The following is a 57,671-nucleotide window of genomic DNA, read 5'->3' on the forward strand; positions in this document are numbered from 1 at the left end:
CGCGGCATCCCGGCCTCACCGGGCGCCGCCGTCGGGGCGGCCGTCTTCGACTCCGCGGAGGCGGTGAGGCGGGCGGCGGCCGGCGAGAAGGTCGTGCTCGTACGACAGGAGACCACCCCGGACGACCTGCCCGGCATGGTCGCCGCCCAGGCGGTGCTGACCAGCCGCGGCGGCAAGACCTCGCACGCGGCCGTCGTCGCCCGCGGCATGGGCAAGGTCTGCGTGTGCGGGGCCGAGGAACTGTCCGTCGATCTCGACGGCCGCTGCTTCACCACCCGGAACGGCACTCTGGTCGAGGAGGGCACGGTGCTGTCGGTGGACGGCAGCACGGGTGCCGTGTACGCCGGGCCGGTCCCGCTGGCCGACTCCGCGGTGCTGCACTACCTGGCGACCGGTCGGACCGCGGAAGAGGGCGACGGCGTCGTCGAAGCGGTTGCCCAGGCCCTGGACCACGCCGACGCCGTACGGCGGCTGGAGGTCCGCGCCAACGCGGACACGGCCGAGGACGCCGCCCGAGCCCGCCGGTTCGGCGCCCAGGGCATCGGACTGTGCAGAACCGAACACATGTTTCTGGGTGACCGGCGCAAGCTGGTCGAGGAGATGATCCTGGCCCGCACCGACGACGAGCGCCGACGGGCACTCGACGCCCTGCTGCCCCTCCAACGGGCGGACTTCATCGGCATCCTGGAGGCGATGGACGGCTTCCCGGTCACCATCCGCCTGCTGGACCCGCCGCTGCACGAGTTCCTGCCCGGCCGTACCGAGCTCGCTGTTCGCATCGCTGCCGCCGAGGCCCGTGGCGAGCGGTGCGACCCGCACGACGCGGAGCTGCTGACCGCGGTGACCCGCATGCACGAGGAGAACCCGATGCTCGGGCTGCGTGGCGTGCGGCTCGGACTGGTGGTGCCGGGCCTGTTCCCGATGCAGGTGCGAGCGGTCGCCGAGGCGGTCGCGCACCGGATCCGGGCGGGCGGCGATCCCCAGGCGGAGATCATGGTGCCGCTCGTCGGCGACGTCACGGAGCTGCGCCTGGTGCGCACGGAGGTGGAAGCCGTTCTCGCCGAGGTGACTGAGGAGTCCGGCGTGCCCGTGCAGTGCCCGGTCGGCACGATGATCGAACTGCCCCGCGCGGCGCTCACGGCGGGCCGGATAGCCGAGCAGGCGGAATTCTTCTCCTTCGGCACCAACGATCTCACCCAGACCACCTGGGGTTTCTCCCGCGACGACGTGGAGGCGGCGTTCTTCTCCGCCTACCTCGACAAGGGCGTCTTCACGACGTCCCCGTTCGAGACGATCGACCGGGACGGCGTCGGGCGTCTGGTGCGCATCGCCGTGGCCGAGGGCCGTGCCGCCCGTGCCGGCCTGAAGATCGGTGTGTGCGGGGAACACGGCGGCGACCCGGAGTCCGTTCACTTCTTCCACACGGCCGGACTGGACTACGTCTCCTGCTCGCCGTTCCGCATCCCGGTCGCCCGCCTGGAGGCCGGCCGCGCGGCACTGCACGACGCCGACCCGGGCGACAGCCGCTGAACGCACCCCCCGCCCCGCCCACCGGGGCGGGGCGGCCCTGAGACGGATCGGGACGGATCCCGTTCCGGCAGCGCGCCGCGTTCGCCGCGGCCTGCACAGGGCTGGTGCTGAAGACCCTGTGGTTCAGCCCATGGCTCTCGCTGGGCGTGCTGCTCGACGTCGGTGTCCTCGCCGCCGTCCTCAGCAGCTGGCCGACGTCACTGTACTGACGGCTGCGGGCACCGCCCTGCGTTGGACCGTGCCAGCCAGGGCCGCGTCATAGTAGGCACCGACGCGATCACTCCTCTGGCAGCGGGACCCGCCACTGCAGACGCGTGCCTCCGCTGTCGGTCGCCGCCTGCCACTCCAGGCTCCCGCCGAGCTGCTCGGCCCGCTCGGCCATGTTGCGCAGACCACTTCGGCGGCCCTCCGGCGGGATTCCCACACCGTTGTCGGTGACGGTCAGCCGCACCTCCCGGCCGTCGGTCTCCAGCACCACGTCCACCCGATCGGCCTGTGCGTGCCGGCAGACGTTGGTCAGTGCCTCGGACAGAACGGCGACCACCTGGTCGGCGACCTCCCGGGGCACATGGGTGTCCAAAAGCCCCTCCATACGGACACTCGGCGCGAAGCCCAGTACCGGCGCGGCGTCGCCGGCCGTCCGCACCGCACGGGCCCGCAGCCCGGACCCTCTGCCGGACTCCCGGGCCCGCAGACCGAAGATCGTGGACCGGATGATCTTGATCGTCTCGTCCAGATCATCCACGGCCCGCACGACGCGCTCGCCGGCCTCGGGGTGCTCGATGAACCGGCCCGCGCTCTGCAGAGTCATCCCCGTCGCGAACAACCGCTGGATCGCCAGGTCGTGCAGATCCCGGGCGATCCGGTCCCGGTCCTTGAGGACCGCGATCTCCTCGGCGTCCCGGCGGCGCTCGGCAAGCTCCATGGCGACCGCCGCCTGCGCTGCGAAGCCCCGCAGCGGTTCGATCTCCTTGCCCGTGAAAGCCGTCTGCCCGGCCTCGCGTACGAGCAGGACCACGCCTCGCACGCCCTCGGCCGTGCCGATGGGGACGGCCACGGCCGGGCCGAGGCCGATGAACCGCTTGGGGCCGGTCGAGGCCCTGTCGTCCCGCGAGACGTCACCGCTGGTCACCGGGGCGGCGGTGGAGAAGGCCTCCCCGACGAGGCTCCCCTCGACCGGCAGCACCAGTCTCCGGTGGCGGTCTGCCTCCGCGCCGATGGCCAGTTCGACGGTCAGCGCGCCGGTGTCCTCCATCGGGATGGCGACCACGGCCAGGGCCGCTCCGGTGATCTCGCGGGCACGTTCCGCGATCAGTCCGAGGACGGCGGTGTGATCGCTGCCGGACATCAGGCTGTGCGTGATCTCGGCATTCGCCTGCAGCCAGCGCTCCCGCAGTCGGGAGTCCTCATAAAGGCGGGCGTTGTCGATCGCGACACCGGCGGCCACCGCCAGCGTCGACAGCACCGACTCGTCCTCCTCGTCGAACTCCGCACCGCCGCGCTTCTCGGTCAGGTACAGGTTGCCGAAGATCTGGTCCCGCACCCGGATGGGGACGCCGAGGAAGGTGTTCATCGGCGGGTGGTGGGCCGGGAAGCCGTAGGAGGCGGGGTGCTGGGACAGCTTCGGCAGACGGAGCGCCTGCGGGTGGCGGATCAGCTCGCCGAGGATGCCGTGTCCCTCGGGGAACGGACCGATCTCGGCGATCTGCTCCTCGGTGACGCCGACGGTGTGGAATGCCGACAGTCGCCTGCCGTCCGGGCCGATCACCCCGAGAGCGGCGTACTCGGCGTCCACCAGTACGGCTGCGGCCTCGACGATGCGGCGCAGCGCCTGCGCCAGGTCGAGTTCCCGCCCGACGGAGAGCACCGCCTCCAGCAAGCTGTGCACCCGGTCTCGCGTGCCGCGGGCAGCGTCCAGCCGGGCTTGCAGCTCCTCCAGCAACTCGTCCAGTCTGAGCTGTGGCAGCCGGATGCGAGTCTCTTTCTCCTCGGAGCCTGCCACCGGTGGTCCTCCCGATCCGCTCGCCGCACGGGCCGCCATCCCGTCATGTGCCACGGTAGCCGCACAGGGCAGGGAACGGCACGAGACGGTGCAGGTGATGCGCCGGCGGTCGGCGGCACGGTGAACCGGAACAGCGTCAGGGGACAGCCGGGCTGCGAGGACGGGGACGTCGTCAGATTGACCGCCGCGGTGGGCAAGCAGGGCGTCACGGAGATCGGTCTGCGGCCTTCACTCGCCCTGTCGGCGAAGACGGTCCTGGACCTGCGTGGCGATCACCCCGGCCTGAATACGGCGCTCGACTCCGAGCTTCGCTGGCAGACGGGAGATGTGGTTCTTCACCGTCTTCTCTGCGCGGAACAGCCTCTGCCCGATCTGCCGGTTGGTCGGTCCCTCTCCGATGAGGGCGAGGACGTCCCGCTCGCCCTCGGTAAGCCCCGGCAGAGCGTCGGCCTCCTCCTCGGGGCCCTGCTCGTGGCGCAGCCGAGCCATGGGCCGCGTGGTGGCGCTGGCATCGAGCAGGATGCCCGGTCACTACCGTTCGGACGGCGGAGACCAGGTCGGAGTCCCGGATCTGTTTCCCCACGCAGTCGGAGGCACCCGCCATGATCGAGTCGAGTAGAGCCTCCTCGTCGTCGAAGGAGGTGAGCATCAGACAGGCCAGCTCCGGCATGCGCGAGCGCAGCTCCCGGCGCACGGTGACGCCGTCACCGTCGGGGAGGCGGATGGCTTCGTAGGGGCCGGGTCGCTGGCTGTCCGCCATCAGTAGCTCTCCTTGTCCTGACCCGTCGCTCCGGTGCACAGCAAGTCCAGAGTGGCGATCATTTCGCCGGTTGGGGGAAGTACAGGGCCGTTCGGCCCTGTGCCCGTGAGCCTGCTCAGCGCAGCCAGGGATGGCGGTCGATGAACGGGAGCCGCGCCCAGGTGCGCCCCAGTCCCCAGGTGGCACCGGCGCCGGTGACCGCCAGAGCGATCAGGGCAGTCGCGTAGATCACGTGGTAGTCGGCGAAGGGGTTCGTCGACATGCTCGGCGATCCGTCCGACAGGTGCTGGGCCGGCGGCCATTCCGCGATCCACATCAGCGCCATCATCGCGGTGCCCGCCACCCCGGCGAGCCGCAGCGCCACGCCCGTGGTGAGGGCCAGTCCGATGCCGAGCAAGCCGAGCATGAACAGCCAGTCGACCCACGTGAGCCCAGCCCAGGCATGGAAGGTTGACTGCATCGGGCCGGCCGCCACACCACTCAGGAAGCCATGGGTCGGCGACCCACCGTGGATCCAGCCCTTCCCTGAGGGAGTCGCGTAGCCGAATCCGAACGTCTTGTCGAGGAACGCCCACAGAAATACGAAGCCGATCAGCAGCCGCAGCCCGGCCAGGGCGTACCTGCTCGCTGCGGCTTGCTCCAGCACACCGACGGAACGCGTGGCCGTACCGGCCCGCAGGAGCGGAAATCGGACGACCGGCCGGCGGTCGGGGTGATCGTGAACTGCCATGGAACTCATCCCCTCCAGATCTGACGCGTGGGTCGCATCAGGTGCGTCTTCACTGTCCCGTGCGCGCCACGCCCATCGGAGGGGGCTGGGCGGCCCCTGGCAGCGGTCCTAACGTCCCGGGTGCCAAAGCCAGTTGGCGCCGACCAGCGGTCCCGGGCCAGCCGGGGACCACACCGCGATGCCTGGACGCGGTCGGTGACGTCCATGTGGATCAGCCACCGGTAGACGTGGTTGGCGAACACGACCGGTGTGCCGGTGGCGAACGGGCCGTCGGATCGGCGCCATCACCACGCCCTTCAACAGTGCCGACCGGCCCGTACGGCGAGGGGGATCCGCCCTCACGAGCGGTCGAGGCCGTAGGGGCTGCGGCCGCCGACCAGCTCCCGTCCCGTCACAAGCTCTGACGAGACCTGGATGAACAGTTCCTGCACGGAGGGCACCCAGGACCGCGGACCGGCGCGGACCAGGCGTTGGTGCTCGGCGGGGTCGGTGACCACCGAGGCGGTTCCGGTGACGACCACGCTCCAGCCGCTCTTGCCGTACGACGTCGATCTCGTCGACCTCGAACGCGACCACGGCGCCGTCGACCGCCCGCGCGAGTTCCGACGTGGCGGAGGTGCACAGCACGACCGTCCCGTCGGTTTCAGGCAGAAGTTGACCGGCAGGACGGCAGGCAGCGCGCTCCAGGTGAGGACGATGCGCCCCACGGGCACCTTGGCCATCAGCCGGAGACATTCCCGCCGGTCCAGTTCGCGAAATCCATCGTTGCGGTACATGGGGGTGTCCGTCTCTGACCTGGCGGTCGTCCGTCAGACCGTGATCCGGCGTCCGCTGATGTGGATCGGATCGATGCGCAGCCACAGCGGGCGCTGTCCGCCGGCCCAGGGCTCGCCGTGAGCCCGCTCGGCCAGCCGGCGCACCTCGTCGGGGTCGGCGACCGCCCTGGCGGTGCCCCGCACCAGGACGCTCCAGCCGCGGCTGAACGCCTCGTCGATGCGGTCGACCTCAAAGGCGATACGACGTCCCGCGGCTCGGGCTGGTGTCGCGTGCGGTTCGGTACGGAAGACGCGGGTTCGCCCTGCGGAGCTTTGCCGCATGCCGTTGTAACTGATAGCGTTACGACGAGGTTGAAGGGTCGAGGGAGGTGAGGTCCGCGGTGAGCGCCAACAGCAGGCTGACCATCGCGGCGCATGCCCTCACGTGGATAGGGCTGTATCAGCGTCGCGGTCATGAGGTCGCCACCTCCGAGCAGATCGCGACGAGCGTCAACACCAATCCGGTGGTGATCCGACGCCTCCTGGCCGAGCTGCGCAAGGCCGGCCTCGTCGACTCGCGGCGAGGTACAGGAGCGGGCTGGACGCTCTCCCGCGACCTGGCGGCGATCACCCTGCTCGACGTCCATGAGGCGATCGCTGCCGGGCCGATCTTCGCTCTGCACCGCTCGACGCCTGACCCCGAGTGCGTCGTGGGCCACGGCATCGGACCGGCGCTGACCTCCGTCTACGACGAGATCGAGGCCGCCCTCCGCAGGGAGCTGGCGAAAACCACACTTGAGGACGTCCTGCGGGACATCCTCAAAACCGCTTAGCCCATTCCAGGTTCCGGTGGTGGCCCTTTCCGCGCCCACCAATGTAACAAAACTGGTTACCTCGAAGATTCGGAGAACCCCATGGGACAGTTGGACGGCAAGACCGCCCTGGTGACCGGCGCCTCTACCGGCATCGGTCTGGCCATCGCGCGCAGGTTCGCCACCGAGGGAGCGACGGTCTACCTGACCGGCCGCCGCAAGGCCGAACTGAACACCGCCGTCGCGCAGGTCGGCAGCCACGGGATCGGTATCCAGGGCGATGTGTCGCAGCTCGACGACCTCGACCGGCTCTTCGCCGAGATCACGAAGCGGAGCGGCAGCCTCGACATCGTCGTCGCCAACGCCGGTGTCGGGGACTACGGTCCGCTCGGAAAGATCACCGAGGAGGAGTACGAACAGACCACCGCCGTCAACCTCAAGGGCACGATCTTCACCGTCCAAAAGGCCCTGCCCCTCCTGTCGGCCGGGGCCTCGGTGATTCTGCTGTCCTCCAGCGCGGCCCTGCGCGCCGCCCCGGGCCTCGGCGTCTACGCCGCCACCAAGGCCGCGATCCGCAGCCTCGCCCGCACCTGGGCCGCCGAACTGGCCGGCCGCGGGATCCGGGTCAACGCCCTCACTCCCGGCCCCGTCGAGACTCCCGGCGGCGACGAGCTGCGGGCCGCGTTCCCGCAGGGCGACCAGTCCGCGGTGGCCGAACCCGCCGCACCGACCCCGCTCGGCCGCACCGGTCGTCCCGACGAGGTCGCTGCCACCGCCCTCTACCTGGCCGGAGACGACAGCTCCTTCACCACCGGTGCGGAACTGCTCGTCGACGGCGGCGTCACCCAGCTGTAGAGGTGACGTGAGGCGCATGCGACACACACTCACCCCACAAGTACGAATGACAAGGGCAAACACCGTGACAACAGATACCCAGACCTCTCGGGCAGTGGCCGAGCAGTTCCTGGAGCGCCTCGGCAGGCAGGACCAGGACGGCATCCAGGAACTGTTCGCGGCACACATCGACTGGCACGTCCCCGGCAACGACGAACTGCCCTGGACCGGCCGCCGTACCCAGCGGGAGGAAGTCGCGCCCTATTTCGCCACGATGTGGCCGCACTTCGTACCCGGCAAGAGCAAGGTCGTGCTGGAGCGGATCATCGTCGACGGCGATGACGTGATGCTGCTGGGGGTCTTCACGCACACGGTCGCGTCCACCGGCAAGGAGTTCACCACCCCATCGGCCATGCACCTGGTGGTCCAAGACGGCGAGACCGTCCGCATGCACCTCTACGAGGACACGCTGAGCGTCAGCCAGGCCTTCAACACCGACTGAGCGCGACGAGGTTCTCTGGGCATCCCCCGCAACCCGCCCCAGGCCACACCAAACACGGCATGTACATCGCCCGATGTCGGGCATTACGGCATCCCGGCTCGCTCTGGCCCGCTGGGCCGGCTGTGAAGCCCGCGGCGTCCACGCCGATGGAGAACTACAGCAACCATCCCCTCCCGGTGCCGTTCAGGGAGGTCCGCACCGCGCGCACCCTGCTGGCAAAGCTGCTCTCCCCCAGCGCGGACGGCACCGAGCTGCACCACCAGGTCGGACGGCGCTTCGGCTGCTGGGCAACCTGACGTTCCACCTCAACGACCCAGCCGGCGCGCGCACCCACCTGGCAACCGTCCTCCCGTACGCCAACCGGTGCGGGGACACAGCGCTCGCGGCGTGGGCGTACGGGGCGCAAAAGCATGGTGGCCCGCCACACCGGGAACCTGCCCGCAGCACTCGCGCACGCCGAGCATGGCGCGGCCACCGCCCCCGCCGGCCTGGTCCGCGCACAGCTCCACGCCTGCGCACTCCTGCCCACTCTCGCCCAGCAGGGCCTCGACCGGGAGGCGGTCGCCGCCATCTGCACTACCGGCCCCCCGGGAGGGGCCGTCGCCCCCTGGCCCTCGCTCAGGCGGTGGCCTTCCAAATGCCCATCAATGCGCTCACGACTTGGGCGCTGTTGCCTTCTCGCCTACTGGCGCTCTCACAACTGTGGGCCGGGCCGGCCGCCTGCGGCCGGCCGGTCACGCAGGCGGGCGCCTCCTGGTGCCGCCGCCGCTTCCGTTCAGCGGAATCAGCGTCTCCAGATGAGCGCCCTTGACCCAGGCGCCCAACAGGTCGCGGTGCATGGCCACGATGTCCTGGCGCAGCGCGAGACCCAGCGCGGCTTTCGTGAACGAGCGGCAGGTCGTGACGAACAACGCGACGTCCGCGCCGTGTTCGAGACGGGCGGTGCCGACGAACTTCTGCATGTCCTGCGAAGACACGCTCCTGTGTGGCGCGTACTTCTTGACCTGGACGACCAGCTTGCGGCCGTCGGCCAGGTAGCCGACGACGTCCGCGCCCAGGTCGCCGCTCTTGCCGCTGACGACGACGTCTCGGCAGCCGTCGCGTCGGCACAGCTCCGCGATGTACCTCTCGAACTCCTGCCACGACAACGCGTCGACCTCGGCCATCGACAACTCCCGCGCCCGGGCCTCCTCCTGCGCCCGCCACGCGCGGTCCTGGCCGACCGCATGCCGGTGCGCCCTCAGCAGTATCCAGCTGGCCCCGCCGACCACGGCCGTGGCGAGCACGGCCACCAGGACGGGCCACACCACCGACCAGTTCCGGGCCACCCACACCACGGCGAACAGCGCCGCCACCGCACCCCAGACTTGCAGCTGCCTGCGGGTCCGCTTCTTCAAGCGCCGGCGCCGTCGACGCGCCGCCATCACTCCCCCGCTCCCCAGGCTCGTCCCCCGCAGGAGCCGGCGGACGCCACCTGGCCCGCGCGCGTGCGTGCGCTCATCGGCTGGCCTGAGTGACGCCGCTCGCAAGCTGCCCCAGGATGTTCAAGATCCCCTGACCGGCCGGAGTGGGCGCGATCAAAACGCCCAGCGCCAGGACGATGACAACGGTCAGCCTCTCGTCGAAACGGCTGCGGGCCTCCGTACGCCGCCGCAGCCGCCAGGCGACGACGGCTGCGAGCAGCACCGCCACGTTGATGGTCACCAACCGCCCCGCCCTCCCCACCGACCGGCCTTCACCCCGTGGACGGCTGGATGCCGCCGCCGACTTTCTTGTGTAGCGGCATCTCGGTGATGTTGGAGGCGGGTTGTCGACCAATGGCACAAAGCCATCGGACCTGGCTGAATAGCGCGCGATGCATCAGTCGGGGACGTACACATGTCCTTCCGGCAGCACGCTCCGCGGCTGGCTGACCGTCTCGCTGACACGGCGGCGACCTGCATGGCAGGGTCGGAACTGATCGGATGCTGACTGCTTGCGATCGGGGCTTCACCCGGAGGTTCCTGGGACCGTCTCGACGACTGCGCGGGGCCAGGTCTGCCGGACCAGTTCCAGGCGCCCGCGGTGCTCGGCGATCCAGTCTCCCTGGGGTCGGGCTCCCAGGACCGTCGTAAGGCGGTCCTGGTCGCTGATCTGGATCGACAGCCAGCCGTCTTCGTGTACGTGGATGTCGAGGCTCAGGACGCGGTCTCCGCCGATGCCGGCTGTCTGGCCTGGTCCCAGGTGGGACAGCGCCTGCTCTCAGACGGCTTCCGCTTTCCGAACATAGTCGTTGAGTTTCCACTGGTCGGGCATGGTTCCGGCTGTCTGGTGGGAGAGACGGCGCATCGTGTCGTCCACCTGCTGGAGGTACTGGGGTGCCGTCGGTGAGGGGGCTGCTGGAGGCCCGGGGAGAAGAAGGTCCGGGAAGAGGTCGCACGGTTGCGGGAGGAGGCCGAGCGGGTGCAGGCCGCGCTCGGTGTGGCGGAACATGCTTTGGAGCGGTTGGCGCTGGCGCGGGTGACGGTCGCGGAAGTGTTGGCCGAGGAGCCGTCGGCGGGGGTGGACGGACCGGTGCGGCCCGCGGCGCCGGGCTCGGTCGTACCGCATCATGTCGAGGGTGTCGGGGTGGAGGTGCTCGCGCCGGAGTATCAGCAGATCCTTGCGGTGCTCGCCGGGCCGGAAGCTGTCGGTGGGCTGCGGGCGAAGCAGATCGCGGAGCGGCTGGGGTGGCAGACGACTCCGGCGGGGGTGGAGGGAGTGCGCTCGCGGATGAAGCGGCTGACGGCCCGGGGCTGGGTGGCAGAGCTCCGGCCGAACGTGCTCGGTGCAGTCAGCCCGGCAATGCCTGCTCACGTGGGATGAATACGTGTCGGCGGCGCCCGGCCAGGCGTCCGCTCATGAGCATGGTCATCGACCACAGCGCTATCGCCTCGTGCATGGCTGGCAGGGTCTCGTAGTCGCGCACCAGGCGGCGTGAGCGCATCAGCCAGCTCAGCGTGCGTTCCACCACCCACCTGCGCGGCAGGACCACGAACCCGCTGGTGTCGTCGGAGCGTTTGACGATCTCGACGGCGAGGCCGAGTTTCCCGGCGGCCCAGTCGACAAGGCGGCCCGCGTAGCCTCCGTCCGCCCACACCAGCCGGATCGAGAAGTACAGCTTGCGCAGCCGCTCCAGCAGCGGGACGGCGGCGTCGCGGTCCTGCACGCTCGCCGCGGTCACAAGCACCACCAGGACCAGGCCGAGGCAGTCGACCGCCAAGTGCCGTTTGCGTCCGCCCACCTTCTTCCCGCCGTCCCACCCCCACGTCGAGCGCGGGACGTTCGCCGCTGCACGCACCGACTGCGAGTCCACGATCGCGGCCGTCGGGTCCGGCGCCCGGCCCTCCTTTACGCGCACTCGGTCGCGCAGCCGGTCGTGGAGCTCGGCCAGCAGCCCGGTGGCCTGCCAGCGGCGGGCGAAGGCGTGCACCCTCCGATACGGCGGGAAGTCCTTCGGCGGGTTCGCCCACTTCACCCCGCTGTCGACCACGTAGCGGACCGCGTCCAGCATCACGCGGTGGCAGTAGCCCTCGGACGGCCACCCCGGCCCTCCAGCCACGCCGGCACCGGCATCGACGCCCGCACCACCTGCCACTCGGCCTGGGTCATGTCCGACGCGTAGGACGGAACACGTTCCGGCCGGTCCGCGGCGTTCCCGAACGTGTGCGCGAGGCAGTCACACGAGCGGGACGCCACGGTGGACTCGGCGGGCATGAGCGCGAAGGACTGTGACAACAGGGCCTCCTGGTGCTGCTCGGTTGGGATCGCAACTCCGAGCTACCAAGAGAGCTCTCCTTCATGCGCCGACCGTGCGATGATCACCCGAACAGGGATGCTGGTGGCCAGTTGGAATTCCCGTGGGCGGCCAGTGGGAGAGATCCAACTGGCCGCCCACGGTCATTCTGCGTTGATGCTCGTCCGGCGGGCGGGACGCGTCCGAAGCCAGTACGAGCGGGCTGCGATGGTCAGGGCGATGCCGTAAATGGCGAAGGCGATCATGCCGATCCAGCTGACCAGCAGTGCGTCGCCCGAGGAGTGGAAGTCGCCGCGCCGCATCGTCACTGCACCGGCAGTGGCCAGGGTCAGGTATCCGACCCCCGCAACGCCGTACGGGGCGAGCGTGGCGGCGCCGAGCAGAGCCGGGGTGAGGGGGAGCCAGCGCGGCACTCGTCGACCGCGCAGGAACAGCGTCCAGCGCGGGAAGACCTGCCCCCACGGGCGGACCAGGCCCCAGAGCAGGAAGACACCGAGCATGGCCAGCAGTGCGGTGGGGTCCAGGCCCCAGGACTCCAAGGTGAGGAAGATCCCAGAGGCGCCGTTCCGCTCCGAGATCGCGAGCATCTCCTCACCGGTGATCCCCGCGAACGTGCCACCAGACGCCCAGACCAGCTTCATCGCCGCGTACGGGACAAACGCCAGCGTACCCGCACAGGAGGTGAGCTGGACGAGCCGCGGTGCTGCGGACGGCGCTCGCGCGCCAGTGTCGGCGGGCAGGCGGTCGGACCGGGCCGTGGCCGCAAGCAGGACCGCCCCGACCGCCGCCAGGGCCTTGTTCGCGGCGGAGGCGCGGCCGTCCACTCCCTGACCGAGCATCAGCGTGATCACATCCATCAGCAGGCTGAACGCGGTGACCCCGGCCAGAGCGCAGACCACCCAGAGCAGAACACGAAGTGCCGGCCGCAACCCGTACTGCTCCACCGCTCCACTGATCAACGCCGCCAGCGCACCCACCGCCACGACCGCCCAATCCAACGCAGAAGCCCCTGAGTCACCGCCGTTGTGGAACAAGGAGGTCCCGCTCAGCGCGCACGCTAGGCCGAAGAGGGCATACAACACCGCCCACAGCATCGTTGCCCGGGCCACCCAGCGAGGCCATAGGTGCCACCTGGCTCTGCAGAGCACCTTGATCGTCCGTTCAACAGTGGTCATGTTCCGAACGTCGCATCAACCGCGTCGAGGTCGCGTCGGCCGCCTGAACGATCTCCCTCCCCCAGCCGGGTGAGTGACCTCTAAGCCCGAGGTATGCATTACGGAGCGTGACGTCCCAACTGGCCGTAACTGGGGAGTCTGGACTGGCCGCTGTCAACAGGACTCTGTTCGACCCATCAAGGCTGCTGAACGGAAAGCGGAAGCCTCATCAGGAGTCCAGGTCATGCTGGAAGGGGAGGAGCGCCCAGCCAGGACCCGGCATGAAGGAGTTACGTGCCCAGGGCAAGCCAGTGCCGGGCCTTGGTCTTGATGGTGTCGAGGAACCGGTCGATGGCGGTGACCCCGCGGCGAGGGGCGGTCACCGCTGTCCCATCCCAGTTCACGGTGCACCAGCCGGACGGCCCGAGTAGACGCAGAAGGCGTGCAGCAGCTGTAGCGCGCCGCACCTCATGGGATCTGAGAGGCCCAGCTTTGCTGCGTTCGCTCCTTGAGCTCGCTGACCAGGGCGGGGACATCCAGCTCACCTCCCGTTTCGAAGCGCCGGCGGGAGCGCGCATACGCCCGGCCCAGGAAGCGGCCGTGGAACTCGCCTGGGAAATGGAGGCGCCCGGTTTGAGCGGTGGGACACCCCATAGCCCATGCAGCACTGTCGCCTTCCTCTGAGCGTGCGTCGAGCTCGCCCCCGTGCGAGCTTGCCGCGGGTACTACATCGTGGGTATGTCGCTCCGTCACCTCGCGCCCGGTACAGGTCCCGTGCTGGACCCCTGGGTGGACGACATCGCCGTCCCCCCTCTTTACGCTGTACCGGCACTCACGCACTCACACGTGAGTGAGCAACCAGGGGAGGAATCGACCATGAGGACACCACGGTTCACGGCCATGAGAAGCGCACGCGTGTCCGGTGTGCTGCTGGCGGCCGGGGCGTTCGTCGCCGCGCTGCTCGTGCCCGCGCAGAGCGCCGGTGCCGCCACCGTGGCCACGGGACCGGTATTCAACCGGCCCACCGGCACTACCGCGGACCAGCAGGCGATCCGTGATCAGGTCCGCTCCATCATCGGAAGCGCGGACAGCGGCTCTGTCGTCCGCCTCGCGATGTACCACCTGTGGGACGACACGATCGCCTCCGACCTCGTCGCTGCCAAGAATCGCGGGGTCAGCGTCCGGGTCGTGCTCGACCACAGCACGCTGGAGTACCCGTCCTCGTACGACACCCTCAAGTCGGCCCTGGGCACGAACACGTCCCTCTCGTCCTGGGTGACGCTGTGCGCGTCCGGCTCGTCCTGTCTCGGACCGGCCGGGACCGGCATCAACCACAACAAGTTCCTGCTCGCGAGCAGCGTATCCGGGGGCACGCTCTCGAACGTCGTCGTGCAGCTCACGTCGAACCTGACGCCGTCCAACTACAGCCGCTACTGGAACAGTTCGCTCACTGTCGCCGGGAACACCGCCCTGTACGACGGCTACACCAGCTACTTCTCCAAGCTCGCCGCACAGAACCGTTCCGCCTGGTCATATACGTACGGCAACGCGGGCGACTACAAGTACTACTTCTTCCCGCGGGCCGGTGACGACGCGAGCACCGACACCGTCGTCAACGCCCTGGACAACGTCGCCTGCCGCTGGAGCGACGCCTCAGGCAGCCACCGCACCACCATCCACGCGGCCATGCTGAAGATCACCCGGCAGGCCGTCGCCGACAAACTGCGGCAGCTGGCCGGGGCGGGCTGCCAGATCGATCTCGTCTACAGCGAGACGGACGCCGGAACCTGGAGTGCCCTGCACGGCGTCTCCGGCATCACCAACCGCTGCTACCAGCACGACGACGACGGGGACGCCGCCACCCCGCGGCGGATCGTGCACTCCAAGAACCTGCTCATCGACGGCATGTACGCGGGCTCGGTACAGAAGGTGATGTGGACCGGCAGCCACAACTGGAGCGGCCCGGCCCTGCGCAACAACGACGAGGCGATGCTCCGCGTCACCAGCGCCTCCGTGTACGACGCCTTCGAAGCCAACTTCCAGGCCGTACGCGCGGCAGCGGTGCCCGGCACCAGCGACAACGTCGACGTCTGCAAGAGCGACGACGTCGACTGACACCCGGCGGCGGCGCCGCCCGGCTCGGGGTGGATCGGGCGGCACCGCCGTACACCGGGGATACGGAACCACCCCCGGTGAAGGGCGAGGGACCACGGACCACGGACCACGGATCACTGAGCAAAACTCGAAGGCCACCGGCACGTAGCCCTCGCGGCCGGTCGCCGGACAGATCGGCGACGACAACCGGAAGCCCCCCCCCGGGCCGCCTTCACCTTGATCGCATCCGGCTTCAGGGCCAGGAGCTGAAACCACTCGGTACTCCGTCGCAGCCGGGTCGTCGGCGGCAAGTCTGTGTCCTTGCGTGAGCCGCGAGTTTCGGCCGAAGCTAGACCAGCGCCCGGTGCGGGGCGTCGTGGCAGTGCCCGGTGCCGTGGGTGCGTGCCAGGTCACGCACCGCCTGGTGCAGGGCAGCTTCCAGCGTGGCCGGCGTGTTGAGGGCACCGGTTCCATCAGGCGGCCAGATCCATCGCAGGTCGCCCCAGCGGCAGTGCGGAGCGGGAGAAGCGATCCACGCACCCGTGGTGAGGTAACGGATGTCTTCACCCGCCCAGACAGTGTCAGGGCCGGGTGGCAGAAAGAATCCGACGCACCGGCGCCTGCTGTCCAGCAGGACGGGGCCCGCCTTCCCACGAGGCGAACCAACCAGAATGTCAGCCGTGCGCAGGCCGAGACAGGCCGGAACGATCAGCACGTCCCAGTAGCGCCCGGCAGCCAGAAGATGGACACCGGTGGTGCCGCGCTGCCAGTCGCTCTTGCACGACCGGGGGTCCGGCGCGGCCGCGGCCAGCCAGTCCATCGCATTCGTCCACCAAGTCAGCGCCATCACAAAACCTCCTGCGTCATGCCAGGCCAGCGGCCCGGATCCACATCGCTGCTTCACCCCGACGCCTCCCAACAGCTCTGCAGAGAGGGCGGGACCGCGGCACTGAGTGAGCTAGTGCCGTGCGGCTACGCCGCGCACTGGTTCAGCCGCACGAGAGCTGCAGCTCACGGGCAAGGCTGCGCGGTCCAACGAGACCGGACACCGTCTGCCCCCGCTCCCTGGTGACCATCGGTGGCGTATTACGTCGCTTTTGGCGACGTGCGTATAGGAGAGTGAACGCCCAGTGAAGCCAACACAGGCCGAACCGGCCAGATCACGCACCGACCTTCACCGCCAAGAGCGAGCGCCAGCGCACGAAGGGGGCAAAGCTACGCAGGCATGCGCCTCTGTTCCGCGACAAGGTCTTCGCGAGACCACGAAGACCTACGCTTACCCTCCCCCTTCGCGGACGGGGCGGGTAGTGCCGGCCGAAAGCACCACCGGCCTGATGTTGGTCTGTCCCGGCTGATGCGCATGTCGTGCAGCGGGCCGTCGCCGCGGGGGCGTGGAGCCTGGGCAGGTGCGGCATGGCAGCCAGCCGAGGCATGCCAGGCAGAGGTCCTCGCCGGGAGCAGTGCCGGGGCGGCCGCAGCCGAAGCATTCGACGACTGCCCGGTCGTGCACGGTGAGGGTGTCGCTCACCGGTGCCTGGCTGCGTCATCACCGACGCAGACGAGGGTCTCTACGAGTCGGTCCGCGCGTTGAGGGTGTTGCGCCTGTCCGGCAAGGCCAGAGGGCCTGGATTCCCGATGAGATGGGCAGCATGACCGAGCGACGCGTGGAATGACCTGCCCCGTTGTCAGGAATCGCTTGTTTCGTGGGGGCCGCAGGGCCTGGAGCCGTTGTGGCTGTGGACTGAACGGACGGGATGCCGCGGAACGCTGCACGGCTGGCACCTTCGCTGCGAGACGGCGAGGATCGTCGGTGTCTGACAGCCGGCCTACCGGCTACCGGACGGCATGGTTTGTGGTACTACGGCGCCGGCGGGACCGGTGCCGCCGCCTGCCGCTCCCGGTACCGGCGCAGCGCGTCCTCGACCGACAGCCGGCCCCAACTCTCGCTATCGGCTACCGCCAACCACTCCTCGGCGTAGGCTGCCACGGTCTCGCCGTCCTCGGGAGCGAGGTCGAGCCGGTCGAGCAGCACGGCCAGTACGCTGGAGGCACCGCGATGGGTGCCGTATGAGCCCAGCCATTCCAGCGCTCGGCGGGTGGCGTCGGCCCGGTAGGAGGCGTCCACTCTCGGATTGCCGAGCACTGGTGCCAGGAGCCAGCCCAGGTATTTGCCGTGATTGGTCTGCTGGGACCAGTGCGCCAGCGACTCCAAGGTCTGGAGAGCTCCGGCTAACTGGTCGGCCCGGAGGTCGTCGCGCTTCAGCAGGGCCACCACGACGGCGAACTTCCTGGAGACCTTCTTGGCCGAAGCGGCAGGAGCCTCAAGCCAGCGGAAGGCCACGCGCACCGCCCGACACTGCTGTTCCGGACGGAGGGCCAGGCCGAGCAGGCCGATCAACAGCCCACGGGGAGGCTCTGCCTCCTCGTCCTCCAGGACGCCGAGCATGTGCTCGGCGAGACGGGCGGCCCGGACCGGATCCAGGTCGGACCGGAACCAAACCTCCTTGTTGAGTAGCTTGCAGGCGGGCTCAGACCCGAGATCAAGCAGCTCCAGGAGCCGGTCGATGCACCACGCGTACTGATCGAGATCGAGGTCACGGCGCGCCGCTAGAGTCAACACGACGCTGGAGACACCTTCGGCGGTGGTGTTCTTCTTGAGCCAGCTCAGCCCCAGGAGGACGGCGTCCTCGGGTCTGGCGGCATCGGACCACCGCAGCAACGGGTCGATGACGTACGACGCGTACGGGCGGTCCCCGTGGTACCCCAGCCAGGTGAAGGCGAGCGTCTCGACGGACTCGGGCCAGTTGAGGGCGAGTTTGGGTCGCCGGAGCAGCCGGGAGAGAAGGAAACGGGCGTCCTCGGAAGGCAGGTGGTCGGCGAGCCATGCCTGTGCCTTCTCCTCGATCGCCCCGGCCTCGTGGCTTGTGACACCGGGCAGGGCGAGCAGCGGATCCAGGACGAAGGAGGCTTCCGGCCGTGTTCCATGGTCGTTCAGCCAGGCGAGCGCGAGGCGGGCGGCCCGAGAGGTCCGGCCCTCGAGGAATCTGCGGTGTTCCAGCAGCGGACCCAGCACGTACGTCGCCTCGAACTCCAGCTCGTTTTCATCCAGCCAGTCCAGTGCACGGTCCACTGCATCACGGCGTGGACCGGCGCCGGCGCCGCTCTTCAGCACATCCACCAGCGTGCTCCGCGTCACCGCGGGGTTGTACGTGTCGCCCAGCAAGGTCAATGCGGTGCGGGCCGCCTCGTCGACGTGCCCGGCGACGGCATCGGGACGCAGGAGCGCGGACACGACATACGTGCCGCCGTTGTCCAGCCCGTGCCGGCTGAGCCAGGTCACCGCGTCGTCCGCCAGCTTCCGCGTGGTCTCACGGTCGATGTCCGAGCGGCTCAGCAGGGAGCTGAGCAGGAACTTCGCGTCGTCGATCAGGCCGTTCTCCACCAGCCATATCTGGGCGTCGGCGATCGCCGCTGCCGCCCTCTTGGCGCCGAGACCCTTACGGAGCAGCACTTCGGCCAGCACGTAGGACGACCGACGGACCGGCACATGGCGACCCAGCCACCCGAACGCGTGGTTGAGTACGACTCGTGCCTCCGTGGCCTCCCGGCACTGTGCCAGTAACGGCTCCAGGACGAACGCGGCGTCGATGTGGCCCCCATGCGCCTTCAGCCACGTGTAGGCGCTCCGTGTCACGCGGGCTACCTGGCCGTCCCGGAGCTTCTCACTGCGCAAGGCGGCGGCCAGCACCAGCGCGGCGGCCGAGGGCGGTGGCTCAGCGCCGAGCCAGGCCAGCGCCCTGTCGACCGCGCGGGTCTGACGCGGCTCATCGAGATCCTTCCGGAGCAGCAGCGGGCGCAGCACCAGGCCGGCGTCGGGATTCCGCTTGCTCTGCTCCATCCGCTTGAGCGACAGGTCGATCACCTCGACCGCACGGTCGGCGCCGAGGTCCTTGCACCGAAGCAGGGCGGCGAGCAGCCGAGCGCCCGCTCTGCTCAAGGCCCGCTGCTCTTCGAGCCACCCGAGCGTGTGTGCCGCGACCTTGTCGCGGTCGGAGGCGGAGACTCCGTCGGTCTCGATCAGAAGCCGGAGCAGCGGGCTCACCTCACGGGTCGTCCGCTGCCGCTCCACCCATGCCAGGCAGGCGTCCACGAGATGCTCGGACACACCGCCGACCGAGTTGCGTACGGCGCTGTCCAGGGCGGTCGCCGCCTTGCCGGGATCGCGCTCCTCGGTCTCCTCCAGCCAGGGCCCGACCAGCCGGTCCCAGTTGTCGTCCACCGCCTTGCGCCAGGGCGAACCCGACAGCATGGTGAGCATGATGGACCGGCCGGCCTGCGGTTCGCCGGCGACCAGTGCGGCCAGCTGACCGATGTTGTCCGCGAGCCAGTTCGCGCAGGCGCGCTCCAGTGTCCTGCGCTGTGTGTCCACGAGATCGGCTGACCACCGCCGCAGGTGGCGGGAGGCCACGCCGAAGGTCCGGGCGCCGGCCAGGAAAGCGGACAGCAGTGCCTTCAGGACCTCAGCGCGGAGCGTTTCGTCTTCCGGGTCGACAGCGGCCATCCGCAGGAACTCGTCCGTGACGACGTCGTGGACGGAGTCGATGCCCTGGCCGGACTCCACTAGCCAGCCCAGGTGCAGCAGCCGCCCGACCACTCCTTCGGGGCCGTTCCGGAAGGTCGCGTCCGGCCACAGGGCGAGGAACCGCCGCACGGCCTCCTCGACCGCGTCCTGATCCTGCTCGCACGAGGCCGCCGCGACCGCCGAAGCGAGCAGCTGGGTTTCCTTGGCAGGCTCGCCGAAGTCCTGCTCGGTGCGCTGCTGCAGCCAGATGAGCAGATCCGTGGGCCGGGGCGGGAGGAAATCCAGCTCGCTGACGCCGAGCTTGAGCCGGGCCTCGAGTTCCCGTGCGATGAGCAGTGCGATGATCGGCCGCTGCCCGCACGCCTGCGACAGCCGTCGCGCGTCCTTGGGTTTCTCCAGCATTCCGGGCGCGACTTTCACGAAGATCTGGCTGATCACCTTTTCCGTGTGGTCGCGGTCGATACGGAGGGGGACCTCGTCGAGCAGAATCCGGACACCGCTCTTTCTGACCGTCCTGAGCATGCCCGGCCGGACCGACGCTACGCAGGCGACGCGACCGTCCGGGTCCTCCGTCTGCAGTGCCTCACCGAGTGCCTTGATGTTCAGGGCCTCATAACTGTCGAGATAGTCGAAGATCAGCAGTACCCTCTGCCGCCCGACCTGTTCCCGGACGGCGGCCATGACGTCGTCGGTCGACACCTCGGGGGAACCGGCGACGTGCAGCACCTGCCAGGGTTCGCGCTGCTCGAGCGCGACCTTGGCGATCTCGAAAACCGTCCGGGTCTTTCCCGCCCCCGCCGGACCGATCAACAGGAAGCCCCGTTTGGGCTCCTGCTCCGAAGCCGAGCGGTTCAGCTTGTCCAGCTTGCCAAACAGCCGTTTAGGGTCCGAGCCGTCACGGGGGCTGACAAAGGGGAGATTCTTCTGGACCAGGTAGGAGCCCTTGCCCCGAAGCCGCGCCAGCTCCTCGGCGTGGGTGCGGATGTGCGGCGAGAGCCGGACCCGGCTCCCGAACGGCACGGGGCTGCCGCCGTCATGGCGGCGCTCCACGAGGTAGGGAACCTGCACGACCGCCGCGGTGCTCATCCTCGCCTTGGCCCGCTCCAGCACTGTGGGCAGGTCGGGCGGCCAGGCCCGCGAACGCTCCAACTCCGCCAGCAGGTGGGAGGTGAACAGGCCGCGGCCCTCGGCTGAGAGGTTGGCCGCGCCGCGGCCGTCCTGCGTGGCGTAGGCGCTCGCGAGGCGCCCCTGGCTGTCGGCCGACTCCGTGCGTCCGAGGGACAGGGTGCCGGGCAGGCTGGAGGCGGGGACATCGAAGACCCGGCACGCGTCGACGACACAGATCTTCTCGCGGATCCCCTCGTAGCGCCGGTCGTGCAGCAGGTTCCGCTCGAACTCCCCCATCGGCAAGTTGACCTCGTAGGCGGGTCTGGCATCGGCGCAAAACAGCCGCTGCTGGTCCCTGTCGTCGAGGATGCCGTGCCCGCTCCAGGCGAACCACAGCAGATCGCCGCGCCATTCGGGCAGTTCGTCGACCAGGACCCGCTCCACCTCCGCCTGGGTGGCCGGGCGCGGTGTCAGCCCGAGCTTCCCGGCAACAGCCGCCACCTCGGTGCGCGCCTGCTCCCCCGGTGACACCAGCAGCCTGATGTGTGCGGCCGGTACACCCTTCGACCGCAGCCACCGGGCGTGCCAGCAGGCGTCGAGCGCGGGGCCGTGAAGCGGGCGCAGACGGGGAGAGGCGTACGTATCGACACCGACGAGCACCGCGTACGTCAAGTCGGGGCGAGTCGTCGGGTTCACGCACACTCTCCGATGGCGTCGGCGAGGATCCGATGGACCGCGGGGTTGGTGAAGTACGCGCTGTGTGCGGCCAGGAACGGCTGGCCCGAGGTGACGTCCACGTCCGAGACCCGGCCCGGGAAGAGCTGCCCGGCCAGGAAGCCAAGGGGATCGTGGCGGTCGTAGAGATTGGTCCATCGCGGGAAGTGCGGTGGCAGCGGCTGGCCGAACTCCAGGCTGGGCAGGGCGTTCATGCCGTAGAGCTGGCCCGTCTGGGAGCCGGCGGTGATGAGGTGGCTCACCTCCGCGAGCGCCCGGTCCACCAGCAGGTCCACGGCCGCGATGCCGCCCAGGCTGTGCGCGAAGAGGACCACCGGGCCCTCGGAGCGGGCCACCTCGGACACCCGCTCCGCGATGAACTGGCGCAGCCCCTCGCCCCGCACCGCGTAGTGCAGGATGTCGCCCACCTGGAAGGCGGAGCCGTCCGTGACCCAGTCCCGCCGGCCGTTCATCACCCGGTTGAAGACGTACATGGCGGGCGTTACGGCCAGCTTTCCCATCACACCGCGTACGTCGGCGCCCAGAGCCTGGCTGATCAGCAGGACTGCGCGGTCTCGTTCCTCTACCGTCCAGGGGAGGGGCTCCCCGGCCAGCTGATACTCCGCCAGAAACTCTGCCACCACGGCCGCAGCGAGCATCGAGGCGCACGTGCCGTCCGAGGAAGCCCGGGCGATCGCGCGCCGGCAGTCTGCCGAGCCCCGTATCCCGTCCAGCACGGAGGACACCGCCAGCCGAAGGCGATCGGCGCCCGCACTCCCGGCCAACTCAGCGAGTTCTTCGGGCAGTTCCACGGACAGCACGGTGGCCCGGCGTTCCAGCTCCGGCCCCGAGCGGTCGCCCAGCACCCGGCGGCCCGCCCGGTCCCCGCCGGCCGCGCCCAACTCGCGAAGCTCGTACAACGGATCGGCGTACAGCAGGTTCCACCGGACGATCTTCTCGTCCTCGGGCAGGAGGTCCTCCTTGCCACGGTAACCAGGAACGGTCCTGGACGACATGCCCGGGCGCACGCCATGGGCGCCGCCCCAGTAGCAGCTGTGCAGCGCAATTCCGGGGTCGATCCGGTCGAGGCCCTTCCGCAGCAGTCCCCATGTTGACTCGTACGCATCGGCACGTACGCCCGTTCCGTGCACGAACACCACTGCGGCCATGCCGTCTCCTCCCACCCCATCGACACGTCGAACGAACAACGTGGTCAAGGGTGCGTTGTCCTGAGTCCTTGAGTCTCAGCGCGAACAGTCAGGGTCGGTGGTTACGGCAAAGACCCTGGGAGTCCATGAACGAGTAGTTCATTATGACCTTTCCGCTGAATGTTCTTGTTGGCTTCCGTGATCCGCCACTTCCAGCACCCACGACACCAACACGTCCGAGAGGTAGTGCTGTTCTGTTCCCTGTGCTCGGGGTCCACGCAGTGAGTGTGCGTGACGATGAGCCGAAGAAGCCTCAAGGCGCAGGTCTTGGACAGGGCACCCGAACGGAGAATCCCGAGCAGATGGTGACGTATGTCCGCAATGGCCACAGCTTCGGCTGCAGGGTCTTCGCACTCCCGGAAGCATTCGACGGCATCCATGAGTAAGTTGACTGCATCTAACTTGTAATGGGCCCGATCAAGCTCGTAGCTGACCATGAGTAGTGACAGGCCCAGTCGTGCCGGAGTGTCCGCACGTTCAAGGGACAGAGTCTTCAGTGTTTCGGCGATCGCAAGGAGGTCCTCAACGTGATGTCCCGTTCTGAGGTAAGGTGCGGTAAATCCCGCAAGTACAGTGGCGGTAACTGCTCTGCTGCGCACCGGGGCGCCCGTGATCAGAGCGATCAGGTTCGAGTGCTCTTCCTTGAACCACCAAATTGCCTCAGAGATACCAGAGAAGCACTGAGAGGCTTGCTCGCGTAGAGGAGTTGAACGCTCTTTTTCAATTATGCGGGAGCGTGCAGCTCTGGATTTCATCACATAGTGTCGGTGCAGGCGGTATTCCGCGGCATTGCGCTGGTGGGGGTGCTGATGACCAACCTCATCGGCGTAAAGGCGCATCAGGTCGTGCAGACTCCAGCGGCCCCAGACCTGCCCGGGCACGATCAGGTGCGCGTCGGCCAGGTGTCGCAGCAGATCTTCGGCCCTGTCCGTATCGGTGTCGGCAAGGTGGGTGGCGGCTTCGGTGGACAGATCTGGGCCGGGGTCGATGGGCAGCAGTCTGAATATGCGGGCCTGGTCGGGGGTGAGGTGCCGGTAGGACAGCTCGAAGGCAGCACGTACGGCGCGGTCGGGGCGGGCGAGTTTGTCCAGTCGGGTGTGTTCGGCCTGCAACGCGGCGGCCAGGGATGCGGCCGGCCGGGTGGGGGCGGCCGCCAGTATGGCGGCGGCGATGCGCAGCGCGAGGGGCAGGCCCGCGCACAAGCGGGCGATCACGGCGGTGGCTTGGATGTCATCGGCGAAGCGCGTGTCGTCGTTGCCGCGGGCGTGGCGCAGGGCTTGGTCGAGCACGGCGATGGAGGCGGCCTCGCTGAGGGTGTCGAGGTCATGGAGGCGAGCGTCGAGACCGTCGAGGGTGTGGCGGGACGTAACCACGGCCGCAGTAGTACCGTCGGTGGGCAGCAGCGGGCGGGCCTGGCCGCTGGTGGAGGCGTTGTCGATGACGACAAGGATGCGCCGGTCCTCGCGGGCGTACGCGGCCAGCACGCTGCGGTAGAGGCGTTGCCGGTTTTCCAGGCCGTTGGGGATGTGCTCGCCGGGAATGCCCAGGGAGCGCAGCAGTCCTTCCAGGGCCCGTTCCGGGGGGACGTGGCGTTCGGGGTCGTAGCCGGCGAGGTCGGTGAACAGCACCCCGCCGGGGAACCAACCCGGCTGTCCGAGGGCCCGGGCGGCGGTCTGGACGGCGAGTTCGGTCTTGCCGATGCCCGCCAGTCCCGACACCGCGCTCACCGGCACTCCCCGCTGCTCGCCGCCCGCGCCGCCGATGGTGGGGGCCAGGTCTGCCAGCAGTTGCTCGACGTGCTTGTCACGGCCGGTGAAGGCAGAAGCAGGGGCGGGCAGCCCGGACAGCGCCGGGGTGATCGCCGGCGGCAGGTGCACAGTGATGTCCCGGCCCTGGACGACCGCGTTGAAGAAGGACCCACCCGTGATGGTGTTGCTCGTCGCGCCGCCCTCACGGGCGTCGCCCACGTCAGTCACGGTGCCGAGTCGGCTGCGCTGTCCCCGGGAGCGCCGGAGGCAGATCGCGGGGAAGGCGAGGGCGCGGTGGTGAAGGCCAGGTTGGCGAAGTCCCGGCCCTGGATGACCGGCCCGTTCTGGGTACCGCCACTGACGGTGTTGGTTACCGACCCGCCCCCGGCACGCACCAGTTCCGCCTGCGCCCGCCATGCCGCAAGACGGGAACGGAAGTCGTCATCGATCGCGGCACGCACCGCCAGAGCCGTACTCAACGCCTGCGCCCGGTCTTGATCATTCGGGTTGGCGGCAAGGCCGACCAGTTCTACCTCCCCTGAACTGTGTGTCGGGGCCCGCCCCCCGTCGTCCCGGCCGAACGGGCGCCGCACCAGTGCACTCAGCCCCGCCCAGACCTGCTGGCCCAGCTCCCCGCCGGCCCCACCGGCTAGCGCCGCCAGTAACCCCACCGACACCGGATCCATACCTCACCATCCTCACCGTGCGTCGCCATGGACTTCGTATGGAGTGACGAACGGAGACGAGAGTCAGTTCCCACCAGGACCCGAACGCTCAACCGGCGGACGTATGTTGCCGGACCAGCAGATTGCCATGGCGCTGGTTCAAACGCTGCTCGCGCTGGCTGCTGCTGTTAGCGGACTGCGAGACCATGGTGATCACACTCAAGGTCTCGGCCCGCGACAAAGGCGGAATCCGGACGACTGTGTCTGAGCACGTGGACGATTGCCGGACTCCTGTGCAGCGCAATCGACGGGTGGGCACGCATGACGTGTCGTCGAAAGACGCCAGCGGACGGATACGGCGCTCTTGGCCTGTGCCCGCTCTTAGGCGCACCTCGCTGGCCGTCATTACTTCGGCTTGACGCAACGGTGCCGCCGGCCTGGAGGTAGTAGCCGTCGCCGATGCGGATAGGGTCGATGTCCTCCATCGGGACGAACGCGTGAATCTCGATGGCCTTCCAGCCGACATCACCCTCAGCGCCGGGCGATCCGTACGAGGCCTCGTCCACACCACGGGCGGCGGCCCGTCCTCCGGGCGGGCCGGCTCCGGCTCCGGCTCCGGCATCGTGCTCATCCCGACCACGATCCGCGGCTTCATCACCCCGCCTCGGAAGGCCACCCCGCACCTCACCGCCCGCGACGGCTCACGTATCCGCCCCCGGCGCCCGTGACGGACGCGAGTCCATGACCGGTGCGGGGGGCTCCGTGTCGTGAGTCTGGGCGGCTGCGGAGCGTTCCCCGTGTTCGCGGCAATTGCCGCCTTCCTGCAGGCGCTTGGCCAGAGCGAGGGCGTCCTCCGTCTTGGGGTGGGACGTGCCCAGCCGGGTGTTCAGGATCAGTGCGCCCCTGTGCGCGAGGGCCGCCGCGGTCGGGTCGCCCAGCGCGTGCACGGCCCGGGCCTTGAGCAGCAGGGCGTACCCGATGTACAGGTGGTCCGGCGCGTAGCCGGCCTCGCGGATCCGTAACGCCCGGGAGATCAGCGGCGCGGCCACGGCGTGGTCGTCCCGGTCGAGGTGGACACTGGCCAGGGCTATCAGGTCGAAGCTCACGTACGGGTCGTCCGGCCCGTACGCCGCCTCGTCGATCCGCAGCGCCCGCTCGGCCAGGGGCACCGCCGCCTCGTGATCACCGAGCAGGTGGCGGATCCGGGCCAGGGTAGCCAGGTCCGTCGCGATGGCGGGACTGTCCGCGGGTAGACAGGACTCGTGCAGGCCCAGCGCACGTTCCGCCAGCGGACGCGCCCGCTCCGGGGCGCCGCGGTCCCGGTGGATCTGCGCCAGGGTGATCAGGTCGAAGCCGATCTCCGCGTCCCGCTCTCCAAGCGATTCGTCGATCGTGAGAGCCCGCTCGCACAGGGGAAGTGCCACCGAGTGCTCCCCGATCGAGAGGAGGAAGGCGGACGCCAGCCGCAGCAGCGTCGCCGTCTGGGCGGCGCACCCGGCCGGCGGCTCGTCCTTGGTCACCGCGCGCACGTGCGGGAGCAGTTCCTGCCATCGCGACGGCGCCTGCGGGTCACCGTGGATGTCGTGCGGCACGGCCGAGAGCAGCGCCCGGCACAGCCGTGTGCGCCCGTCGGTGCGCACGTCGTCCGGCATCGCGGCGCGGATGGCGGCCTGCACCAGGCGGTGCAGCACCAGGGAGGACGCGCCGCGCCGGGCGAGCCCCAGGCCGGCCAGAGCGCCGACCGTCGTGTCCCACGCCACCGGGTCGGCAGCCGCCGCGATCAGCGGTTCCTTGCCGTCACCGAACAGGTCCAGCGGGATCGGTTCCGGTGCCAGCAGCGCACACAGCTCCAGCAGCCGCATGGCCTGCGGCCGCCGGCTCTGCAGCTTGCGCACGCTGAGCTGCCACAGGGTCGAGACCACCACCGCGGGCCGGTCGGTCAGTTCGCCCAGCGCGATCATGTCCTCCAGCCGCGACGCCAGCAGAGCCAGGTACTCCGCGGGCGCGGTGTGGTGGTAGTCCATGTACCCGGCCGCCTGCTCCAGTGCCAGCGGCAGGTCCCCCAGGTGCTCGGCGATCCGGTCCGCCACCGCTGCGGTCATGCCGGACACCCGCCGGGTCAGCAGCTCCACCGCCTCCTGCCGGGAGAAGACGTCCAGGTCGACGACGCCGGCTCTGCCCGACCAGCCGCGCAGCCTGGTCGTGACGATGAGGTGGCCGCCGCTGCCCAGATCACCCGACGGCAGCGCGTCCAGGAGCGGGCCGGGCCTCTCGCCGTTGTCGAAGATGATCAGCCAGGGCCGTTGGTCCCGCAGTGCGCCGTAGACCCGGGGGACGATCTGTTCGGAGTTCACCTCCGCCAGTCCCAGCTCCCGGGCCAGCGCAGCGAACTGCGAGGGCACCAGATCGGGGTCCTCGGCGTCCACGAACGCCACGAACCTGTACTTCGACCAGTAGACGTAGGCGTACTCGACCGCGAGCTGTGTCTTGCCGACGCCGCCCAGGCCGTGCACGACCTGCATCGCGCCCTCGCCGCCCGAGGTCAAGCGCTGCCGTAACTCGCGCAAGGCGGCGTCGCGGCCGGTGAAGTGGGTGTTGCGCGGCGGCAGCCGGTAGGTCGCCGGACGGCGCCGCGGGCCCGGAAGGCGGGTCGCCGGCGCGCCGACGTTTCCGCCGGCGGTCTCGAACAGGTCGGTGAGCGTGGCGTGGTCGCTCCGCAGCCGCGCGAGTTCCTCCTCGTAGGAGAGGTCGATCCGGCCGGCGTGCGCGGCGCGGACGCAGGCGGTCACATAGGCCGCGACCCGCTCCCAGGGGGGCGTCCTGCTGAACTTGCCCGCCAGCAGGTCCGACAGCGACGACCGGGTGAGGACCTTGTGCTCGTCGTGGGCCAGCAACAACGCCTGGGCTGGTGAGCCCGCGGACGTGCGCAACCGCTGCAACCGGTTGACGAACCAACTTTGTGGTGAGCCAGGTCCCCCCATGTCCGCGGCTTTCCCCCGCTCCGCCCTCCGCAACCGTCCGGGCTCCGGAGCGCGCGGACGCGGCGTGTCCAGCGGAAACACCCCGCGGATCCGGACTCCTCCGGGACCACCGCGCCCGAGCCGCGCCACCCGGCAACGTGGACGGCGGCACAGACAGCACGCCAACGACCTGAACTCGACGAGGGGATCAACCATGGAACTCAAGGCACGCCTCACCCGACTCGCCGGCGCGGGCGCGGCACTCGCATGCGGTTCGGCGCTGCTGGTCGGCGGCACCGCCTCGGCCCAGCCGACGGCCGTGAACTACCAGGTGATCAACGGCAACAGCAGCAACTCCTGCCTCCAGGTCAACATCTCGGGCGGCAAGGGCGACCTGGTCCTCGGCACCTGCGACCGCAGCGCGAAGCAGGTGTGGCAGATCAGCGGCGGCGTCTTCAGGAACCCGGCGTCGGGCCACTGCCTCGACGGGAACGGCGCGGACGTCTACACGTTCCCCTGCAACGGCGGCGCGTACCAGAAGTGGACGACCACGTCCGGCAGCCCGAAGTCCATCCAGCACAACTGGAGCGGCAAGTACTTGCACGCGAGCGGACAGGTGGGGGCCACGGTCGTCTTCCAGCCCACCATCAGCACGGCGTCCCGCTGGGTGATCGACCCGGTATGAGCCGCCGGCCGACCCCGTGAACCGGGCGGGCCGCCCTCACCGGCGGCCCGCCGCCCAACAACCGAGCGCGCCGGCCGACGCAGCGCGGCCAACGCCGCTCATACCGGATTCGCTGTGCCACCTGCGGCGCGGTGTACACGAGCAGCGCCGGATCAGGTGCCGGGCCGCAGACCTCCTCGCACGCCTTGGCCAGCAGGGCGCGGTGCCTGTCACGCAGTGCTGGAGCTCAGCGAGTACGGTCGGCTCGGTGGCAGAGCCTGACGGACCGCCTCAGCGGGCCGAGGCCCCACGTTCACGTTCCACCCGCTCCCGGGCAGCCACGCGGGCCGCATCACGACGGGCCTGCTCCGTGCGGGCCTGCTCACGGGGACGGCTTGTACCCTGCACTCATTCGACGATCGGACGATCACGAACACGGGCATGCGGGCACGGGGCGGGCGTCCAGGGGCGGGAGCGCGGGGATTTCGATGAGTGACGGACATCCGATACGAAGCCGCGGACCGGGCCTCTCGGTCGGTGCAATGATCATCGCCGGGGTCGTCCTCGTCGCGTTCGGGGTCGTCGGCGCCTGGCTCCAGCGCGACGCTCGCGGCCGGAGTGAAGAGCCGCGTACGGAGTTCACCGCGCACAACCCGCCCGCCGGTCTGCCCACCGCGCTCACCACCGGCCAGCACCTGAACTGGTCCCCCTGCACCTCGCCGCCCACCGCGCGCACGGGCTACGACTGCGCCACCATGAAAGCCCCCCTCGACTACCGCAAACCAGACGGCCGGACGATCGACGTCGCCCTGATCCGCCGCAAAGCCACCGGCCCCAACGCCCAGCGCATCGGCTCGCTCGTCCTCAACTTCGGCGGCCCCGGCGTGTCCGGCGTGAGCGAACTGCCCGACCTCCTCAACCAGTACAAGCCGCTCCTCGACCGCTACGACCTGGTCTCGTTCGACCCGCGCGGCGTTGGCGCGACCATCCCCGTGCGCTGCGGAAAGACCGCGGACGACACCGGCTACGACGGGGCCCGCGCCTGCGCCAAGCACTCCGCAGCGCTCCTCCCGTACGTCGGCACCTCGCACACCGCGCGCGACCTCGACCTGATGCGCTATCTCCTCGGCGACGAGCGGCTGCACTACTTCGGCGTCTCGTACGGCACGACGCTCGGCGCGGTCTACGCCCACCTGTACCCCTCGCACGTCGGACGGCTCGTCCTCGAAGCGCCCGTCGATCCGACCAAGGACCTCGACGAGAAGCAGGTGTCGCAGGTCAAGGCGGTCCAGGCGGCCTTCGACCGGTTCGCTGCGCACTGCGCGGCCCGAATCCGGCCCTGCCCCACCGGCGACGGGCCCAAGGAGGCCGCGCAACGCATGGCGCGCCTGGCCCAGCGCCTGGAGAAGAAGCCCGCCCCGGCCGGCGGAGGAAACACCCTCGACGCCGACGACCTCGCCTACGCCGTCAGCGACTATCTCGACCTCGGCACGGACGGATGGTCGCCGCTTGCCGAGGCCCTCACCGCGCTGATCGACCACAACGACGGTGGTCCGCTGAGCGACGGCGCGGACGACATGGGTGCCGCCGACCGCGCGGCGACCCCGCCCGACAACAGCCGCGCCGCCCAGACCGCGATCACCTGCGCGGACTCCAGCCTGCGCCCCGACTTCGACCGCCTCGACCGGGACGAGGCCCGCGTCAAGGCCGCCTCGCCCGTCTTCGGCGCGGCCTGGTCCAACGGCGTCTACCTCTGTTACGACTGGCCGTTCCACGGCGAGCGCGTCACGCCCCAGGTGAACGCCGACGGCGCGGCCCCCGTCCTGGTGGTCGGCGGTACCGGCGACCCGACCACCCCGTATCCCGGCGCCCGCAACATGGCCCGCGCCCTGGGTGACGGTGTCGGCGTGCTCCTGACGGCCGAGGAGGAGGGCCACGGTACATACCCGCAGAACCGCTGCGTCACCAAAGCCGTCGACCAATACCTCCGCACCGGCCGCACCCCAGCCATGGGAACGGTATGCCGGGGCACCATGTCCTGAGGCGTGCGCCCAGGTCTGGAGCATGGTGGTGATGTCGACGGGCGCAGTCGCGTTGCTGCTCGCGGCACGAGTCGTCGATGGCCTCGGCAGGTCGGTCGGACATGGCCCGCCGTGCCCCGACGGGGCAGGGTCCGAGGAGCCACACCCCACCTGACCTGTCGCCAGGGGCCGCTGTACCGGGCCATCCGCGCCGATCATCCGCGAGTGGGCGGTGCCCTCTTGGCCCCTCGACCTGCCCCCAGGGACGACCCTGGATCGTCCTCGCCCTGCACACCCCCGCCACCACCCACCTCACCGCCTGGCGCCGCCCGGGCGGCGCCGAGACCCCCGCCGTTCGGCTGCCCGAACGGGCGGCCGGCGCGACCCGCTCCCACGTGCTGTTTCCCGCCGCATGTGAGGCCCTAGCCCTCTGGAACCCGGACTCCGTCGGCCTTACCGTTACCCTGCTCGCCGCACCCTGCGCGGCGCTGCTCCGCATCACCCGCACCAAGCCGGACGCTCCTTGAGCGCCGTCCCCCGCCGCCCACCGAAGAAAGGACACCCCAGGGTGCCCGCTGAGAACCGGCCCGCCCGCGCCACGAACCCCGTCATCCCCGGCTTCCACCCCGACCCGAGCATCTGCCGCGTCGGCGACGACTACTACCTCGCCTGCTCCAGTTTCGAGTACTTCCCCGGTGTACCCCTCTTCCACAGCCGCGACCTGGTCCACTGGACCCAGATCGGCAACGTGCTGGACCGGCCCGAGCAGTTGACCCTGCCGGCCTCCATGCACTCCTCGGGCGGCATCTACGCCCCCACCCTGCGGTATCACGACGGACGGTTCTGGCTGATCGTCACCAACTGCCATGAGGGCGGCGGCAACCTGATCGTCACGGCCACCGACCCGGCCGGCCCGTGGTCGGACCCCGTGTGGGCGCCGGGTGTGCCCCATATCGATCCCGACCTCGCCTGGGACGAGGACGGCACCTGCTGGTGCACGGTCGCCGGCATCAGCCAGGTCCGGCTCGACCCCACCACGGGAGAGACGTACGGCACCCCGCAGCCGCTCTGGTCGGGCGCGCCCGGCGCCCTGGCTCCGGAGGCGCCGCACCTGTACCGCATCGGTGACTACTGGTACCTGCTCATCGCCGAGGGCGGCACGGAACGCGGCCACGCGGTCTCGATCGCCCGCGCCTCCACCCCCGACGGCCCGTTCGAGCCCTGCCCGGCCAACCCCATCCTCACCCACCGCGGCACCCACTACCCCATCCAGAACACCGGACACGCCGACCTGGTCCAGGGCCCCGACGGCTCCTGGTGGATGTTCTTCCTCGGTGTCCGGGCACGCGGCGGCACGCCCTTCTGGCATGTGCTCGGCCGGGAGACCTTCCTGGCCCCCGTGACCTGGGAGGACGGCTGGCCCGTCGTCGGCGAGGTCACCCTGGACCTCGGCACGCTCCCCTGGCCGCTCTCCCCCGCTCCGGCCGAGGAGCGGCGAGACGACTTCGACGGCGCCGAGCTGCGGCCCTACTGGATCTCGGTGCGCGACCGGCCCGCCGAGCACCACACCACCAAGGAGCGTTCCGGCTGGCTGACGCTGCGCGCGCGGGGCAGCTCCTTGGACGAGCCCGACGTGGTGTTCACGGGCCGCCGCCAGCAGCACCTCAACTGCCGGGCGCGCACCCTGATCGACCCGTCCGAGGGGCGCGGCGGCCTCGCCGTCCGGCTCGACGAACGGCACCACTACGCCGTGGAGGCGACCGGCACGCACGTCCAGGTGGTCGCGCGCATCGGTGACCTGCGCAGCGTGGTGGCAGAACAGCAAGTACCCGCGGGGCCCTTGGTCCTCGGCGTCACGGTCACGGACCCGCCGTCCGACCGTGGGCCGTTCACCGGGCCCGATGTCGTCTCCCTCGGCTTCGAGGGTCCGGACGGAACGTTCACCGCGCTCGCCTCGCTCGACGGCCGCTACCTGTCGACCGAGGTCGCCGGTGGCTTCACCGGCCGCATCCTCGGCATGTACGCGGCCCAGGGCACCGTCCACTTCGACTGGTTCGAGTACGAACCCCTCGATGACTGAGAGGTCCTGAACCGCGGCCCGGGTGGGGCGTAGCGGGGCGGGATGCGGCTGGGGCCGCGGGCAGGGCCCCACCCGCGGCCGGCCAGTTCCTGGCGACGCGCCGCCCGGCGGCCTTGCCGGGCGCGGCCGGGTAGTCGACCTCCCTGCGGGCCCCGGCCGGCGCGCCCCCTACGCACACGGCGTGCCCCAACGTTCTGTCAGATGGCTTCCTGCTTGCGATGGAGCATCCGACCGGTCCGGATCTGGCGAGTGTGTCAACGATCGTTCTGTGTCACGAAACGATCGTTGAGTGCATGGGGGTGATCCGCGTACTGTTCGATCCGCGACACGTCCCCCTGACCCCAGGAGTATTCGGTGGAGCTTTCTCTCCATGAGACTCTGCGGCGCCTGAGAGATCATGCCGCGGAGCAGGAGCTCAGCCCTCAAGAACTGGCGGATCAGACCGCCATGCCCGTAGGCACGGTGCTTGCCCTGCTGCGGGGTGAGGAGCTGCCGCCGGACACCGTCGACGAACGCGTCTGCTCCCGGATCAAGGTGCTCGCCGACGCCCACGCGGCCCGCACGCGGAAGAGGTTCGGCGACCTGGTTTCGGAGGTCGCCGGCAAGCTCTCCATCTCCGACGTGTGGGCACGCAAGCTCCTGCGGGGCGAGAAGACGCCGAACGTCACACTGCTGCACGGACTGGTCGACTTCTTCAAGGTCGACGGCGGGGAGGCCTTCTTCACCGCCTCACCGGCCGATGCCCTCAACCGTGCACTGCTGAAGATCCTGGAGAGGTATGAGGAACCGCAGCGGGACCCCATCGATGCCCTGATGGCGAAGTTCGGCGTGAAAGCCATGGACCTCCGCCACCACGGAACCATGACGAAGGACCAGCTCGAGATGCTTCTCGAGGGCGTGATCAAGTCGGTAGTGCCTCCGGAAGGAGACCCGCGGCGATGAGCACGCGCGCGATGAAGGACCTGCTCACCTCCCTGGCCAAGGAGGCCGCGAAGGCCATTCGGCGACCGGCCGAACCGCAGGCCGTCATGCGGGAGTTCTGCCGAGCGCTGAGCAACCGCCTGGACCGGCCTGTCGACTTAGCCTTCCGCGTCTTCCCCGCAGACCTGCCCGTCCCCGTCTCCGGGATGCGGATCGACTTCGGCGAGCGATCCGTCATCGTGGTCGAGCAGAACATGCACCCCGAAGCGCAGCTCGTCATCCTCGGACACGAGCTGTGGCACGAGGCCCAGGGTGACTCCTGCTACAACTTCGCAGGCATCAACGCGGCCGCCCGCGCCGCTATCACCGACCAGGCGGCCGACGCGATCCGCCGCGCCGCTGAACAGGTACTCGCCGTGGACGAGATCCCCCGTGACGCCATCCTGGCCGTGGCCGCCCGCTCCGACTTGGTCGCCGCCGCCGAGATGGACGCCGAGACGTTCGGCCTGCTCTTCGGCCGAGAAGCACGCACCTGGATGACCGGCCGCTACGCTCAGGACCCGGTCAATCCCAGCACCGTCGAAGGGCGCCTGAACCTGTCCCTGCTGAACCGCGGCGGACGCATCCTCTGATGAGCCCTCACTTCCATATCCCGTACGTCCTGCCGACCGTGCTCCTGGCCACGGCCCTGCTGTTGAAGGCCCCCACGTTCCTGCGGGCGATGAAGGACGCCGACGTACGGGCGACGACGATCCTGCTGACCTGCGCCACCGCGGTCCTGGTCGTCATCACACCTGCCAACATCCACCGGCTCAACGTCTGGACCGGGATCCCGAACATCGCGGCCCCATGGGCGTACAGCTTCCTCACGGCGTTCTGCGCCACCGGTCTGACCATGATCATGCGGTGGCGGGAACCCCCCTCCAAGCGGCGTGACCGCCGCATGCGCGCGATCTACTGGATCTACGCCGGCATCATCGCCGCCCTGTGGGTCACCTTCATCCTGGCCGACGTTCCCGAACCGCGGATCTACGACCTCGACACCTACTACGCCACCACGCCGTGGATGCGCGAGCACACCCTGCTCTACGTTCTCGCCCACATGGTGTCGTCCCTGATCGCCGCGTACATGCTCTGGAAGTGGTACCCCGAGGTCACCCACCGGTGGCTGCGCACCGGGCTCGTCTGCCTCCAGGTCGGCTACGCCTCCGGGCTCGTCTTCGACGCGGCCAAACTCGCCGCCGTGTCCGCCCGCTGGACCGGCCACAACCTCGACTGGATGAGCACCAAGGCGGCGCCCCCCTTCGCTCTGCTCGAGGCCGTCCTCGTCGCCCTCGGCTTCATCGCCCCCCAGATCGGACCCTGGTTCCAGAAGTCCGGCCGGGAGCTGCGCGACTACCGACGCCTGAGGGCGCTCTGGCGCACCGTCCGCGTCGTTCAGCCGGCCGCGGCCGCGGCCCGCTTCGGCTGGTGGGTCCCCCTCGACCTGCGCCTCCTCCAACGCCAGCAGCGCATCCACGACGCCCTGCGCCTGCTCGCCCCGTACTTCTGCCACGACACCTACCAGCGAGCCCACGCCGCCGCCCTCGCCGAGTTCGACGACGAGCAGGCCAAGGGCATCGCCGGCGCCATCGCCCTGCAGGACGCTGCCGACGCCTACCAGCGCCGGCAGCCACGCCACACCGGCGACCAGATCCCACGCATCGGCCCTGACGTCATCGACCACCTCGACCAGGTAGCCCGGGCCCTGTCCCGCCCGCGCCTCTTCGACTCCATCCGCCAACGGGTGACCACCACAGAAAGCGCCAACACGCATGCCTGACATAGCCACCACCCGACGGCCCACCGCCCTCGTCATCGGCGCCAGCGCCGCCGGCCTGTTCGCCGCGGCCGCGCTCACCGAGTTCGCCGACGTCACCCTCATCGAACGGGACACCCTGCCCGACGGCCCCGCAGCGCGCCGCGGCGTTCCCCAGGCGAAACACGCCCACCTCGTGTGGAGCGGCGGCGTCAAGGCCTTCAACGACCTGCTGCCCGGGGTCGTCGACGACGTCGTCGCCAGCGGCGCACGGCTCGTGCACATCATGGGCGACATGGTCTCCCGGGCCCCGAACGAGGTCTGGTTCCGGCGCTTCACGAGCACCCACCACCGCAACCTCGTCTGTTCCCGCCCCCTGCTGGACTCGGTCCTGCGCACCCGCGTTCTCAACGACCAGCGCATCACGCTCCGCGAGGACACCCGGGCCGTCGACCTCGTGGGCACGGCCACCCGCGTCACCGGCGTCCGCGTCCAGGGCGCAGACGGCGACGACACCCTCACGGCCGACCTGGTCGTCGACGCCACCGGCCGCGGTTCACGCGCACCCCAGTGGCTTGAAGCCCTCGGCCTGCCCAAGGTCAGCGAACGAGAGGTCAACGCCGGCGTCGCCTACGCCACCCGCCTCTACCGGGCCCCCGGAACCACGGCCGACACGGACTTCCCGCTGATCAACGTGCAGGCCAACCCCGCCAAGGCCCCCGGCCAGGGCGGCATCATCCTGCCCGTCGAGAACAACCAGTGGATCGTCACCCTCGCCGGCACACGCGGCGGCGAACCCACCGACGAACCTGACCGCTTCGAGGACTTCGCCCTCGGCCTGGGCGACCCCGTCATCGGGGAGCTGCTGAAGAACGCCGAACCGCTCAGCGACGTCGCCACCACCCGCAGCACGGCCAACCACCGCCGCTACTACGAGAAGATGCGCGCTTGGCCGGACGGCTTCCTCGTCCTGGGCGACGCCATCGCCAGCTACAACCCCGTCTACGGGCACGGCCTCACTGTGGCCGCCCAGTGCGCGCTCGCCGTCAGGAACATCCTGCGCACCGCACCCCTGACCGCATCGGGAACCGCCCGCAGGGCGCAGCGCGCCGCGTCCCGTCCGGTGGCCGCCGCCTGGGACCTCGCCGTCGGCCAGGACGCCTTCTACCCGGGCGCCACCGACACCCCGCCCACCGCCGTGGAGAAGTACCTCGCCCGGTACGTGGACCGCTGCGTGGAGACCGGCGCCGGCAACCCTCGTGCCCTGGCCGCCCTGCTGGACGTCATGAGCCTGGAGAAGCCGGCCACCCGGCTGTTCTCCCCCGACATGGTGTGGCCCATGCTGTTCGGCCGGAAGAAGCCCCTCCTCAACGCCGCCCCCCTCACTGAAGCCGAGCGGAACAGCGCACTGAACTGACCAAGATCATTCCTGCCCGGATGGGCAACCCCCTCAAGGCCCCGTACGGGTGACGTACGGGGCCCCACCACGTGCCGTTCCCCATACCGCGTATGGGACGCTCCCCGTAGCCCGGAAAGGTCACCGGACTGCGGGAGCGGGTCATGGGTTCCGCATCGGACACCGCGCAAGGCCTCAGCGGCAACGCACGGTCGCCGACCAGGCCCGCGACTCCGCGCAGCGCATCAGCGACGAGAGCCGGCAACAGTAGGTGCTGCTCATGCCACGACCAGGGGATGCACCTCCCTTTCCAGCGGCCCTCACCATTGGTGCGGACAGCCGCTGCATGGCTGGCTGAGCCCAGGATCCACAACACGACCCGGCCATGACCAGAGCGCTAGGCCCGGTCTTCACCGGCTCCCTGGCCCGTCAGGCCTCGCAGGCGCGTGGCGATCCCGCACATGGCCATGCGCAGGGGCCCGTGCGTCAGCGTGCACCCAGGGCGGTGCCGCCCTGGGTGCCCAGGCAGCGTTACCAGTAGTGCCGACGGCCGGCGACCGCGTGTCCCATGGAACCCATGATCCACAGGACCGCACCGATGACCGCAAGGATGATCCCGATCGTCCACAGGATCGATATGCCGGTGACGAAGCCGACTACCAGCAGAATGATGCCGAGGAGGAGCATGACCGCCTCCGGTGCGAAGTAGTGCTGCCTTCACTGTGGACCCCAGCTCGGTGCTGGAAAAGGGCCGTGCCCGCATTCGGGACCGAATCGTGTCGCCCCCGAGCTGCGAGAGCTGCATGCCGTGTGGGAGAGGGAGACTCGGCAGGTGGTGACAGCGCGGGCCTCTCACGCATCGCCCGCGGCATGGCCGTCCTCAGCTGTCAGAGACGGGGCCGCACCACCAGCCTGGTACGGCCATCGGCGCAGCGCCTCCCAAGCACCTCCGCGCCGGTCGCCTGGCATGCCTGGACGGCGACAGCGATCCGTCCAGGCCGCCGCCGGGTCAGCCGGCGCGCTGGGTGGTCTCCCCGGCCTGGGCGGGTACGGCGGGCAGGGGAACGGTGCAGGACGCGCAGCGTCGGGCCTGGGCGGGGACGGGGCTGAGGCATTCGGGGCAGTCCCGTTTGGGTGCCTGGACGTCGTGGTGCGGGGCGAGGCGTTCGTGGAGCTTGTTGATCGGGAGGACGACAAGGAAGTACAGGGCACCGGCGAGGAGGAGGAAGCTGATCGCCGCGTTGATGAAGACGCCGTAGGGGAACTCGGTGGCACCTACGGTGAAGGTCTTGCGGCTCATGTTGCCGGCGGCTCCGGTGGCCAGCCCGACCAGTGGTGTCAGGAAGGCACTGACGAAGCCGTTCACTACTGCGGTGAACGCTGCCCCGATGACGATGCCGACGGCCAGGTCGACCACGTTGCCGCGCAGGATGAAGCTGCGGAAGCCCTTCACCTCTCACCCCTTACAGGCTCTTGACGTCACCAGGTGACAGCCGAGGGCGTAGTCGGCTGCCACTTTCGCTCGGATGCCCTGCCACTCCTCGCCCATGCCTGCTTCAGGCGCCGCGCGAGACCGGGGCTGTTCTGCGCGGCCGGGCCGGGTCGTGTCCGCGGGTGCACCGCAGCGATCACATCCCAGGGCGGCCGGGGGCCGCGACGGCCGAGCCCCCGTTGCTCTTGCCACGGGCGAGTATGGGCGGGGCAAAGGGTGTCTGCTGAGCGTGGGGGCGTTGCGTGGCGTAGTTGTCAGCGCGCGTCGGGGTCAGGGGATCATCACGCAGTGGTTCTCGATGAAACGGCCGCCACGGTCGAGCCCGCCGCATACGGCCAGCCTCGGGTAGGCCCGGATCTCCCGGTTGACGACGAATCGCCACTGCGAGACGTTCGCCTTGCTCCCCCGGTAGTCGCCGACGAAGGCCCGCAGCGTCCCCGGCAGGCCGTCCCGGGTGGTGACGGTGATGTCCTGTACGTAATCGCGGCCCTGGAAAGCGGTGGCGACGCAGATGTAGGTGCCGCAGGTGGACTTCACCTCGGCGCTGGCCGGTGTCGCGGCCGCCACGAGAAGGGTGCCGGCGGCGGTCAGCGCTGCGCCGACTGCTGTCAGCCGACGCCATGTGGTCGCTGCGGGCCCGGCTTCAGCGCTGAGATTGTGGGGCATGGAGCCTCCTCGGTTGTCTGATCGGTCTGATCGGTCTGATCGCCTCATTCCGCACTGTGGCGAGGTGATGCCGAGCGGGCAAGGTCGCATCGCGTCGACCAAGGGCGCGAGGGGGCGCAAGGGCGGAGACCGACCGCATGTCACGCTTCGGCCGGTGAGCCTTCAGGAAGCCGCATCTCGGTCACCAAAGGTGCCCATCTTCGCGCACGGCCGTGCGGGCCCGTGCTCGCCAACCGGCGTCGGATGAAGGACGAGCAGCGGCTGGAGATCCCTTCTCCCCCGGCTCGGCCTGCCATCTCCTGGCGCGAGCCCGCTCACGGACGACCGGGGGCACTGCCTGCCTCACCAGCACCTCCCCAGAGCCCAAGGGCACATGAGGGACGTGGGTCCGGACCGGCGCCCGCTGCTGCCGGTTACTAAGCCGCAACAGCCGGGGCGTCCGCAACCGGCCGACCGCAGCGGCGGTGGCGCGCCCTGGTCCTGCCCAGCGCGGTGCGTCCGTGGACGGGTCGGCCGGTTCTCCGCCGGGTGGGGCAGCCGCGAGAGGCACACTGTTCTGCCAGTGGCAGAACACCGACTGGACCGGGCTCGACGATCACTACAGTCCAGTTTCATGACGACGATCACGACGCGTACGGTGCAGTACCCGGCCGACGGTTTGACGATGATCGGGCACCTCGCGCTCCCCGCCGGTGCCGACCGCCGGCCCGCGGTGCTGCTCGGGCCGGAGGGCATGGGACTCAGCGACGTCGAACGCCGCCGGGCCGATGCTCTCGCCGAGCTGGGATACGTGGCGCTGGCCTTCGACCTGCACGGTGGGCGCTACTTGGGCAATCCCGAGGAGATGCTGGCCCGTTGCATGCCGCTGCTCGCCGCCCCCGACCGGATGCGGGGCATCGGCCGTGCGGCACTCGATGTGCTGCGCGCCGAACCGCGGACCGACCCCGACCGGATCGCCGCCGTCGGCTACGGCACCGGGGGCGCGGTCGGGCTGGAACTCGGGCGTGACGGCGTCAACCTGCGCGCGATCGCGACCGTCAACGGCCTGACCACGGGTCGGCCTGGTGAGGCAGCGCGTATTCGCTGCCCGGTGTGGGCCGGGGTCGGGTCGGAAGACCCGATCATGCCGCCCGCGCAACGGAACGCGTTCACCGCCGAGATGCAGGCCGCGGGCGTCGACTGGCGCCTCACGGTCTACGGCGGCGCCCTGCACGCCTTCCACCACCCACCGGTCGACCATCCCACAGTCCCCGGCGTCGCCTACCACCCCCAGCACGCCCAGCGCGCCTGGCACGACGTCGTCGGCCTGCTCGCCGAGTGCCTGCCCGTGACGAAGGACCTAGGGGCATGACCCAGCTCGGCATGCTGGCGCCGAGCCTGGTCGGCGTCGGGCAATGACCGTCCCTCGCCTGGAGTCCGCCACAGCGGCTGAGCCGATGACGTCCGGGCCCCGAACTCGGCACGGACGCCGGCGGCGCCTGACCTCATCCCGGTAGGAGGTCTTACTACGCCACGACCGGGGGCAGCGGTTCACGGGCCTCGTGCCATGCGGGAGGAAGGGCGGCGACCCCGGTGCGGGCGGCGATGACCCCGCCCGCGATGGCGCAGGTGGTGTCGATGTCGCCGCGCCCGGCGACTGTGACCCACAGGCCCTCGTGCAGGTCGTCGAGGTGCCCCGCCGCGCACCACAGGGCGTAGGGGACGGTGTCGGGTCCTGACATGCGATAGCCGGAGCCCAGGACCTCCGCGGCGTGCCGAACCGAGGTGCGCTCCGGCATCCGGGCCGCGATCCGCACTCCCGAGCGGACGTCGCTGTCGGGGAGTCGTTCGGCGACTGCGTGAAGGAAGTCCGGTCTGGCCGGGGTGGGCCCGCCCCGGCTGCGGGTCGCCAGCGCCGCGGCCAGGGCGACCGCCACCGCTCCGGTGACCGCCTCCGGGTGGTGGTGCGAGACCGTACTCTGGCGGGCGGCCTGCTCAGCGACCACATCGAGGTCGGCGCTGTGCCAGGCACCGAGCGGGGCGACGCGCATGGCCGCGCCGTTGCCCCAGGAGCCCTGGCCGCCGAACTGCCCGGCGACCACCTCCTGCCAGGGCTCGCCCGCATCGATCCGGCGCAGCACGTCATGCATCGAGGCTCCATAGCCGCGGTGTGTGTCCTCGGCGTAGGCCGCCGCGAGGCGCAGGGCCAGGCGGTCCTGGTCGACGATGCCCCCGCCCTCGACGAGTTCCCGGACGAGAACCAGCGCTTGGGCGGTGTCGTCGCTCCATCGCCACTGCGGTTCCGGGGGCAGCGTCCGAGCCTCCAGGGCCGCCGCGCCATGCCTGCGCAGGATGCCGAACCAGCGGTCGCCGAAGGCGTCGCCGAACGCGAGCCCGTGCAACGAATCCAGCACAGTGGTAGGCACGTTGATCATCGGCGCAGTATCGCAGCGCGGTGGCTCTCCTGCACTCCGGTTTCGGGGCTGCCGGGCTTCCGGCCTGGACACGGGCTCTCCGGCCGGTGCACCGAAACCCATCCGGCCCGGCCCCGGCCGCCCGCCAGGCTCGAAGAACGGCGGGGCTCCGTGCCGACCTTGTGGTGTGCGGGTCGGGTGTAGGACTTGCCGGTGGTGAGGACGCGTCCGACGTCGTAGCGGGTGGCGGTCCGTCGGTACCGGCAAGCTCAGACTGACAGGCGGAAGCCACCGATCTGGTACTCCAGCCCCTCACGGAACTCCAGGCGCGGGATGGCACTGCGCATCGCCGAGTACAGCGTGGGCGGAACTTCGTAGACCGCGGTCTCAAGAAAGTCGTCGTCGCGGCCGGGGAACAGGTCCCTGATGCTCAGGATCTCGGCTTGGGTCAGGTCAGTGACATGAGCGGCTTGCTCGTCGCTGTCCCAGCCGATGAGCTCCCAGCCAAGGGTTTCGGTGTCGATATCGTTCACGCGCCTACGGTAGGCGCGAACTGCCCATGAGCCGGTTCTGAGCAGCTCGGCGCGCTGGATGAGATCATGCCGCGCGCTTTGTTGCGACACTGGTGAGGGAGTTCGTGGTGGAGAAGGTGACGTTGGCGGCGTGGCCCACGCCGATGGAGGCGGCTCCCCGGCTGGCCGCAGAGATCGGCCTGGCCGCCGGCGATCTGTGGATCAAGCGGGACGACCTGACCGGTCTCGGCGGGGGTGGCAACAAGGTCCGCAAGCTGGAGTGGCTGATCGCGGACGCCCTGCGGTGCGGCGCGGACACCCTGGTCACCACGGGCGGGCCGCAGAGCAACCACGCCCGGCTCACCGCCGCCGCGGGCGCCCGAGCGGGCCTGAACGTGGTGCTGGTGTTGCCCGGCTCCGGGCGCCCGGACCGGCCCGCGGGGAACCTGCTGCTGGACGCCGCCCTCGCCGCGCGCGTCGTGTGGGCAGGTGACGCCGCGCCCGCCGAACTGGCCGGGCAGGCAGAGAAGACGTGCGCCGAGCTGCGCCACGAGGGCGCCGTGCCGTACCTGGTGCCCTTCGGCGGATCCGGCCCGCTGGGCGCCCGGGGCTACCGGGAGGCGGGCGAGGAGATCCTCGCCCAGCGGCCCGACGTCCGGCACGTCGTCACCGCCCTCGGCTCCGGCGGCACGATGGCGGGCCTGGTCGCCGCCCTCGGAGCCGACCGCGTTCTGGGCGTCGACGTCGGCGCACTCCCCGACCCCGCCGCCGTCGCCGCCGCTTTCGCCTCGGACCTCACCGGCAGCGAGGTGACCGCAGTCCACCTACGGGTCCGGCGGGTTCGAACGCGTGGTGCCGCCGGCGCCGGAACGTCCTCAGGGCCGTGGCTGGCGTCGCCACGGGAATCGGGAGGTGCTGGCTGCGATCATCTTCGTGGCCACCTCTGGGTGCACCTGGATGGCGGGCTGGACGCGCCGGGCGGCTTCCGCTACTTGCGGCTGAGGGTTTGGTAGTCCCCGTTATCAGGATCTCCCACGCTGCGCCGCATCGTCGGATGCGCCTTCGAGCCGCCGAACTCCCACGGGTTGCCGTCGCAGACGGTGATCCACACCTGCTCCGCTTCCTTGTCGTCGGGATACGCGCCCCACTCGCCGGTGCCGCTGCACTCCGACACCTTGTCGCCGTCATTGTTGAACTTGGCAAGGTTGGTTACGACGACGGTGCCGTCGTCCTTGAAGAGCACGGTCCCGGTATCGCCCTCGGTCCAGGTGCCTATGATGTCGGCCCGAGCCAGTGTCTGTGGCTGCCAGATGCACCCCGTGGCCAGCGTCAACACCGCGACCGCCAAGACCACTCCACGCAACCCCGCAGCGACTCTCCCTCGTTCATTACGCATAACTCCCCCTTGCGTACGTCAATCCCTGGTTGCTTCGTCAAGGCTCACGCTGTCACGAAAGTTGAACATGTTCAACTCTGCTCGGTGCGCACTGACAGCCCCGCTCCACACCGCATTGAGCGGTGCACCTTGGCCGCTCGCCGTAAAGAGCACTGTCCGGAATCTCACGGGCGGAGTCATCAGCAGGTAGCTGCTGCAGTGACGGTGCCGTAGAAGCCCCGGGGGCGGCGTGTCGCCTACGCCGACCTCCTCGACGACGACCGGCACCTGGAAGCGGTCACCGTCCGCTCCAACCGGCAGAGAGCAGACCAGGACCCGGCCACTTGGCTCGTGCCGGACAACATTGCAAGAGCTGCCTCTACGTGGCCACCTGGCTATCCGCTGGCCGGCGCCGGCCATCCGGCCGTTCAGCGTGTCGTTCGCGTCCCCCGGAATCTCCGGGGCCGGACGGTCACCGTGGCGGCGCTCCCAGGTCCAGCCGCCCCGCCTCCGGCCCGGCGCACGCCGGTCCGCCTCCGGGGCCGGGGGCGGTCGTCCAGCCCCCGGCCCCGCGCGTCGTTGCGTCAGGCCTCGTCCCGCAGTTGCGCGGCCAGTGAGGTCAGCGGCTCGGCCTCCTCGGTGTGGCCCAGGGCGGTCAGCCGGGTGACGGCCTCATCCAGGCGGGCGAGAGCGGGGGCGGGGCGTTCCAGGTAGATGCCCTCCACCGCGGCCGCGAGACGCACGCACTCGGCCCACTCACCGGCGTGCTCGCCCTGCGGCCCCGTGTCGCCCAGCAGCGACAGACCCTTCTCCAGAGCGGCGAGCGCCTCCTCGTACGTGCCCGCGTACGCGTGGACCCGGCCGTGCTCATAGGCCAGCGCGATGTCCAGGGGGCGGCCGGCGGCCTCGAACCCGGCGGCTCGGGCCTCGTCGGCGATGCGTCCGGCGTCCGTCAGGAAGCCGAGCGCGTCGGACAGCCCGTCGGGGCCCTGTTGCTTGGCCTGCAGCCGGGCGAGCTCGCGCAGGCAGTTGCTGAGCTGCTCGTAGCGCGGCGCCCGGGCGTGCGCGGCGATCGCCTGGTCTGCGGCCTCGCGGGCCCGGGCGAACTCACCTGATTCCGCGAGGAGTACGGCCGTCTCCCCGGCGATCACGGCATGGCTGCCGGGATCGTCGTCCCAGGCCGACGACTCGGCGGCGAGAGCGACGAACTCCGCCGTGGCCGCCTTGAGGTCCTCGCCCGCGTGCAGCGCGCGGGCCCGGGTCAGCCGCAGCTGGGCGGTGAGCCGGTCGTCCAACTCGCCTGCGGCGACGTCCGGTTCGGCCAGCAGCGAGTCGAGCAGGGCGATGCTGTCCTCGATGTGCCCCAGGTCGAGGCTGAGCCGCGCCGCGTTGCTGTAGGTGCACAGCGCCTCCATGCGGCTGCCGTGACGCAGCTGCACCTCCGCCGCGCGGCTCAGGTGCCGCAGCGCCTCCTCGGGACGGCCCAGGTGCATGCAGGCCTCGGCCAGGTCACCGTGCAGGCGGCCGGTGTCGGCCGTGTGGGCCGGCCAGTCGGCGGCCAGCCGCAGACCCTCGGTGAGGTCCGCGTACGCGGCCTGCGCGTCGTGCAGACCCAACTGGAGGCGGCCGCGCAGGCCCAGCGTGCGGGGCAGGTGCCAGGCCGGCCCGTGCGCCCTCAGCCGTTCGAGGAGCTCGTCGATCCCGGCGACCGCGCCCGGCAGGTCACCGGTGAGGGCGTGGGTGCTGACGCGCAGCAGCAGGGCACCGGAGATCTGCGTCGCGATGTCGTGCCGCACGGCGAACGCGTGCAGCCGGTCCGCCTCGGCCAGGACCGGCGCGGCGTGCTCCTCGTTCCGCGTGGTCTGCAACCGCAGCCCCAGTACCGTCGCGCGCAGTCGCAGCAGCCGGGCCTCCACATACGGGGCCAAGTCCGTCGCCTGCTCATGCAGCCGGACCATGCCGGCGTGGGCGTCGCTCAGCGCCGCGGCCTTCGCCTCGACCCCGCCCGCGTCCGCATCCGCCTCCGCTCCCGTGCCGGTGTCCGGCGCCAGCTGGGCCCGGGCCAGCAGGGCGCAGGCCCGGGAGAGCGCCGCCTGCCCTGGTGCCCCGGCGTCGTCATACAGTGCCGCGGCCTCCTCGTGCAGGACGGCGGCCTCGGCGAACTCGTCCTTCTGGCCCGCCCGGTCCGCCTCGTCGGCCAGCAGATCCCCGCGCAACAGCACGAGCGGACCCACGGCGGCATCGTCGGGGTGTGCGTAGTCGCCGGCCGCCACGAGCGTCCGCAGACGCGCCCACAGCAGCCGTGCGTCCGGATGTCCCTGCTCCTCCAACGCGCGTGCACGCAGGATGAGTTCCGGCAGCGACTCGGGCACTGCGTCGGCCGTGCGGGAGGCGGGCACGGCAGCCGGGGCGGCCGGGGCGACGTCGTCGAGGCTGCGGGTGCGCAGGGTCAGCTCCAGCGCGTCCAGCAGTGGAGCACGCTCCAGGCGGGCCCTGCGGCGGTCGGCGTGCGCCGTGGTGCCGTTGCGGGCGTCGAAGCGGGCGGCGAGATCGTCGGCACGTCTGCCCACCTCCGCGCGCAGCCCGGCCACCGTCCAGTTGCGGCCCGCCCACCCGGCGGCCGGCAGCTCACCGTGGCCGAGCTGCTCGACGCGGGTGAGGAGCACCTCCACACCGGTGAGGAAGTCGAACTGGTCCAGCGGCGAGTCGACCTCGTCGAACAGGTTCCGGTTCTCGGCGAGCAGCTCCAGACCGCGCGCCTCGTTACCGGTCAGCGCGCAGAACTCCAGTTGCCGCCCCACCTCCCCGGACATGGCGGGGTTGCGGCGGCAGGCGCGGTACCCCGCCAGGTGCAGTTCACGGGCCCGCTCGCTCCGGCCGGTGCGCAGCAGGGGCAGCAGCGCGTACGACACGGACCGGGCCGGTTCCTCCTGGCAGGACTCCTTGCCCGCGAGGACCGGCTCCCAGACGCGCAGCGCCCGCTCGTCGTCACCGGCGACGAGGTGGTACCGGGCACGCTCGCAGATCTCGCAGGCCTCGCAGTCGCTGAGCCGGGTGCGGGCGCGGCCCGCCCACAGCTCGTACGCCAGGGCGGTGTCCTCACCCACGTGGGCGGCCAGCTGATACACCTGACCGTAGTAGGGCTGCAGCGCCAGCCCGGCCTTCTCGTAGCGGTCGCGCATCTCCGCCAGCCACTGGCGCAGACTGGCCAGCGGTATCTCCGGCAGCTGACGCAGCGCGTTGGAGACCCACTTGAACCGCCAGAACAGCAGATGGCGCAGGCGCTCATCGAAGACGTCGGGCTGCTCGTCGAAGAGCGTGAGCAGGCGGGCGAAGACGACGGGCGACTTGCGCGGCTCGGAGCCGTACGTGTACGCCTCCTGCAGTTCCAGAAGCGCGTGGATCAGCGGGACCGGCTCGCCGAACTGCTCGGCGGCGTCGACCAGTTCCTCGGCCGTCACGGTACGGGTGCGGCCGTAGGGGCGCCGGTCGTTCTCCTGCAGCGCCCGGTACAGCTCGTCGGTGGTCTGGGGTGCGGTGGGCATCGTCAGCTGTCCTTGCGGAGGGCGTGGGCGAGGAGGTCGAGGAAGGAACGGTTGATCAGGCTCGACTCGGCGGGCCTGAGCGGACGCCGGGACAGCATCGCGGCCTGCCCGTAGAGAGCCTCGGCGCTGGTGCGGGCCAGCTCGGGCTCGTCGATGGTGACTGCGGTGCGCACGAGCGGGTTGAGCTGGTTGAGGATCAGCTGGGCTCGCGGGGCCTCCTGGCGCAGGGCGCCGAGGATGTCCCCCCACACCCCGCCCTGCTGCTCACGGGCGAGCTGGGAGCGGGTGCGTTCGTGCCGTGCCTCGCGGCTGTCGACGAGGAGGGCGGGTGCGGAGGCCGGCTGGAAGGTGCGCAGCGCCACGTCGCAGTCGAACACGGCGAGCGCGTCGCGGGCCTGGGCGAGGTAGGCCGCGGCGGCCAGTTCCGTCTCCCGGTCGACGGGGTCGAGGTGGGCGGTCAGTGTCTCCGGGTCCAGATCCGCGACGGTGGCCTCGGGCCGGATCTCGGGCAGCCGGTGGACGAGCTCACGGTCGTAGGTGTAGCCCCCGTTGACCACGCCGAGCCCCGCGGCCGACGCGATCGCCGCTACCTGCCGGAACTCCTCCACGCTGGAGGTCACCAGCACGGTGCGGTGAGTGCGCGCGAACTCGTCGAGAGTGGTGTGCCCGTCGGTGGTCTCGAACGGCAGCCAGGGCAGCAGCATCCGCAGGATCTCGTCGTCGTGCACGGCGAGCGACTTCACTGCCAGGTGGTGAGCCTGCAGGAACCGGCCGAGCAGGTCCGGGTCGCTGGCGGCGGCCCGGGCGATCCACGCCCGCAGCCGCTCCGCGAGGGCATCGCGTACGGCGGCCAGGGTGTCGTCCTCGTACAGGGACTCACGCGACGCGGTCGGACGCAGGCTCTCGGCGTCCACGACGCAGCGCGCGAAGAACGCCCACTCGGGCAGGATCTCCTCGGCCTGCTCCGACAGCAGCATGCCCTTGACGTGTACGCGATGCCCGTGGCGGCGCCCGGCCGGGACCGTATCGGGCAGCACGCACGCGATGCCCTTAAGACCCACCGCCGGAAGGTCCAGCTCGATGGTGTCCAGCGGAACGAATCCGAAGACCTCCTCCCCGTACGCCGCCAGCGCGCGGGAACGGGCCCCCGGCGTGGGGTAGGCGCGCGCCCACGGGGCGGGCTCGGGGTTGACCGGCACAGCGGGTGCGCCGGAGCCGTCGTCGAAGGTCACCGGATGACGCAGCAGCGAGCCGAAATGCCGGGCCAGCGCGTGCACCTGCTGCGCCCGCGTCCACTCGGCCGCGTCGGCGCGCGGCGTCAGCGTCACCGTCGTACCGGGCCCGGAGCGGGCGGAGGAGGGCAGGGTGCGCACGGTGTAACTGCCGTCGCCGCGCCCCCGCCATTCCACGGCCGGGGCGTCGGGAGTACGGGCGGAGCGGCTCAGTACGTGGATCTCGTCCGCGACCAGGAAACAGGACAGCAGGCCGATGCCGAACTGGCCGATGAAGTCGGCCCGTTGCTGGGCGATCCCCTCGGCGCGCTTGCTGCTGCGGCCGATCGTGGCGAGGAAGCTGTGCACATCGGCCTCGGTGAGACCCACGCCGTCGTCCTCGACACGGACCACGGTGTTGTCGGCGTACAGGCGGATACCGAGACCGGCGGTTTCACCGGCCGGTGCGAGCCGCTGCCGGGCGGTCAGCGCGTCCACCGCGTTCTGCAGCAGTTCGCGCAGGTAGACACGGGGGCTGGAGTACAGGTGGTGGGAGAGGAGATCGACGAGGCCGCGCAGATCGACCTGGAAGGTACGGTCGGCGCCGAGCGGGCTGGAGGTGGTGTCGGGCAAAGTCATCGGGCAGTCCGGGGTGCGGTGAACGGCAAAGGACGAAGGGGGATCAGGTGCGGCAGCGGGACCCCGGTTCAGAGCGGGACCGGATGCGGCAGCAGGACCAGACGCAGGAGCGGGACCAGACGCGGCAGCGGGACCAGAGGCGGGAGCGGGGTCGGATGCGGCAGCGGGACCGGCGCGGGATCGGGATCAGACGCGGCGCCGGAAACGGGCGTACATCGCCTCCGGCTGCGAGATGTACTTCCACGGCCACGGGGTGAAGGCGCCGTCCAGTTCGCGGTAGACGCGCCGGGCGGCAGGCTTCTCGCCGGCGAGCGACAGGGCCATGGCGAAGATGTTGAAGTCCTCCTGCCACCCCAGGCGCCGCTCGTAGGCCGGGTGGAAGATGCTGCGGTCCGCCGCCAGCCGCAACTCCTCCCGCACCTGCGGGTTCTCGAGGTGGTCCATACGGTCCGACTCCACCCACTCCTCGATGTGCGCCATCGGGAGCACACATCCGAGCCGATGACCGTCGGGCGCGCCGGCGAACGCCTCACGGGCGAACGCCAGGGCCTGGCCGGGCTCTCCGCCCCACCGGGGCTGAAGCTGCGACAACCACTCCATATGGACCCCCAGGTCAAGAGGGTCTCGCCGCAGCGCGGCGTCGAGCCGGGCCTCGGTGACAGCGGGACCCAGCGACATGCCGCGCCCGGAGGTCAGGAGGCGACGCCAGGGCGATATCCACTCCGGGCACAACTCGGCCGCCTCCAGGAGCTGCTCCTCCGCGATGTGCAGCCGCTCGTGGAAGACGCGCCACTGCTCCTGCGAGACGTCCACGGCCCGCGCCGAGGTGCGGGCTTCCCAGCCCCAGACGACGTGGCGGGATCCCGAGATCAGCAGGGCCAGCGCCCGGTGCTCCTTGTCCTCCTCGACCGCCCGACCGATCCACTCCTGCACACCGGCCACCTCGGCGACCTCGGCCAACACCTGATGCTCCCGGCCAAGGTCGAAGGGGAGGGCGGCCTCCTTCACCGCCTCCCAGTCACCCGCCTCGGCGGCCTGCACCAGCGCCAGCACCCGGGCGTCCCCGAGGGCCTGGAGCCGGTAGACCCCGCCCTTGCGCCTCGGGGTGGGGAGCGCGTACGGATCCGCCGCCGGCCTCTCCCCGCCTCTGCCGAACAGCCTGCCGAACATGCCGCGCCCTCCCCGTGATCCTGATGATCTCGCGTGATCGTGCGACGCAGCATAAACGGTGCCACTGACAGCGCCTCCACCGGATTTCCACGGCAGCGCGCGGACCCGAACCCGCGCCCGGCGGGTTCGTCTGACGACAGCCGCCCGCAACCCTTCACCTCCCCGAGCTGGGCTTGGGATGTCGAAAGCCGGCCTGCCCCTTCACCGTGTCCGTGCTGTGCTTCACCGAGCTAAGGGACGACACCGTGCTGCCTGGTTGTGGTGCGTGCGGGGCGGGACCCGGGGAACGCTGCATAGCGCGCCGCGTGCATATGCCCCGCACTTCGTAGAAGTAACTCATAATTTGTGTGCTTGTAGGGCTGAAGTAAGGGCATCCGTTGGCCAGGAGGTTGATAACGATGGTTCCCCTGCTTCTGGTTCTACTGCTGGCTCTGGTCCTCTTCGGTGCGGGTTTCGCGCTGAAGGCACTGTGGTGGATCGCGGTGTTCGTGCTGATCGTGTGGCTGCTGGGCTTCGTCGTCCGTTCCGCGGACGGCGCGGGCCGAAAGGGCCGCTGGTACCGCTGGTAGAGGAGTAGCGTCCGACGCGAGAGCGCACGCCATGCGCACGCGGTGATGGGGGGCCCGGCCGGATAACGGCCGGGCCCCCCATCCGTGTAAGTACCCGTCCTTCTGCAGCCGTTAGGAGAGATCGGGCGTATCGGACGCACCGCCGGGTACATGAGCCATGCACCGGCCCCGCAGTCCCAGCAGTGGAACCCTGCTCCTCCTGTCTGCGGGGCCGCTGCGCGCACGGAACACCGGTCCCTTGGTCCCGGCGTGCGGCCAATTGGAGGGAGCGACGACGGCGCCGGCTGCAGCCTTGCCCGACGCTCCCAGGCCGCGTGCGACTCAGCAGGTCGGCCCGGCCGCAGCCAAGTCGACACAACCACCGCCCGCCACGACCACACTGGACGTGGCTGGAGCACTGCTCGCCGATGCCACGGCATCCGGCTGGGGGGCGCAGAGCGTCCGGCCGTACAGCGGTGACGGCGTCGACGTACGCGCGGCCGCCGGAAGTGACCAGGCCGAGGGTGGCGAGGGCGCCGAGCGCGGCGACTGGACGCGCGGCTGCTCGGCGCCGACCCGGCCGGGGCTGAGCCACGCGGCCGGTCAGTGCAGGATGCTGACGGCCCGCGCGATCACAAGCAGCGAGGTGAGCAGGGCGGAGACGCTCTGGATGCTCATCAGGAGTTTCGCGCGAGTCGACAGCGGCATCGTGTCCGTCGGGCTGAACGCCGTCGAGTTGGTGACGGAGACGTAGAGGTAGTCCACGAGGGTGGGGACCCAGTCCGACGTGCCGCTGGCACCGTCGGCCACTTCCTGGATGGCGTCGTCATTCTCGTCCTGCGAGAAACGGAAATCCGCCAGGGGCAGGGCGGAGCGGGGCACCTGGGTGCGACTGACCGGGCCGCCGCGGTCCAGCTCCCAGTAGGCCAGGCCGAAGACGATGATGTTGGTGAGCCACACCTGCAGTGCCGCCACCAGCAAGGCCCGGCCGTCCTTCACCCCGGCGTACACCAGCTCGTGGATCAGGATGACCAGCGCCACCAGGTTGCTGACGGCGATCATCGCCACGAGCGTGAGGGACAGCACCCGGAACGCCTTCGTCTGCCGGGTCAGACGCTTCGGGTTGATCGCGATCAGCGGAACGAGCAGCAGGCACTCCAGGGCGGGCAGCACGTAGCGCGGAGCGACCAGCAGCCGTTGCGGCAGGAACAGGTACAGGGCGATCGCGGCGAGCGTCGCGACGACCGCCGGCAGCCGCACTTCGCCCCTGCGTTCGTGCCGGGGATGCCTGGTGCTCGCCTCCGCACGCGTACGTGCCATACCGACTGGTCCCTCCGGTTGCCGCCACTGACAGCGCCACGACGCCTGCGTCCTTCAGCGATGCAGGCCACCGGGCACCTCCAGCATCTACCCCGAGTCCGGCCCTCCCCCGCAGCCCGGTCCGGCGCGCCGGGCCGGCAACGACCGCACAGCAGGAGGGGTCATGATCTGGCTGGTAGTGCTCCGTTGGGCGGACGATGTCCTGGCTGACCGGATCTCGCCGCCTGCACCGCCGTTACGAACGCAAGGCGGAACACTTCCTCACTTTCGTCGGCATAGCCGCAGCCCTGATATGCCACCGCCGCTTCGTCCGTGTGGACGGGAAGGGTGTGTCAGTGTGAGGCCGCTCCGACGCTGCTCACCCACACGCGGAAGGGTGCAATCTCCGGCTCGGCCGCGGTCTGCTCCGACTGCTCCGACTGCTCCGATTGCTCCGACTGCTCCTGCACATCGTCCAGGTCCACCCAAGCGATGCCAGTGGGATCGCTGTCGGCCAGGAACGCCTCCACGATCGACTCAAGATCGTCAGAGGGGACGTAGGCGCCGCTGAACGGCAACTCATCCGAGGGTACAGACCCGGTCGAGCACCTGAGCTGCCCGCCCTGCTCGTCGTGCCACACGTAGAACGTGGCCGCACCGACGAGACCCAACTCACGGATGCGGACCCGGATGGCTGAAGCAGTCCGCTCGAACGCGGCCACCACGTCGGAGACGGACAACGACCTCCTGTCCTCATCCTCCGCACGCAGCCCCCAGGTGTTGGTCTTCCACTCCACCCGCCGGTCAGCGGGTTCCAAGACCAAGGGTTCGTCCGCCACCTCGGCGATCCATGTCAGCAGCACCGCCGAAGTGTCCCTTAGCTCGCACGTCAAGTGCCACCATAAGAAACGACGTCTAAGCACGACATGGCCGCGGACTTCGTCTGCACCCTGGACGAGACCGCCCAGGACAGGCGTGAGGATTCAGGAGGTTTAGGTGAGTGCAAGCGGGGCCCAGGCAGCGGCTTTCTTCCGAGAGATCGTGCAAACTCGCAGCGTTTGGTGGGTCCGAGACGACGATGGTAGTCCGACCCCCGTCTCAAGTTCTGGGCGACCGGCCTTTCCCTATTGGTCGACAGAGGACCGTGCACAGCGTGGTGCTCAGATTTGGGGTCCTCAATTTCATCCTGTTCCAATGCCGTTGGATCATTGGCGACGCGCGGCATTGCCGGATCTAGCAAAGGAAGACTACCGGGTAGGGATTAACTGGAGTGGGCAACGCCTGACTGGATGGGACTTCACTGTGGAGGAGGTGGTCAATCGTCTCATGCACGCGCTCGGTGAGCCGCCGTACGACCGCTGATGTCTAGCCGCGGGGCGTCCTGCGAGGCCGTGTCCAGGGTGGGCTGAGTGTCCTTTTGCGCGGTGTCGCCTGATGCCTATCTCACCGCGAACGAGCCAAGGCGGGCCCTTAGACGTCGTTTCTTATGGCGTGAGAGTTCGTTGATCCGTGCATGACGGATCTCGTGGAGCGACTGGTGCCGGACGAGTTGTGGGTGCTGTTCAGGCGGGTGGTACCACCGACTGAAGTGATACGCCCGCAGGGCGGTGGCCGACGCCGAGCAGGTGACCGCGAAGCCCTGGCTGCGATCATCTTCGTAGCGACGTCGGGCTGCACCTGGCGGCAGCTGCCGCCGGTGTTCGGCCCGGCCTGGCCCACGGTCTACCGCCGGTTCGCCCAGTGGAGCCAGGACCGGGTCTGGGCCAGGCTCTACCGCGTGATCCTCGACGAACTCGGAGCGCGAGGCGAACTGGACTGGTCTCGGTGCGCGATCGACTCCGTCAGCCTGCGGGCCGCAAAAGGGGGCCACTGACGGGACCGAATCCGACCGACCGCGGCAAACTGGGATCGAAAATCCACCTGATCTGTGACCGCAACGGACTGCCGCTGTCCCTGGGCATCTCCGGCGCGAACATGCACGACAGCCAGGGCCTGGAGCCGCTCGTCCGGGGCATCCCGCCCATCCGCTCCCGCCGCGGACCCCGGCGCCGGAAGCCGGCGAAACTGCACGCCGACAAGGGTTACGACTACGACCACCTGCGGCGACGGCTGCGCCAGCGGGGCATCCGTCCTCGCATCGCCCGCAAGGGCATCGAGTCCTCACAACGGCTGGGCCGGCACCGCTGGGTGGTCGAGAGAACCGTGTCCTGGTTGGCCGGCTGCCGAAGGCTCCACCGCCGCTACGAACGCAAGGCCGAGCACTTCCTCGCCTTCGTCGGCATAGCCGCAGCCCTCATCGGCTTCCGAAGACTGGCAGGCTGAGACGCTGGTTATCCGATGAACTGTTCCATCGTCTTGCGATACTGCTTTGATCGATCTTCCGTCAGTTTCCACAGAGCAGGAAGACCGCCCTCCCGCATCCGGGCTTCCGCCTCTTGCTGGCACCCTGCCTCGAAGCGGAGCAGGCTGTCGAAGGAGCCGATACGGACGGCGGTCGGCCAGGATGCCGCCGCCTTCGAGGCAAACTCCATGGTCTGCGCTGACGTAATGTTCTGTTGCTTCGGCCTGGTCAGCACCACCGTACCGAAGACCAGAGATGACCATCCTTTGACAAAGGCGTGGCCGGCGAGCTCTGCCGGATACCTGGCATCCAGGGACCAGCTCTCGGCGAACGCAGAGCCGAGCAAGTCGTCGTCGAGCCCTTGACCGTCGAGAAACGCTGTGATGTTCTCCAGCCCCGCCATGATCGGGCTGTAGTGGTCAAGCAGGCCAGATCGCGTGGTCAGTACCTGCACGGCTCCGCCCAGCCGGATGGCTGCGGCGCAACACAGCGCCGTTCCCACAGCGTCAAACGCCTCATCCACGAGCCCCCACCCCTTGCCCAACCCCAACGATGGCCCCCTCCGGCACGATAACCGCAAGAGCGCCATAAGAAACGACGTCTTAGACGCCTTCCGATGACGTGATCGCTCGTTGGGCCGCGTTTGGCGGATCTGGTGGAGCGGTTAGTGGGGGACGAGTTGTGGCTGCCGAAAATCCACCCTCGTCCATGAACGGGGTCGTCAGCCTCGAAGGTGACGCGGACAGGACGCCCCCGCCGAGTGCGATGTGCTCAGCGAATGCCGTGGCGGCGCTTCACCTGCTCCCAGACACCGGTGTCGCACGGCCCGGCAAGCCGCCGGAACGCCTCGTAGGACAGTTCGCGCAGCGGGGCTGGCTCAAGCCAGCTGTCCCGTACGGCGGTCCCGTCCCAGGAAGCCACCGGCATCCGGACATAGTCGGGGCGGCCGCTCTTGTCCGCACTGGTGACCTTGAGCACCTGGGCGTGATGGCGGAAGGTGCGCACCACAACACATGGCCTGTCCTTCGAGCCGGTGCCGTCGTCGAAAGGAAGCTCGGCGAACCAGACGTCGCCCGGCGCGGGAGGACGCCCTCGGAACATGCCGGGATCGGGTGGCACCGACTCCGGACCCTGACGCGACGTGGACGCGGGCCCGCTTGGCTGACGTACGGATCCGAAACCCGCGCCGCCTCGTGGCGGGCGCACCGAACCCCATCCGGCGCCCCCGCGCTGCGGCGCCGCAGCGGGGCGTGGCAGGGCGCGGATCCAGGTGCCGAGGAGCAATCCTGTGACCAGCAGCGACACGGCGGCACCGGTAAGGGCGCAGGAAATGAGGTCGGCGCCGGTCGCTGCCGCCAGGAGCCCACCGCCCAGGCACTCGGCCACCATCAGGCATCCTTGGATGCCCACCGAGCTGCCCTTCCCCGCTGGCACCGGCGCGGGCCTCGCGGCCCCGGGGCTGACCGGTTTGGCGGGTTGCGGAGCACGGGCACGGGCACGGGCACGGGCACGGGCATAAGCGATGAGGAGCGCGATCAGCAGGACGCCGACCAGGTCCAGCACATCAGAGAACCCGAAGTCGCCGTCGTCCTGGTAGCTCTTGTCGTAGCCGAGGACGAACAGGGCCATCGCGGTCAGGCTGGTGAGGGGAAGCCACGCGACGAGCAGGGCGACAGCCAGGACGGCGTACGCCGCGCTGCGGTGCCGCCCGATGGTCTCCCGCACAGACACCTCCCCCTGGCCGTTCGGCCGCCGACAGTACTCCCCTGGCCTGTGGCCAGGGAAACCCACAGTCAGCATCAAGCAGTTGACCCGACGCATGCGGCCCCACGGCCCGCTGGCAACGACGACCTCTGCCGGCGCGCCCACGCCAGTCCTGAAGGACGCGACCATGACGGACGGATCGCAACAGAGCGCCAGGCCGGAGCGCCAGAAGCCTGGACCGCCCGAGCCCGTCCCCCGGCAAGCAGTCCAGCACGACGCCCAGCCCCCTTCAAGCGGAACGGCTCCGGGAGCCGCTTTCTGACCGGCTTGGGGAAGGCACCGCACATGGTCCGGTCCCGACCTGCCAGCGGGCCCGCGGCCCCGCGGCGAAGGCGGCGTTGCTCCCGTGCGCAGCGACCTCGCGGTTGAGCGCCGCGGGTTGCGTCGGTGAGCTGGGTCCCCGAACGGGACGGCGTCCGCGCCAGGGACGGCCCTTCGCGGGCCACGGTCGCACATGAGTCGTCGACCGTTGGCCCGCCGCCCTGCGTGTCCGCGGGCGGACACGTCCCCCGCCCGAACGCATCGACGCACTCGATGGCACTCGATGGCGTTCTGCTTCAGTTGACGGCGACGAAGAAGGTCCCCGCGGTTGCTGGGCTCCGGACGGGCCGCTCAGTCCGCCCCGTCGGGCGACCAGCCCACCGGCGGGCTCAGCGTGCCGCCCAGTTCCTGTGCCCGGCGCAGGAACTCCTCCCGTAGTACGCGCGCCGCCCGCGGCACGGACGCGGTCCTGCGCAGTTGCAGCATCAGCAGCACCCGTGTCCCGGCGTCCGCCAGCGGCCGGTAGGTGATGGCGCCCAGCCGCTCCAGCGGATCCCCGACGACGCTGAAGTCCGGCAGCACCGTGGCCCCGAGCCCCTCCGCCACCATCAGCTTGCCCATCTCCGCCCCGTCGGTGGAGTACGGGAAGGACGGGGTACGGCCGTTCAGCAGCCCGTACCGGTGCATGACATAACCGGACCGCATTCGCGATGAGGGGCTGGCTCAGCAGGTCGTCCACGGTCACCTCGGGGCGGGAGGCGAGCGGGCTGTCGGGACGCATGCACACCACCGGCCGACCGTACAGGAGTTGCGTCGACTCCAGAGCGGCCGGCATGTCGTCCCCTTCGAGGTGGTTGACCAGGCCGAGGTCGAAGCCGCCCTCGGTCAGGGCCCGGTGGATCTCCGTCTGCTGCGCGGCGACCACCTCACGTCGGGCGAGCCGCCCGCCCAGGTCGCCGAGAAGATCGCATGGATCCGGGAACTGGCCGGCAAGGAGGGCCGTACCGTCCGTTTCGGCATCCGGCTGCACGTCATCACCCGCGACACCTCCGCACAGGCGTGGGCCGAGGCGGACCGTCTGCTGGCGGGCTTCGACCCGCAGACGGTGCGATCCGTGCAGGCGGGGCTGGCCCGCAGCGAGTCGGAGGGGCAGCGGCGCATGCTCGCCTTGCACGGAGGGAGCCGGGACGGTCTGGAGATCCACCCCAATCTCTGGGCCGGCATCGGCCTGGTCCGCGGCGGTGCGGGCACCGCGCTGGTGGGCAGCCACGAGGAGGTCGCCGAACGGATCCGGGAGTATCACGCCCTCGGCATCGAGGAGTTCGTGCTCTCCGGCTATCCGCACCTGGAGGAGGCGTACTGGTTCGGGGAGGGAGTACTGCCGCGACTCGCGGCCCAGGGCCTGTGGCACCACCCGCACACTCCCCGGCCACAGCAGGCGGCACAGGTGCCCTTCGCGAGCTGAGGCCGACCGAGGACCGCGGCCCTGCCTCGCTCTACACCGGGTTCTCCGGAAGCCTCCCTCTGCCCTTGCTGGCCCATCCTCGTCGACCTTGAACGCGGAGATGTGCGGTTTGGAACTCTTGAAGAGCGGCATCTGTGGAGGAAGCCGAGCGCCTGACGAGGCTGCGGCTGCCCCGAAA

General features: G+C 70.1%; 46 protein-coding genes and 6 pseudogenes (1 of these 52 only partly in view). 22 read left to right on the forward strand and 30 right to left on the reverse strand.

Annotation, left to right across the window (positions count from 1 at the left end; all coding sequences use genetic code 11):
* A protein-coding gene (ppdK, locus tag IE308_RS00410; RefSeq protein ID WP_190216067.1) for a pyruvate, phosphate dikinase crosses the window boundary here: on the forward strand, positions 1-1,530 show its 3' portion. It extends 1,167 nt beyond the left edge of the window; the window shows 1,530 of its 2,697 coding nt (coding positions 1,168-2,697); its start codon lies beyond the left edge, outside the window; its stop codon occupies positions 1,528-1,530.
* A gap of 277 nt (positions 1,531-1,807) precedes the next feature.
* Here the strand turns inward: ppdK and IE308_RS00415 are convergent, their stop codons facing one another.
* The 5 genes and pseudogenes from IE308_RS00415 to IE308_RS00435 all read right to left on the reverse strand — a co-directional run.
* Positions 1,808-3,571, reverse strand: coding sequence for a sensor histidine kinase (locus IE308_RS00415; RefSeq protein ID WP_373314476.1), 1,764 nt, complete (start codon positions 3,569-3,571; stop codon positions 1,808-1,810).
* A 189-nt stretch (positions 3,572-3,760) separates the two neighbouring features.
* A pseudogene (locus tag IE308_RS00420) lies at positions 3,761-4,256 on the reverse strand (LuxR C-terminal-related transcriptional regulator); the annotation flags it as partial.
* A gap of 151 nt (positions 4,257-4,407) precedes the next feature.
* Positions 4,408-5,022 (reverse strand): hypothetical protein, encoded by a 615-nt coding sequence (locus tag IE308_RS00425; RefSeq protein ID WP_190216069.1) that lies wholly within the window; start codon positions 5,020-5,022, stop codon positions 4,408-4,410.
* Positions 5,023-5,360: 338 nt separating this feature from the next.
* On the reverse strand, positions 5,361-5,798 hold the full coding sequence (locus IE308_RS00430) for a pyridoxamine 5'-phosphate oxidase family protein (protein WP_190216070.1): 438 nt from the start codon (positions 5,796-5,798) through the stop codon (positions 5,361-5,363).
* Between the two features lie 33 nt (positions 5,799-5,831).
* A pseudogene (locus tag IE308_RS00435) lies at positions 5,832-6,089 on the reverse strand (pyridoxamine 5'-phosphate oxidase family protein); the annotation flags it as partial.
* A gap of 89 nt (positions 6,090-6,178) precedes the next feature.
* Between IE308_RS00435 and IE308_RS00440 the strand changes: the two are divergent.
* The 4 genes from IE308_RS00440 to IE308_RS00455 all read left to right on the forward strand — a co-directional run bounded on the left by IE308_RS00440 (position 6,179) and on the right by IE308_RS00455 (position 8,221).
* Positions 6,179-6,610, forward strand: coding sequence for an Rrf2 family transcriptional regulator (locus IE308_RS00440; protein ID WP_190216072.1), 432 nt, complete (start codon positions 6,179-6,181; stop codon positions 6,608-6,610).
* Between the two features lie 81 nt (positions 6,611-6,691).
* Positions 6,692-7,444 carry an SDR family NAD(P)-dependent oxidoreductase gene (locus IE308_RS00445; protein WP_190216073.1) on the forward strand — a complete coding sequence of 251 codons (753 nt, stop codon included), beginning with the start codon at positions 6,692-6,694 and terminating at the stop codon, positions 7,442-7,444.
* 64 nt (positions 7,445-7,508) lie between these two features.
* Positions 7,509-7,925: a nuclear transport factor 2 family protein gene (locus IE308_RS00450; RefSeq protein WP_190216074.1), complete on the forward strand. Its 417-nt coding sequence runs from the start codon at positions 7,509-7,511 to the stop codon at positions 7,923-7,925.
* A gap of 146 nt (positions 7,926-8,071) precedes the next feature.
* Entirely contained in the window at positions 8,072-8,221 is a 150-nt protein-coding gene (locus IE308_RS00455) for a hypothetical protein (protein ID WP_190216075.1), read from the forward strand.
* A gap of 438 nt (positions 8,222-8,659) precedes the next feature.
* On the opposite strand, the gene IE308_RS00460 is transcribed toward IE308_RS00455, so the two are convergent.
* The 3 genes from IE308_RS00460 to IE308_RS37395 form a co-directional block, all read right to left on the reverse strand.
* The gene (locus IE308_RS00460; RefSeq protein ID WP_190216076.1) at positions 8,660-9,349 is read right to left on the reverse strand and encodes a restriction endonuclease; all 690 of its coding nucleotides are present in this window, start codon (positions 9,347-9,349) and stop codon (positions 8,660-8,662) included.
* 73 nt (positions 9,350-9,422) lie between these two features.
* Entirely contained in the window at positions 9,423-9,632 is a 210-nt protein-coding gene (locus IE308_RS00465; RefSeq protein WP_190216077.1) for a hypothetical protein, read from the reverse strand.
* Between the two features lie 282 nt (positions 9,633-9,914).
* Positions 9,915-10,157 carry a DUF5959 family protein gene (locus tag IE308_RS37395; RefSeq protein ID WP_373314477.1) on the reverse strand — a complete coding sequence of 81 codons (243 nt, stop codon included), beginning with the start codon at positions 10,155-10,157 and terminating at the stop codon, positions 9,915-9,917.
* Positions 10,158-10,367: 210 nt separating this feature from the next.
* Here IE308_RS37395 and IE308_RS00470 point away from each other — a divergent pair, with 210 nt between their 5' ends.
* Entirely contained in the window at positions 10,368-10,769 is a 402-nt protein-coding gene (locus IE308_RS00470; protein ID WP_229908633.1) for a hypothetical protein, read from the forward strand.
* Here IE308_RS00470 and IE308_RS00475 read toward each other — a convergent pair.
* Both IE308_RS00475 and IE308_RS00480 read right to left on the reverse strand, forming a co-directional pair.
* On the reverse strand, positions 10,738-11,457 hold the full coding sequence (locus IE308_RS00475; RefSeq protein WP_229908738.1) for an IS5 family transposase: 720 nt from the start codon (positions 11,455-11,457) through the stop codon (positions 10,738-10,740). The genes IE308_RS00470 and IE308_RS00475 overlap by 32 nt on opposite strands.
* 386 nt (positions 11,458-11,843) lie before the next feature.
* Entirely contained in the window at positions 11,844-12,875 is a 1,032-nt protein-coding gene (locus tag IE308_RS00480) for a hypothetical protein (RefSeq protein ID WP_229908634.1), read from the reverse strand.
* A gap of 879 nt (positions 12,876-13,754) precedes the next feature.
* On the opposite strand from IE308_RS00480, the gene IE308_RS00485 reads away from it, so the two are divergent.
* Positions 13,755-14,969: a phospholipase D-like domain-containing protein gene (locus tag IE308_RS00485; RefSeq protein ID WP_229908635.1), complete on the forward strand. Its 1,215-nt coding sequence runs from the start codon at positions 13,755-13,757 to the stop codon at positions 14,967-14,969.
* Positions 14,970-15,297: 328 nt separating this feature from the next.
* Here the strand turns inward: IE308_RS00485 and IE308_RS00490 are convergent, their stop codons facing one another.
* The 5 genes from IE308_RS00490 to IE308_RS00510 form a co-directional block, all read right to left on the reverse strand.
* A complete protein-coding gene (locus IE308_RS00490) occupies positions 15,298-15,795 on the reverse strand; it encodes a hypothetical protein (RefSeq protein WP_190216079.1) in 498 nt (165 codons plus the stop codon).
* A 1,011-nt stretch (positions 15,796-16,806) separates the two neighbouring features.
* On the reverse strand, positions 16,807-21,333 hold the full coding sequence (locus IE308_RS00495) for a caspase family protein (protein WP_190216080.1): 4,527 nt from the start codon (positions 21,331-21,333) through the stop codon (positions 16,807-16,809).
* Entirely contained in the window at positions 21,330-22,520 is a 1,191-nt protein-coding gene (locus tag IE308_RS00500) for a hypothetical protein (protein WP_190216081.1), read from the reverse strand. Before IE308_RS00500 ends, IE308_RS00495 begins: the two co-directional genes overlap by 4 nt.
* Positions 22,521-22,621: 101 nt before the next feature.
* Positions 22,622-24,526, reverse strand: a complete 1,905-nt coding sequence (locus tag IE308_RS00505; protein WP_190216082.1) for an ATP-binding protein — start codon at positions 24,524-24,526, stop codon at positions 22,622-22,624.
* 5 nt (positions 24,527-24,531) lie between these two features.
* Complete coding sequence (locus tag IE308_RS00510) at positions 24,532-24,993, reverse strand: hypothetical protein (RefSeq protein ID WP_190216083.1); 462 nt, start codon at positions 24,991-24,993, stop codon at positions 24,532-24,534.
* A gap of 476 nt (positions 24,994-25,469) precedes the next feature.
* Here IE308_RS00510 and IE308_RS00515 point away from each other — a divergent pair, with 476 nt between their 5' ends.
* Positions 25,470-25,700: a hypothetical protein gene (locus IE308_RS00515; protein ID WP_190216084.1), complete on the forward strand. Its 231-nt coding sequence runs from the start codon at positions 25,470-25,472 to the stop codon at positions 25,698-25,700.
* Here IE308_RS00515 and fxsT read toward each other — a convergent pair.
* Complete coding sequence (gene fxsT, locus IE308_RS00520; protein ID WP_190216085.1) at positions 25,674-27,953, reverse strand: FxSxx-COOH system tetratricopeptide repeat protein; 2,280 nt, start codon at positions 27,951-27,953, stop codon at positions 25,674-25,676. The two genes, IE308_RS00515 and fxsT, sit on opposite strands and share 27 nt — an antisense overlap.
* Positions 27,954-28,146: 193 nt before the next feature.
* Here fxsT and IE308_RS00525 point away from each other — a divergent pair, with 193 nt between their 5' ends.
* The 7 genes from IE308_RS00525 to IE308_RS00555 all read left to right on the forward strand — a co-directional run bounded on the left by IE308_RS00525 (position 28,147) and on the right by IE308_RS00555 (position 36,833).
* Positions 28,147-28,617: an RICIN domain-containing protein gene (locus IE308_RS00525; protein WP_229908636.1), complete on the forward strand. Its 471-nt coding sequence runs from the start codon at positions 28,147-28,149 to the stop codon at positions 28,615-28,617.
* A gap of 467 nt (positions 28,618-29,084) precedes the next feature.
* The gene (locus IE308_RS00530) at positions 29,085-30,638 is read left to right on the forward strand and encodes an alpha/beta hydrolase (RefSeq protein ID WP_190216087.1); all 1,554 of its coding nucleotides are present in this window, start codon (positions 29,085-29,087) and stop codon (positions 30,636-30,638) included.
* Between the two features lie 547 nt (positions 30,639-31,185).
* Entirely contained in the window at positions 31,186-32,697 is a 1,512-nt protein-coding gene (locus IE308_RS00535; RefSeq protein WP_190216088.1) for a glycoside hydrolase family 43 protein, read from the forward strand.
* 354 nt (positions 32,698-33,051) lie between these two features.
* A complete protein-coding gene (locus tag IE308_RS00540; protein WP_190216089.1) occupies positions 33,052-33,639 on the forward strand; it encodes a hypothetical protein in 588 nt (195 codons plus the stop codon).
* The gene (locus tag IE308_RS00545; RefSeq protein WP_190216090.1) at positions 33,636-34,250 is read left to right on the forward strand and encodes an ImmA/IrrE family metallo-endopeptidase; all 615 of its coding nucleotides are present in this window, start codon (positions 33,636-33,638) and stop codon (positions 34,248-34,250) included. Before IE308_RS00540 ends, IE308_RS00545 begins: the two co-directional genes overlap by 4 nt.
* Entirely contained in the window at positions 34,250-35,440 is a 1,191-nt protein-coding gene (locus tag IE308_RS00550; RefSeq protein ID WP_190216091.1) for an MAB_1171c family putative transporter, read from the forward strand. The genes IE308_RS00545 and IE308_RS00550 overlap by 1 nt, the downstream gene beginning before the upstream one ends.
* On the forward strand, positions 35,433-36,833 hold the full coding sequence (locus tag IE308_RS00555; protein WP_190216092.1) for an NAD(P)/FAD-dependent oxidoreductase: 1,401 nt from the start codon (positions 35,433-35,435) through the stop codon (positions 36,831-36,833). The genes IE308_RS00550 and IE308_RS00555 overlap by 8 nt, the downstream gene beginning before the upstream one ends.
* Positions 36,834-37,343: 510 nt before the next feature.
* On the opposite strand, the gene IE308_RS00560 is transcribed toward IE308_RS00555, so the two are convergent.
* The 3 genes from IE308_RS00560 to IE308_RS00570 form a co-directional block, all read right to left on the reverse strand.
* Complete coding sequence (locus IE308_RS00560; protein WP_099054574.1) at positions 37,344-37,499, reverse strand: DUF6131 family protein; 156 nt, start codon at positions 37,497-37,499, stop codon at positions 37,344-37,346.
* Positions 37,500-37,821: 322 nt separating this feature from the next.
* Positions 37,822-38,265 carry a large conductance mechanosensitive channel protein MscL gene (mscL, locus tag IE308_RS00565; RefSeq protein WP_110635701.1) on the reverse strand — a complete coding sequence of 148 codons (444 nt, stop codon included), beginning with the start codon at positions 38,263-38,265 and terminating at the stop codon, positions 37,822-37,824.
* Positions 38,266-38,574: 309 nt separating this feature from the next.
* Positions 38,575-38,970: a hypothetical protein gene (locus IE308_RS00570; protein ID WP_110635698.1), complete on the reverse strand. Its 396-nt coding sequence runs from the start codon at positions 38,968-38,970 to the stop codon at positions 38,575-38,577.
* A 613-nt stretch (positions 38,971-39,583) separates the two neighbouring features.
* On the opposite strand from IE308_RS00570, the gene IE308_RS00575 reads away from it, so the two are divergent.
* Positions 39,584-40,321, forward strand: coding sequence for a dienelactone hydrolase family protein (locus tag IE308_RS00575; protein ID WP_190216093.1), 738 nt, complete (start codon positions 39,584-39,586; stop codon positions 40,319-40,321).
* Positions 40,322-40,475: 154 nt separating this feature from the next.
* Here IE308_RS00575 and IE308_RS00580 read toward each other — a convergent pair whose 3' ends face one another.
* Both IE308_RS00580 and IE308_RS00585 read right to left on the reverse strand, forming a co-directional pair.
* Complete coding sequence (locus IE308_RS00580) at positions 40,476-41,384, reverse strand: ADP-ribosylglycohydrolase family protein (RefSeq protein ID WP_190216094.1); 909 nt, start codon at positions 41,382-41,384, stop codon at positions 40,476-40,478.
* A gap of 248 nt (positions 41,385-41,632) precedes the next feature.
* Positions 41,633-41,896, reverse strand: a complete 264-nt coding sequence (locus tag IE308_RS00585) for a hypothetical protein (protein ID WP_190216095.1) — start codon at positions 41,894-41,896, stop codon at positions 41,633-41,635.
* 116 nt (positions 41,897-42,012) lie between these two features.
* Here IE308_RS00585 and IE308_RS00590 point away from each other — a divergent pair.
* Positions 42,013-42,612 (forward strand): annotated as a pseudogene (locus IE308_RS00590) (pyridoxal-phosphate dependent enzyme); the annotation flags it as partial.
* A 112-nt stretch (positions 42,613-42,724) separates the two neighbouring features.
* A pseudogene (locus IE308_RS00595) lies at positions 42,725-42,832 on the forward strand (IS5/IS1182 family transposase); the annotation flags it as partial.
* A gap of 31 nt (positions 42,833-42,863) precedes the next feature.
* On the opposite strand, the gene IE308_RS00600 reads toward IE308_RS00595, so the two are convergent.
* From IE308_RS00600 to IE308_RS00615, 4 genes are all read right to left on the reverse strand, one after another.
* Positions 42,864-43,223, reverse strand: a complete 360-nt coding sequence (locus IE308_RS00600) for a hypothetical protein (protein ID WP_190216096.1) — start codon at positions 43,221-43,223, stop codon at positions 42,864-42,866.
* Positions 43,224-43,834: 611 nt separating this feature from the next.
* Positions 43,835-46,795, reverse strand: coding sequence for a hypothetical protein (locus IE308_RS00605; protein ID WP_190216097.1), 2,961 nt, complete (start codon positions 46,793-46,795; stop codon positions 43,835-43,837).
* A gap of 2 nt (positions 46,796-46,797) precedes the next feature.
* A complete protein-coding gene (locus IE308_RS00610; RefSeq protein ID WP_190216098.1) occupies positions 46,798-48,645 on the reverse strand; it encodes an HSP90 family protein in 1,848 nt (615 codons plus the stop codon).
* 186 nt (positions 48,646-48,831) lie between these two features.
* A complete protein-coding gene (locus IE308_RS00615; RefSeq protein WP_190216099.1) occupies positions 48,832-49,815 on the reverse strand; it encodes a hypothetical protein in 984 nt (327 codons plus the stop codon).
* A 398-nt stretch (positions 49,816-50,213) separates the two neighbouring features.
* On the opposite strand from IE308_RS00615, the gene IE308_RS00620 reads away from it, so the two are divergent.
* On the forward strand, positions 50,214-50,384 hold the full coding sequence (locus IE308_RS00620; RefSeq protein ID WP_110635671.1) for a hydrophobic protein: 171 nt from the start codon (positions 50,214-50,216) through the stop codon (positions 50,382-50,384).
* A gap of 582 nt (positions 50,385-50,966) precedes the next feature.
* On the opposite strand, the gene IE308_RS00625 is transcribed toward IE308_RS00620, so the two are convergent.
* Together IE308_RS00625 and IE308_RS00630 are read right to left on the reverse strand one after the other, a co-directional pair.
* Positions 50,967-51,683, reverse strand: a complete 717-nt coding sequence (locus IE308_RS00625; protein WP_190216100.1) for a DUF1345 domain-containing protein — start codon at positions 51,681-51,683, stop codon at positions 50,967-50,969.
* Between the two features lie 332 nt (positions 51,684-52,015).
* Positions 52,016-52,525, reverse strand: a complete 510-nt coding sequence (locus tag IE308_RS00630; RefSeq protein ID WP_190216101.1) for a hypothetical protein — start codon at positions 52,523-52,525, stop codon at positions 52,016-52,018.
* 133 nt (positions 52,526-52,658) lie between these two features.
* On the opposite strand from IE308_RS00630, the gene IE308_RS00635 reads away from it, so the two are divergent.
* Together IE308_RS00635 and IE308_RS00640 are read left to right on the forward strand one after the other, a co-directional pair.
* Positions 52,659-53,024: a DUF2750 domain-containing protein gene (locus IE308_RS00635; RefSeq protein ID WP_190216102.1), complete on the forward strand. Its 366-nt coding sequence runs from the start codon at positions 52,659-52,661 to the stop codon at positions 53,022-53,024.
* Positions 53,025-53,175: 151 nt separating this feature from the next.
* Positions 53,176-53,984 (forward strand): IS5 family transposase gene (locus IE308_RS00640; RefSeq protein ID WP_190216103.1). Its coding sequence is split into 2 segments (ribosomal slippage): positions 53,176-53,523 and positions 53,526-53,984, totalling 807 coding nucleotides; the frame shifts between segments, so codons are not numbered across the junction.
* Between the two features lie 8 nt (positions 53,985-53,992).
* Here the strand turns inward: IE308_RS00640 and IE308_RS00645 are convergent.
* The 3 genes and pseudogenes from IE308_RS00645 to IE308_RS00655 form a co-directional block, all read right to left on the reverse strand.
* Positions 53,993-54,526 carry a hypothetical protein gene (locus IE308_RS00645; RefSeq protein ID WP_190216104.1) on the reverse strand — a complete coding sequence of 178 codons (534 nt, stop codon included), beginning with the start codon at positions 54,524-54,526 and terminating at the stop codon, positions 53,993-53,995.
* Between the two features lie 248 nt (positions 54,527-54,774).
* Positions 54,775-55,728, reverse strand: coding sequence for a type II toxin-antitoxin system PemK/MazF family toxin (locus tag IE308_RS00650; RefSeq protein WP_190216105.1), 954 nt, complete (start codon positions 55,726-55,728; stop codon positions 54,775-54,777).
* A gap of 651 nt (positions 55,729-56,379) precedes the next feature.
* Positions 56,380-57,058: pseudogene (locus IE308_RS00655) on the reverse strand (substrate-binding domain-containing protein).
* Here IE308_RS00655 and IE308_RS00660 point away from each other — a divergent pair.
* Positions 56,951-57,493 (forward strand): annotated as a pseudogene (locus IE308_RS00660) (LLM class flavin-dependent oxidoreductase); the annotation flags it as partial. The pseudogenes IE308_RS00655 and IE308_RS00660 sit on opposite strands and share 108 nt — an antisense overlap.
* Positions 57,494-57,671 lie beyond the last annotated feature (178 nt).

Source organism: Streptomyces griseosporeus, from assembly GCF_014656055.1.
Taxonomy (GTDB): Bacteria; Actinomycetota; Actinomycetes; order Streptomycetales; family Streptomycetaceae; genus Streptomyces; species Streptomyces griseosporeus.

Coding starts and splice junctions, on each gene's coding strand:
- IE308_RS00425 (WP_190216069.1), bottom strand. CDS start 5,022: ATGGCAGTTCACGATCACCCCGACCGCCGGCCGGTCGTCCGATTTCCG.
- IE308_RS00610 (WP_190216098.1), bottom strand. CDS start 48,645: ATGACTTTGCCCGACACCACCTCCAGCCCGCTCGGCGCCGACCGTACC.
- IE308_RS00605 (WP_190216097.1), bottom strand. CDS start 46,795: ATGCCCACCGCACCCCAGACCACCGACGAGCTGTACCGGGCGCTGCAG.
- IE308_RS00580 (WP_190216094.1), bottom strand. CDS start 41,384: ATGATCAACGTGCCTACCACTGTGCTGGATTCGTTGCACGGGCTCGCG.
- IE308_RS00530 (WP_190216087.1), top strand. CDS start 29,085: ATGAGTGACGGACATCCGATACGAAGCCGCGGACCGGGCCTCTCGGTC.
- IE308_RS00555 (WP_190216092.1), top strand. CDS start 35,433: ATGCCTGACATAGCCACCACCCGACGGCCCACCGCCCTCGTCATCGGC.
- IE308_RS00525 (WP_229908636.1), top strand. CDS start 28,147: ATGGAACTCAAGGCACGCCTCACCCGACTCGCCGGCGCGGGCGCGGCA.
- IE308_RS00575 (WP_190216093.1), top strand. CDS start 39,584: ATGACGACGATCACGACGCGTACGGTGCAGTACCCGGCCGACGGTTTG.
- IE308_RS00570 (WP_110635698.1), bottom strand. CDS start 38,970: ATGCCCCACAATCTCAGCGCTGAAGCCGGGCCCGCAGCGACCACATGG.
- IE308_RS00620 (WP_110635671.1), top strand. CDS start 50,214: ATGGTTCCCCTGCTTCTGGTTCTACTGCTGGCTCTGGTCCTCTTCGGT.
- IE308_RS00625 (WP_190216100.1), bottom strand. CDS start 51,683: ATGGCACGTACGCGTGCGGAGGCGAGCACCAGGCATCCCCGGCACGAA.
- IE308_RS00560 (WP_099054574.1), bottom strand. CDS start 37,499: ATGCTCCTCCTCGGCATCATTCTGCTGGTAGTCGGCTTCGTCACCGGC.
- IE308_RS00475 (WP_229908738.1), bottom strand. CDS start 11,457: ATGCTGGACGCGGTCCGCTACGTGGTCGACAGCGGGGTGAAGTGGGCG.
- IE308_RS00445 (WP_190216073.1), top strand. CDS start 6,692: ATGGGACAGTTGGACGGCAAGACCGCCCTGGTGACCGGCGCCTCTACC.
- IE308_RS00485 (WP_229908635.1), top strand. CDS start 13,755: ATGAGAAGCGCACGCGTGTCCGGTGTGCTGCTGGCGGCCGGGGCGTTC.
- IE308_RS00510 (WP_190216083.1), bottom strand. CDS start 24,993: ATGGATCCGGTGTCGGTGGGGTTACTGGCGGCGCTAGCCGGTGGGGCC.
- IE308_RS00430 (WP_190216070.1), bottom strand. CDS start 5,798: ATGTACCGCAACGATGGATTTCGCGAACTGGACCGGCGGGAATGTCTC.
- IE308_RS00550 (WP_190216091.1), top strand. CDS start 34,250: ATGAGCCCTCACTTCCATATCCCGTACGTCCTGCCGACCGTGCTCCTG.
- IE308_RS00500 (WP_190216081.1), bottom strand. CDS start 22,520: ATGGCCGCAGTGGTGTTCGTGCACGGAACGGGCGTACGTGCCGATGCG.
- IE308_RS00415 (WP_373314476.1), bottom strand. CDS start 3,571: ATGGCGGCCCGTGCGGCGAGCGGATCGGGAGGACCACCGGTGGCAGGC.
- IE308_RS00460 (WP_190216076.1), bottom strand. CDS start 9,349: ATGGCGGCGCGTCGACGGCGCCGGCGCTTGAAGAAGCGGACCCGCAGG.
- IE308_RS00545 (WP_190216090.1), top strand. CDS start 33,636: ATGAGCACGCGCGCGATGAAGGACCTGCTCACCTCCCTGGCCAAGGAG.
- IE308_RS00480 (WP_229908634.1), bottom strand. CDS start 12,875: ATGACCACTGTTGAACGGACGATCAAGGTGCTCTGCAGAGCCAGGTGG.
- IE308_RS00490 (WP_190216079.1), bottom strand. CDS start 15,795: ATGGCGCTGACTTGGTGGACGAATGCGATGGACTGGCTGGCCGCGGCC.
- fxsT (WP_190216085.1), bottom strand. CDS start 27,953: ATGGGGGGACCTGGCTCACCACAAAGTTGGTTCGTCAACCGGTTGCAG.
- IE308_RS00615 (WP_190216099.1), bottom strand. CDS start 49,815: ATGTTCGGCAGGCTGTTCGGCAGAGGCGGGGAGAGGCCGGCGGCGGAT.
- IE308_RS00455 (WP_190216075.1), top strand. CDS start 8,072: ATGGAGAACTACAGCAACCATCCCCTCCCGGTGCCGTTCAGGGAGGTC.